Below are 57,671 nucleotides of genomic sequence, written 5' to 3'. Positions count from 1 at the left end.
GGCGGCCAACCCGATCCGGTCGTAGATCTCGCTGACCTTGTGCAACGTCGGCGAGTGGTTCTCCGCGACGAACAGCACCCCGCCCGAATACGTCGTCACGACCACGCTCCGACCACGTCCGATGCCCTTGCGGGCGAACTCGGAGCGGTCCCGCATGAACTGTTCGGGCGAGGCGTAGACGGGCATTGTCACGGTGCGGGTTGCTCCTGGGATCGGTGGCTGCTGGTTCCGGTTGGTCCGGTGGTCCGGGGACGCGCGGGTCAGCCTCCGGGGTTCACCATCCGGCCGGCGACGACCTCTTCGACGACGGGGCCGACTTCTGTGTCGGCGAGCCGACGGGAGCCGGTCGCGGTGACGGTGACCACGACGGGATAGATCCTGCGGGTGAGATCGGGGCCGCCGGTGGCGCTGTCGTCATCGGCGGCGTCGTACAACGCCTCGACGGCGGCGCGCACCGCGCCTGGCAGTGACGAGCCACGGTCGAACCGCTTCTTCAACGCCGACCGAGCGAACATCGAACCGGACCCCACGGCGAAGTAGTCGTGTTCCTCGTACCGGCCGCCGGTGATGTCGTAGGAGAAGATCCGGCCGGCCTCGGCGGCGGGGAGGCGGTCGATGTCGAACCCGGCGAACAGCGGAATCACGGCCAGGCCCTGCATGGCGGCACCGAGGTTGCCCCTGATCATCGACGACAGGCGGTTGGCCTTGCCGTCCAACGACAGCCGGACACCCTCGATCTTCTCGTAGTGCTCGAGTTCGAGCTTGAAGAGCCGCACCATCTCGATGGCAAGCCCGGCGGTGCCGGCGATGCCGATCGCGGAGTGGGAGTCGGCGACGAACACCTTCTCGATGTCGCGCTGCGCGATCAGGTTTCCCATGGTGGCCCGCCGATCACCCGCCAGGATCACGCCGTCAGCGCAGGTCGGAGCAACGATGGTGGTGCCGTGGGGGATCTGCTCGGCCACCGGGTGCTGACGGTTTCCCGGCAGCAGGTGCGGTTCGGCCCTGGCGAGGAACTCTGTGAACGACCCCGGCCCGGGCGTCAGGTACGCCGCCGGCACCGCGGTGATCGGCCAATTCGACGACGAATCGGACGTTCTCACTGCCCGCCCTTCTGCACGTACGAACGGACGAAGTCCTCCGCGTTGGACTCGAGCACGCCGTCGATCTCGTCGAGGATGTCGTCGGTCTCGGCGGCCAGCTTCTCCCGACGTTCCTGGCCGGCCGAATCCGCCGCGGCCTCACCGTCGTCGCCGTCGCCGCCGCCCTGCCGGGTGGTCTGCTCCTGTGCCATCTCGATCTCCCATCGCTGCGCCGCTCGCCGACATCTGTTGCAGGTTCCCGGTGTCCCGGAGGTTCTACCCTCCTGGTTCCCGCGTGACGCTGTGTCCGACTTTACCCAGCCACCCCGACAACGGAGGGCGACCCGGCGGATACGACCCGATCACCCCGCGTCAGGCGCGTTTCGTCAGGGCGTCCACCAGCTCGCCCGCGTCGGCGGCGGCGTCGAGCAGCGCCCCCACGTGGGCCTTGGTCCCGCGCAGTGGATCCATGGTCGGGATGCGGACGAGCGACTCCCGCCCGACGTCGAAGATCACCGAGTCCCACGAAGCCGCGGCCAGCCGGTCCGGGTACTGGGCGACGCACCGTCCGCGGAAGTAGGCCCTGGTGTCCTCCGGCGGTTCGGTCATCGCGCGCAGGATGGCGTCGTCGGTGACGAGCCGCTTGATGGCGCCTCGGGATGCGAGCCGGTTGTACAGCCCGCGATCCATCCGGACATCGGCGTACTGGAGGTCGACCAGCGCCAGCCGGGGGGCGCCCCAGGCCAGCCCGTCCCGGCTCCGGAATCCCTCCAGCAGCCGCAGTTTCGCCGGCCAGTCCAGGGTGTCGGCGAGCCGCATCGGGTCGTCCTCGAGTTTGTCGAGCACGTCACCCCACGTGGCCAGCACGTCGGCCGTCTCGGCGTCGACGTCGTCGCCATAGGTCTCCAGGACGAAGGCCCGGGCCGCGTCCAGGTAGGCGCGTTGGACGTCGACACCGGTGAAGGAACGACCGTCGGCCAGCTTGACCGTGGTCTTCAGCGTCGGGTCGTGGGAGATCTGGTGCACCGCGGAGACCGAGTGCTCGAGCTCCAGGGGCATCGGCCAGCCGGCCTCGATCATCGACAGGACCAGGGCCGTGGTACCGAGCTTGAGGTAGATCGCCGTCTCGGCGAGGTTGGCGTCACCGATGATCACGTGCAGCCGCCGGTACCGGTCGGCGTCGGCATGCGGTTCGTCCCTGGTGTTGATCAGGCCGCGCTTGAGCGTCGTCTCCAGACCGACCTCGACCTCGATGTAGTCGCTGCGCTGGGCCAGCTGGAACCCGGGGGTGGCGCCGGCAGGCCCGATCCCCACCCGACCCGCGCCCGCGAAGACCTGCCGGGACGCGAAGAACGGCAGCAACCCGGCGATGATCGAGGGGAACGGCGTGTCCCGTCGGCAGAGATAGTTCTCGTGGGTGCCATAGGAGGCGCCCTTGCCGTCGGTGTTGTTCTTGTACAGCTGCACCGGCTTCGCGCCCGGGACCGAGGCGGCCAGCATGGCCGCCGCCTCCATCACCCGCTCCCCTGCCTTGTCGAACAGCACCCCGTCGAGCGGATTGGTGACCTCGGGCCCGGAGAACTCCGGGTGGGCGTGGTCGACGTACAGGCGTGCGCCGTCGGACAGGATCACGTTCGCCGCGCCGATGTCGTCGATGTCGGGGTCTGAACCGCCGAAGAGAGCCGACAGGTCGTACCCGCGGGCATCGCGCAACGGCGACTCGACCTCGTAGTCCCAGCGTGGGCGCCGGGCCCGCGGGGCTGCCACCGAGGCGGCGTAGGCCAGCACGATCTGGGTGGAGGAGATCACCGGGTTGACCCCTGGCTCACCCGGGACGGAGATCCCGTACTCGACTTCGGTCCCCATGATGCGGCGCACTGTCATGGGATCGAATCTAGTGGGCGCCACCGACGGCCCGATCCCGAACCAGGTCGAGGTGGTGCCTTGACCTGTTCTGAACATTGACGGCGCAGGGTGATGGCTGTGATCACCTCACCGAGCTCTCCAGTCGAACCGAGCGCCTGGGCCGCTGCCGCCCGGTTGGTCAGGCGGACCGGTTTCGGCGCCACCGGCGCCGAGATCGACGCGGTCGCCGCCATGGGCACCGGCCGCTACCTGGCGATGATCCTGGCCGCGGACCCTCAGAAGGATTCCGGTGCCCTCCCGACGCCGCTGCCGACCTTCGCGGCGGTCGACAAGGTGGCGAAGAGTGCCGGCCTCGAGGCCAGGAAGGCCCGCAACAAGCAGCTCCGCGGGCAGGTGCAGTACCTCACCGGGTGGTGGGTCCGCCGCATGGTCGCCGTCGAGCAGCCCTTCGGCGAGAAGCTCACCTTCACCTGGCACAACCACTTCGCCACCTCGGCGACGAAGGTGCGCAACGCCCCCGCCCTGCTGGCGCAGAACCAGAAGCTCCGCACCATGGGGCGGGGCGATTTCCGCCAGCTGGCCCTGGCCATGCTCACCGACGCTGCCATGCTCGACTGGCTCGACGGACAGAAGAACACCGTCGGCGCTCCGAACGAGAACCTGTCCCGCGAATTCATGGAGCTGTTCGCACTCGGACACGGCGACGGCTACACCGAGCAGGACGTGCGGGAGGGCGCCAGGGCGCTGACCGGCTGGCGGATCAATCCGGACGGCAGCACCGCGCTCCGGCCCAAGCTGCACGACGACGGCACGAAGACCATGCTCGGCGTCGCCGGCAACCTCGACGACGTCGGTTACTGCGACGCGATCCTGGCCCGCCCCGCCTCGGCCGCCTTCCTCGCCACCCGGATGTACGGGCAGCTGGTCTCCGACCACGCCCCGACACTTGCCGTCGTCAAGGCCATGGTCGCCGGCTACGGCACAGCCCGGAGCCTCACCGGGTTGCTGTCCACCATGCTCGGGTCCGCCGACTTCACCGCGGCGGCCGGCACGAAGGTGGTCGCGCCGGTGGAATGGTTGATCGGGGCGGTTCGTGCGTTGCAGGTGCCGGTTCCCGATCAGGCGGCCGCGTCGAAGCTGCTGACCGTGTTGCGGGGTCTCGGGCAGATCCCCTTCGCCCCACCGAATGTCAGCGGCTGGCCGACCGGCGCTGCCTGGCTCTCCACCGCTGCCGCCGACCTGCGGATGACAACGGCAGCGGGGCTGGCGAAGAAGGCGAACCTGGATTCGGTCAGTTCCGCCGCGGTGGCAAACCGGTTGGAGGCCACCGCCCACCTGCTCGGGGTGCCCTCCTGGACACCGCGATCGGTGGCCGTCCTCAAGACCGCCGCCTCGAATCCGGTCCAGCTGGTGACGATCGCCCTGAACACCCCCGAATACCTGACCCACTAGTCGCAGACCCGAAATCTTCTCCCCCACAACATCTTCGAGGTGGTCAGTATGAACATCGTCACCAGACGCCGGTTTCTCGTGGCATCCGGAACGGCCGGGGTGGCTGCTGCCGCGGTGGCCGCCGGCTACGTCAGCTGGCCGCAGCTGCAGGCCAAGGCCGTCGCTGCACCGCTCGCGACCGGCACGCCGATCCTCGTCATCGTCACCCTCTACGGCGGCAACGACGGTCTGGGCGCGGTGATTCCGTATGCCGATCCGGCGTATCTGAAGGCCCGCCCGGACTTCGCCTACAACGAGTCCGAGATCCACCAGCTCGGTGATGGTCTCGGCCTCAACCCCGCGATGAAGGGAATGGCCGCGCTCTGGTCGAACAAGGAGTTGGCCATCGTCCGCGGGGTCGGCTACCCGAACCCCGACCACAGTCATTTCAAGTCGATGGACATCTGGCAGACGGCCTCGCCGAGCGCCCCGGTCACCACCGGGTGGATCGGGCGCTGGCTCGATCTGTCCGGTGACGACCCGACCAGGGCCGTCAACATCGGCTCCGTGCTGCCGCCGCTGGCGGTCGGCGCCAAGGGCGCGGCGGCGGCACTGCCGCTCGGAAAGTCGACGAAGCTACCGGCCGCGCTCGGCACCGCCTTCACCGGACTGGGCCGGACGGATACCGCCGACACCCCGTTCCAGGCCATGGTGGCCGCTTCCTACTGCTCGGAACGCAAGGTCGACGCCACCTTCACCGGCATCGTCGACGGCACCGCCGATGTCGCGGACGAGGAGTCGGCCGCCGGGTCCGCCGGTGGCCAATCCGGGCTGGCCACCCAGTTCGACATGGTGGCGCGGTGCATCAAAGCCGGTGTACCGACGACGGTCTACACCGTCAGCCTCGGCGGGTTCGACACCCACGCCGACGAGAAGGGCACCCAGCAAACCCAACTCGGCCTGCTCGACACCGCACTCTCCGGATTCCTGACCACGATGAAGTCCGATGCCCGCGGCAAGGACGTGGTGGTGATGGCCTACTCCGAGTTCGGGAGGCGGGTGGGAGCCAACGCCTCGAACGGGACCGACCATGGCACGGCGGGTCCGATGTTCGTCGCCGGCACCCCGGTCAGGGGCGGCTTCTACGGCGAGCAGCCCAGTCTCACCGATCTGGTCGACGCCGACCTCAAGGTGAACGTCGACTTCCGGACGGTCTACTCCGAACTCCTGACCAAGGTGGTCCGCACCGACCCGCAGCCGATCGTCGGAAACACCGCCGCCCCACTGGGTTTCCTGGTCTGAACCCGATGCTCTGGAGTCAACGGGCGAAGGTCAGTTCGAAGCCGGTTACGGTCACCACCAATCGCCCTGCGTTGCCGGACATCTGGACCAGTCCCTCAGCTTTCGGCGGATCGGCGGGAGCGGGCGGGATCAACACTGCCTGGAATGCGGTCGTGGAGGCGAGCAGAACGTCACTCGAACTGTTGGAGGCGGCCTGCGACTGTCCCCTCGGTGCCCGCGGGTCCCAGGTGAACCCATGGGGAGCGGAAAGGAAGCCGCCGTAGGCCTGATTGACTCCGTCGTCGATCAGGACGTCGTGGTCGGCGGTGAACCGGATGGTCGCACCGAACGATGCGGGAATGGTCTGGCTCTTCCCATCGTGGACCACGAGGACCAAATGCCACACCGGTCCGATCCAGGCGGTCACCGGGCCGTAGGTGGTCGGCGCCACGTTCCCGGGGGTGCCGTAGCAGGTCCACCCGCCGGTGCGCTGGGCAAGCGGGAGCGAGCACTGATCGACCGAGGATGCGGTCGTCTCGACCGTGGAACCAGTCGAGATCCCGGCACGAGCCGGACCGGTCCGGACCAGCGACAGGGTATAGCCAGATGCTTTCAGCACCAACAGATCTCCAGCGGTCTGCGCCTGGACGGTGGCCGGGCCGAACCCTCCCGATCCGTCGGCAGGACCGAGAGCGAGCGCACCGATCGCTTTGACGGCCGCTCCCTGGGCAGAGTCGCCGCCGCTGGAATCGACCAATGTGCCGACAACATCGTGGGTGACGAAGCCATCTGCTGTCGGGCTGAAGGTTCCGCTGTGGACGTTGACGCTGTCGTTGGTCACGATCTCGCGTGATCCGGTGAATTCCACCGTCACGCTGAGAAACACCGGGATCGACCACTTCTTTCCGCCGTTCTCCACCGCTGTGAGCCGGAACTTGCTGCCGACGTAGCTCGCACCGGGAACCGGGGGCGGTGTGGCAGAACGGATCGAACTCGGCGCCAGCGCCCACCGTCCACCTACGGCGATCAGTACCACCAACACGACCGACGCCGCAGCGAACAGAAAGGGCCTGATCGATCGGCGGGAAACAGGCCGAAGGTTTGGCTCTGTCAGTGATTCGGGGGTGACCTCGGCGCTGCGGGCTGCAAGCGAGGCGCGCAGCGAGGACTCCAGTTTCGGGTCGAGGTCCATCAGATTTCCCCCAGCAGTCGGGTCAGAGTGGTGTGGGCACGCAGCAGCGACGAGGAGACCGCGCCGGGAGTGATCCGCAGGACGGCGGCAACCTCGGGGACTGACAGGTCCTGGTAGTACCGAAGGACCACGATCTCGCGCTGGCGCCGTGGTAGTTGGGCGATGACCGCCAACACTGCCAGCTGCTGCTCGCGGCGCAGGGCCGGCCCATCGGCCGGTTCTGCGTCGGCGACCTGGAAAGCCGGCGTCCGTCGCGCCGTCCGACGTCGGCGGAGGGCGGACCGGGATCGGTTGACGACCGCCCAGCGAAGGTAGCTGGCCGGATCGTTCGGCCGCCGGTTTCCCAGGGACGCGTAGACATCCTGAACCACATCCTCGGCGGTTTCCTGGTCGTCGACCAGGTGAACCGCCAACCGCACCAGGGCCAGGTAGTGCTGATCGAACAGCTTGATCACATACGTGCGGTCGTCGAGCCCGTCATCCGCCTCGACGTCGTGCATCTGCACCGGCTCCACTGTCGAACTCACGCTCGCTCCCCGATTCGGGCACCGCAGCGGCCCCTACCCACTCAGACGCCTGACCTGCCGATCCATCAACAAGGGCAACACATCATTTTTCGACCGGGTCAGGTGCCGTTCTTGAGCGAACCGGTGACCTCACCCGCGCCGGGAACCGAGGCCACACACCAGAAGCCCTTGTGACCGGCTGAGAAATCGACCGCGCTCGGCGGAAGCAGGTCGATGTTGAACGTGCCGTGACTCTGCGGGCCGAGGTAGGCCTTCAAGGCATCCTGGGTGCAGGTGCGGAGCACCACCGGATCCTTGTAGGCGTCCTTGGCGTAGGGCGTCGCCGTCTGGGGTGACAGCACGCCGGTGGCATAGGCCTCCCAGTAGTGCGGCTGGTCGCAGGCCACCTCCTCCGAGGTGACCTGCCCGGAGATGTTGACCAGACCGGACCAACAGCTGCCGACCTTGGGTGCGGTCACGACCCCGATGATCGACGTCGGCGTGGACGTCGACGTCTCCGTGGTGCTGCCCGGCGAGGAAGTGGCCGGGGTCGTGACGACCACCGGCGTCACCGAGGACTTCTTCGACGGGGTGGTGCTCGGCCCGGTGGTCTGCGGCCCGGTCGTCTGCGGCCCGGTGGTCTGCGGCGCGCTGGTCTTCGAGGCGGCGGTCCGGTTCAGCCGACCGAGATCGGTTTCCAGACTTCCTGACGAACGTGCTGCCGTCGACCCGAGCGAGACTCCAGCCTGCGCAACACCTCCCGTCGTCGAGCGATTGCCGAACACGATCAGACCGGTGACGACCAGGGCCACCACCGCAGCGGCTGCTCCCACCCACCACCACTGACGACCGGACCGCTCGCGTGCCTTGCCCGGCGGCAACCCTGACCGGCGCACCTGTGATCCCGTGGGGGTGCCGCTGGGGTCCGGGCGTCCGAACAAGGCAAACGGTCCCGAGTCGGAGGTCTCGTCGGGAGACGACGCCGAGTGGCGACCGGACGCGATCGGCAGGCCCGAGAAGGTCTGGCCCTGCGGCGTCTGTCCGGGCCGGGTCGGGCCGGAGATCGAGGGCCCGGTCGGTGGGCCGGGTTGCGTCGACCCGGTTGCCGTCGGCCCGGTTGACGTCGGCCCGGTTGCCGTCGACCCGCTGGGCGTCTCCGTGGGCGGCACCGGCCGGAACAGGCCCGGCGAGGCACCGACCCTGACCGCCGTCAACGCATCGTGCATGTCGGCCGCCGACCGATACCGCTGGGACGGCTCGAACATGGTGGCCCGCCAGATCGCCGGCATCAGGGCCTCGGCGCCCTCGACGTCCGGGTACGGCAGCGGCTCGTTGAGCATGAACAGCAGCCGCGCGAGAGGCGGTGCAGTGCCGGACTTGTCGCTCCGCGGAGCCCGTCCGAGCAGGAGCGCGTACAGCGTCGCACCCAGCGAGTAGACGTCCATCGCCGCGGTCGGCTCCGCACCGCTGAAGGCTTCGGGCGGCGCGTAGGACGGCGTCAACGACTCCATGGTCACCGAGAAGCCCTCCGCGGCCCGCGGCAGCGCAGCGAGCCCGAAGTCGGCAAGGGCCGGCGACCCGTACCGGGAGATCAGGATGTTGCCCGGTTTGACGTCCCGATGGAGGATGCCGTCGGCATGGGCGATGGCCAGAGCATCCGAGATCCCGACCCCGACGGCCAGGACCTCCGCCGGCGCGACCGGGCCGGTCTGCTTCATCCGGTCGCTGTAGGACCCGCCCGGGTAGAGCTCCATGACCAGATATGGATGGTCGTCGGCGGTGGTGCCGCCGTCGTACACGGTGACGATGTGCGGGTGCGCCGAGACGGAGCCGGCCGCCACGATCTCGCGGGTGAACCGACGCTTGTCCCGGTCCTGGAGCAGCCGACGGTCGTCGACCTTGACGGCCACGTCCCGGTCGACCGACAGCTGCCGTGCCCGATACACGGTGGCGTAGCCGCCACGACCGATCTGCGCGTCCAGCCGCACACCGGGCACCGCTGGAAACACACCGTGTGGGACGGGGGCCGAAAAATCAGGGGCGAACGGACCGGTCGGGTCGCTGCCCACCGGCCCGTCCCCCGGACTGGTCATCGGCCTTTCCAGGGTCGGCGAGGCTCACGAGCGCCGATGCCGACCACTGGATCCATGGTCTGCAGAGTCTAGAGATGTTGCCCCGCGTTGGAGGCCGTATCGACTGGAGAGGGAGCCCCTCGGCCTCGGGCGCGACCCCACCATGGGCCAATCTCGGCAGGCGCCCAGTGTGCGGCCGCAAGCAGAAGTCGCGGCCGCACCTGCATTCTGGCTACCTGGGCACGACGGTCAGCTCAGGCCGTACCAGGTCGTCCGGATGTTGGAGTAGTCAGTGGTGTCATCGATCCGCCACCGTCCACCGGCCACAGCCGCTGCCGGAACCTCGACGATTGTCGCGAATTCTGCGGTCGCGCCGTAGTACAGCGGATCGATGGAGTAGATGCTGTTGTTCCAGTACAGCCTGTTCGTATCCGTGTAGGTCCGTCCGTCCCCACCGATGAACTCGACATCCAAGCCCACGTAGGGCGCTGTGGAGCCGGCCCCCAGATACCGCACATCGACGAAGGCGGCCACGTACCGATTACCGGCGAGTGGAGGCGGGCCGAGCTTATCTGTCTTGACCTCCGCAGCCGCATCGGTGTTGGTCGGCCGCACCACCACACCCCACTTCGTCAGGTACGAGGCGACATTGGCGCGGTAGGGATCAGCGCGGGTGGGGTCGACGCCAAGTCCGGCGACCCCCGAGTTCACCTGTCCACCCGGGTTGTTGATCACCGCGCGAAACTGGTAGCCGTTCCGCGCGACGATGGCCCGCACGCTGTAGGAACTCTTGGTGGCGCCAGCGATGTATCCCCAGTCCTTGCCGGGAACCTTGCCCTGCCAGCGATACCCGAGCGATAGACCTGTGGCCTTGACGGAGAAGGTGGCCAGCTGGCCGGATACCACTCGCACGTTGACGGGTTGCGCCGAGATGGACGCTCGCGGAACCACAACCGTCAGCATCGCGGCATGGGAATAGACCTGACCACCCGTATTGGCGACGATGGCCCGATAGTGCGCTTTGTTCCGTCCCGGAACCGCGGCGACGTAGAGGTCGGCGGCCTTGGCGTTCGGAATCGTCGCCCAGGGGTGGCCGGCCAGACTCTCCTCCCACCGATAGGTGAGGCCGGCGCCGGTCGCCCGCACGGAGAACCGAACGGCGTTTCCGGTGACGACGGTGGGCGATGCGGGTTGCCCGGTGATCGTCGGCTTGGCCACGACGGCCCGACTCGCTGCACTGCCGCTCGTGGCTGATGGAAGGGCAGCAGCAGAGGCGACCGGAGTCAGACCCAGACCGAGGGACACCGCGACGGCCACCGCAAGGCTCGATCGTTTGAAGGACGTGATGCTCATACGTGCGCTGCTCCTGGATTGACCAACGGTCGTTGAAGGGTGATATTCACGCCGCAACCTTTCGAACCCAATCGGTCGACGGCGGACATCGGGACCTTTGGATATCCTTTTCCGGCGGTGGCGTCAAGACTGGACCGGAGCGGACGGGGCCTATCCGGCCGATTTCAGGCAGGATCCGCACATCTTCGGTGACGCTGGCTCCGTTTGCCGACACGATCGAGTGGGGAACTCTCCACCGATGCCCGTTGGTCACAAGGTAAAGCGCTGGTCATCGGCCATGAGCGAGAGCCGTTACGAAATTCGGTCCGCTGGCTTCATCCGAACTGATGACGACATTCACCAATCGGGTTGATGTGGGGCCCGAGCGACGAACGAAGGCCGAAACCCATGCTTCCGCAGGGATTCCGGCCTTCGCGATGACGATCAGCGGCTCTGATTGCCCTGCGCTACAGGTACTGCCCCGTGTTGGAGGCGGTATCGATCGCACGCGAACCCTCGGACAGCTTGCCGGAGACCAGGGTGCGGATGTACACGATCCGCTCCCCCTTCTTGCCCGAGATGCGGGCCCAGTCGTCCGGGTTGGTGGTGTTGGGCAGATCCTCGTTCTCGGCGAATTCGTCGACGATGGCGTCGAGCAGGTTCGTCACGCGAAGTCCACCGGATCCGATGGCACCACGCTTCTCCAATCGCTCCTTGATCGCCGACTTCTTCGCACGGTCGACGATGTTCTGGATCATCGCGCCGGAGTTGAAGTCCTTGAAGTAGAGGACTTCCTTGTCACCGTTGGCGTAGGTGACCTCCAGGAAACGGTTCTCATCCGTTTCCGCGTACATCCGCTCGACGGTGTGCTGGATCATCGCGGTGATGGTCGCCTGACGATCTCCACCGAACTCGGCCAGGTCGTCCGGGTGGATCGGCAGCGCCGGCACCAGGTACTTGGCGAAGATGTCGGTCGCCGATTCGGCGTCCGGCCGCTCGATCTTGATCTTCACGTCCAGTCGACCAGGGCGCAGGATGGCCGGATCGATCATGTCCTCGCGGTTGGACGCACCGATCACGATGACGTTCTCGAGGCCCTCGACACCGTCGATCTCGCTGAGCAGCTGCGGCACGATGGTCGTCTCGACGTCGGAGGAGACGCCGGTGCCGCGGGTGCGGAACACCGAGTCCATCTCGTCGAAGAACACGATCACGGGGGTGCCGTCGGAGGCTTTCTCCCGGGCACGCTGGAAGATCAGCCGGATGGTGCGCTCGGTCTCGCCGACGTACTTGTTCAGCAGCTCCGGGCCCTTGATGTTCAGGAAGTAGCTGGTCACGTGCTCGACGCCACGGGCAGCCGCAACCTTTTTCGCCAGCGAGTTCGCGACCGCCTTGGCGATCAACGTCTTGCCGCAGCCGGGAGGGCCGTAGAGCAGCACACCCTTCGGCGGACGCAGCTGAAACTCGCGGAATAGTTCAGCGTGCAGGAACGGCAACTCGACGGCGTCGCGGATCTGCTCGATCTGGCGGGTGAGGCCACCGATGTCGCTGTACTCGACGTCCGGCACCTCTTCCAGGACCAGGTCCTCGACCTCGGCCTTGGGCACGCGCTCGTAGGCGTATCCGGCTTTGGAGTCGACCAGCAGGGAGTCACCCGGCTTCAGCGGCAGGTCCATCAGCGGGGACGCCAGGTGCACCACCCGCTCCTCGTCGGCATGGCCGACGACGAGCGCCCGGTCGCCGTCCAGGAGCTCTCTGAGCGAGCAGACCTCGCCGACAAGCTCGAAGGCGCCGCCCTCGACCACGGTCAGCGCCTCGTTCAGACGGACCTGCTGGCCCTGCTTGAGCCCGGGGACGTCGATGGACGGGGAGACGGTGAGTCGCATCTTCCGGCCGCCCGTGAAGACCTCGACCGTGCCCTCCGGACCGGCACCGAGGTAGACGCCGTAACCGCTGGGCGGCTGGGCCAGACGGTCGACCTCTTCCTTGAGCTGCAGGAGCTGACCGCGCGCCTCGCGCAGCGTGAGCACCAACTTCTCGTTGCGTTCGTTCAGTCCGTTGATCCGCGTCATGGACTCCGAGAGCTGTCGCTCGAGCGGCCTGGTGTCCATCGGAGCGACCGCCAGACGTCGGCGGAGCTGGGAGATCTCGTCGTTCAGCACCCGGATCTGGGCGCTCAACGCGGCTGGGCTCTGTACGTAGCCGTGTTCCGGCCCGGACGTCGTTCCGTCCGCACCGCCCTCACTGCTGGTGATGTTCTCGTCCGTCACATCGCCCTCCCGTCAGCCGTGGGCTTGTAGATGCTTCAACCCTACCTGCGCCCTCGGCCGCGACCGTGGCGATCACGTTCCAACCACGGGTCGCGCCGTCACGCGATGGCTCTGCCCGGTCGGCTCGCTGGGTGGAACGAGAGGCAACCTGGCCTACGCGGCGAGGCGCCAGGACGGAACCGGAGCACGATAGTGGGCGTCACACCCCGGCGGATGACGAACTCGCACGCACCTTTTGACAGATGGGAATGACGACGATGAGCGGACCATGGGCGCAGTACGGGGACCAGGGTGGACATGAGCCCGACCCCCGCAACCAGAACCCCTACGGCAGTCAGCCCTCCGGGAACGATCCCTACGGTCCGCCGACGCAGGTGCAACCGGGCTACGGCCAGGCCCAGCCGGGTGCTGGCCAGGGCCAGCCGGGCTACGGCCAGGCACCGGGACAGCCGCCGTGGGGCCAGGGCCACGCACCGGGTCAGCCTCCGCTGGGACATCCGCAGTACGGACAGCCGCAGCAAGGCCAGCCGCCCTACGGGCAGCCGCCCTACCACGCAGGTCAGTACGCCCCGAGCCAGTACAACCAGCCCGGCTACCCGCCGCCTGCACCACCGACGAACACCAGGAAGACCATCGGGGTGATCGCGGCCGTCGTCGTGGTGATCGCCGTCGCTGTCACCGCCACCTTGATCCTGGTGAACCGCAATGATTCCACCACGGCCGGCCCGGGCATCAACACGCCGACCGTGCCGACGAGCGCCGCGTCCAGCACCGCCGGGGTACGCCCGTTCCCGGCGCCCTCCGGGCAGACCACCGAAGCGCCCACCACCGATGCACCCACGACCAGCGACAACCCCACCACGTCGGGCGACCCCACCACCGACAACCCCACCACGTCGGGCGACCCCACCACCGACAACCCCACCACGTCGGGCGACCCCACCACCGACAACCCCACCACGTCGAACGACCCCACCACCGACAACCCCACCACCGACACCCGCACCACCGGTGCGCCCACCACGGACACGCGCACGACTACGACCACCACCGATCCACCTGTCGGCGGAGGGTATACCGGCACCGATCAGAAGGCGGCCTACTCTACGGCGGCCCAGTTCGCGGACGCTGTCAACCGCAAGGACCTCACCCGCGTGCTGGCCGTAGTGTGCCGGTCCGCGGCTGCGCAGACGACGCAGAGCCAACTGGACGCCGTCAGCCACCTCGGCCTCGCCGGACTTCCCATCATCAGCGGGCAACGGGCAACCATCAAGATGTCCGCCACCGCCGACTCCAAGACGACAACGGTGACGTTCCAGATGCTCGTCGAGGACGGCACCTGGAAGATCTGCTCGTACTGACGGCCGTCAGCGGGTGCTGACCGGTCGGCGTTGCGGACGCGGCGCGGTGAAGCCGGGGGCCATCCGTCTGGTCTTCAGCAGGAACGCGGTGTGCCCCTGCATGCGGTGCTCCGGACGGACCGAGAGTCCCACGACGTGCCAACCGCGGTGGATGGACTCCCACGCCTCCGGCTCGGTGAACCCACCGTGGTCGCGTAGCAGCTCGGCCACCTTCGACAGCTGGGTCGTCGTCGCGACATAGACCATGAGCACACCACCCGGAACCAGCGACGCGGCGACGGTGTCGATCATCGACCACGGCTCGAGCATGTCCAGCACGATCCGGTCGACCTCGCCGGAGTGCTCGGCCATGTCGGCCACCCGCAGCTCCCAGTTGGCGGGCCGCGTGCCGAAGAAGGTATCGACGTTCTTGATCGCGTGGTCGGCGTGGTCCTGCCTGACCTCGTACGAGAGCACCGAACCCTCGTGTCCGACGGCGCGCAGCAGCGAGCAGGTCAGCGCCCCGGAGCCGGCCCCCGCCTCCAGCACCCTTGCGCCCGGGAAGATGTCACCCCAGTGCACGATCTGCGCCGCATCCTTGGGGTAGATGACGGCCGCGCCCCTGGGCATGGACAGCACGTAGTCGGTGAGCAGCGGTCGCAATGCGAGGTACTCCGTCTTGCCGGCTGAGGTGATCACCGAGCCCTCCGGCTGACCGATGAGCGCGTCGTGCTCAAGTGCTCCGCGATGGGTGTGGAACGTGGCGCCGGGCGCCAGCACCATCGTGTATTTACGGCCCTTGGGATCGGTCAACTGCACCCGGTCCCCTTCGTGGAAATCCCTGCTCACTGCGCTCCTTCACGATTGCCGAACTGCTGCGGGACACGGTCATCCGTGACGCCGCCCGGTCAGTATCCGGGCGATGTCTTCGCTGCGCACAACCCCGGCCGGACGCCCGTCCTCATCGACGAGTAGGAATTGTTGCGCCGCAACGGATCTGACCCGCGCGACGATCTCGGCCGGATCGTCGTGGACCAGGATCACCATCTCGGGCGTGATCGGCGACGCAGCCATCGTCGCCGGTGACTGCGGCCTGGTCGCTGCCAGTTCGATGGCCTGGCGGTCGTCCATCAGGCCGACCGCGACGCCGTCGGCGCCCGTCAGGATGACCGCCCGTCCTGACGCCACCTGGTTGGCCAACGCCACCGGCGTCTCGGTGGGCAGCTGCACGACGGCCCTGGCCAACGCAGCGATCGAGACGTCGGCCGGCCAGTTGACCACCTTGTCGGAGTTGTGCTCACCCGCCGCTCCGACGGCGACGAAGATCGCCATGACCACCGCGACCCCACCCTGCAGCAGGGCCGCCCGGGTGGGACCGGCGATCTGGATGGCCCCCCAGACCAGCAGCGCCAGTGCAATGAGGTAGCCACTGAATACCGCAGCCAGGGTGCCGTAGCGGCGGCGCCCGGACGCTCCCCAGACACCGGCGCGGAGCACCCGACCGCCGTCCAGCGGCAGTGCCGGAAGAATGTTGAAGACAGCGACCACGAGATTGGCCAGTGCCAGCTCGATCAACAGCAGCCAGGTGATCGTGTGCGGCGTCGTGCTGCCCACCAGCAGTCCGAAGATGCCGGCGAGCAGGGCCGACACTCCCGGCCCAGCAGCGGCGATGACGGCTTCCTCCCGCGGGGACCCGGGCATCCGGCCCAGTTCGGAGACCCCACCCAGCAGATACAGGCGCACCTCGATCACCGGAAGGCCGAGCGATCGCGCAGCCAGGCAGTGTCCGAGCTCGTGCAGGAGCACGCTGACCCCCAGCAGCACCCCGAGCCCGATCGACACCAGGACGGCCGCGGCAGTGGTGATCGCCGGGATCGCCTGTTGGACCACCGGGGTGGCCAGCACGGCTATCAGCAGGACCGACAGCAACCACGACAGCGACAGGACGATCGGGATGCCGCCGATGCGTCCGAGCGGTATTCCGAAGCTGCGGCGCCGAGCACGCGGAGCCGACGAGGATGTCCGGATCGCATCAGGGGGCACCACCGAAGGGTAGTGGGCCGGGCTGAGCCCTCCAGCCGAGCCTTCGGCCGGCGTCGCTGCGGTCCCTCGTTCTGTGTCGCTGTCGGTCCCTCGCTCTACGATCCGCGGTATGTCCGGACGTACCCCTCGCGATCCGTCGGAAGCGCCTGCCGACGCGGGAACGAGAATGTTGGTGCTGTCGCCGTCGCGGGCGGGCGACTTCCGGAGTTGTCCGCTGCTCTATCGGTTCCGGGCGATCGACCGACTGCCGGAGCCGCCGAGCCGGCCCGCCGTCCGCGGCACCCTGGTGCACGCCGTGCTGGAGAGGATGTTCACCCGGGCCGCTGGCGATCGCACCGAGGGCCGGACCATTGATTCCATCGAGGGCCTCTGGTCGGAGATGCGCAACGATCAACCCGATCTGGTGGACCTCGTCCCCGACGCCGACCGAGAACCGTGGCTGGCCGAGGCCGCCGGACTCGTCCGCGCGTACTTCCGGCTGGAGGACCCCGCTGGATTCTCGCCCCAGGCCTGCGAGGAGCCGGTGCAGCTCACACTGACGATCGTCCCGGCCGATCTCGCTGAGCCTGGGGAGCCGCCTGATCGTGCCGAGCCCACCGGGGTGCCGCTCAAGGGCTTCATCGACCGGATCGATGTCGCGGCGACGGGCGAGGTACGCATTGTCGACTACAAGACCGGCCGGTCGCCGTCGGAACACTACGAGACCGCGGTGCTTTATCAGCTGAAGTTCTACGCGATGATGCTGCAGCATCTCCGCGGCGTTCTTCCGACCGAGTTGAAGTTGATCTACCTCGGGGACTCGACCGCGCTGCGCTATCGGCCGGACCAGCAGGAACTCGACGCCTTCGAACGCGGGGTCGTCGCTCTGTGGCGGACGATCTGGTCCGCCGCCCAGACCGGCGACTTCCCGGCACGACGGTCCTCGAGCTGTCGGTGGTGCGCGCACCAGGCCATGTGTCCGGAGTTCGGCGGCACTCCCCCGCCCTACCCGGGCATGCCGGGGACGGACCAGACGATCGGGCCGGGGCGTTAGCCTTGGCTCGGTGAGCTCCTCTACTTCTACCTCTTCCTCGCCCTCTGCTTCACGGTCCGCCTACTACCGACAGCTTGGTCCGGGTCTGTTCCTTTCCACCGAGCACGCACAGGGTGCCTGGTCGGAGCACGAGCAGCACATGGCACCCGTGTCCGGCCTACTGGTCGATGCGCTGGAGACTTGTTCTCCTCGTGCGGATCTGTTGATGTCGCGTGTCGCGTTCGACATCTTCGGGATGATCCCGGCCGGTGAGGTCACGGTCGCGGCCAGGGTAGTCCGTCCGGGCCGGACCATCGAGTTGCTGGAGGCGGAGATGACGGCCGGCAGCCGGACCTTGGTGCGCGCCACGGCGTGGCGTCTGGCGACATCGGACACGTCGGCCTTCGCCGGAAACGACCTGGACGCCATCCCCGGCCCCGAGGACGCACGACCCTTGGACCTGACCGGCACCTGGAGGGGCGGCTTCATCCGGTCGGTGGAGGCGCGGGTCGTCGGTCAGGCTGTGCCGGGTAGTTCCACCGTGTGGCTGCGAACCAGGTTCGACCTGGTCGAGGACCGGCCGACCTCCCCCATCGCACGAATCTTCAGCCTGATCGATACCGCGAACGGGGTCGCCACCCGTGCGCATCCCGACGACCTGCTGTTCTCCAACACGGACCTCACGGTCCACCTGTTCCGGCGGCCGACCGGTAGCTGGCTGGGACTGCGCACCGAGGTGTCGTTCGGACCCGACGGCCTCGGTCTCACCGCTGCCGTCCTGTACGACGTGATCGGGCCGCTCGGTCGGTCCGCTCAGACGCTCACTCTCCGCGCGGCGCGGTGAGCCCTGCTCGCGGGACGACCCGACCTACCAGGTGATCAGAGCCGGCAGGACCTGATGTCCGAGGCGAGAATGGCCTTGGCCCCGAGTGTCATGAGTGAGTCCATCACTGGATTCGCGTTGCTGCGCAGAACCATCGCGCGGACCGCGACCCAGTCCGGGTCGGCCAGTGGGGCGACCGTCGGCGACTCCAGACCCGGCGTGATCCGCGTGGCCTGCTCCAACAGCGCCTTCGGGCAGTCGTAATCGAGCATCAGGTACTGCTGCGCGAACACGACACCCTGCAGGCGGCTGACCAGTTGACGCCCGGCCGGGCTGACGTCCGTGCCGGCGCGGGTGACCAGCACGGCTTCCGAATCGCAGATGACCTCGCCGAAAGCGGTGAGCGCGTGCTGGCGCAGCGTCCTGCCGGACCCGACGACATCCGCGATGGCGTCGGCGACGCCGAGTTGCACCGAGATCTCGACCGCACCGTCCAGCCGGATGACTTCGGCCGTGATGCCCTTCGCGCCCAGATCCTGACGGACCAGGTTCGGATAGGCGGTGGCGATCCGGAGGCCGGCCAGGTCCTGGACCGTCCAGTTCCGACCGGTCGGTGCCGCATACCGGAAGGTCGAGTGACCGAACCCGAGCCCGAGTTGCTCGGCCACCGGGGCACCGGAATCGGCGGTCAGGTCGCGGCCCGTGATGCCGAGGTCCAACTCACCGGATCCGACGTAGATCGCGATGTCCTTGGGACGCAGGAAGAAGAACTCGACATCGTTCGCCGAGTCGAGCACGGTCAGGTCGCGGGAATCGTGGCGCTGCCGGTATCCGGCCTCGCGCAGCATCTCGGCAGCGGGTTCGCTCAACGTGCCCTTGTTCGGGACGGCAACTCTCAACATGGGGTGATCCTCGTGTCATCGAAGGCTGGGTGGCACGCCGACGCGGTGCCGACGTGGTCGAACAGGTCTGATGCGGACGGGCGCGGCAGGGCCGGCCCTAGAGATGCTTGTAGACCTGCTCGAGACCGATCCCACGGCCGATCATGATCACCTGTGCCCGGTAGATCAGCTGGGAGATCTCCAGTGCCAACGCATCGTCGCCCTCGTGCTCGGCGGCGATCCAGACCTCGCCGGCCTCCTCGAGGAGTTTCTTGCCCTGGGCGTGCACGCCGGCGTCCAGCGCCTCGACGGTCCCGGACCCCGCCGGGCGTTCACTGGCCCGTACGAGCAACTCGGCGAACAGGGAGTCGAAAGTCTTCACGTTGGCTGATTCTCCCAGACGCCGGTAGGAGTTTTGACATGTGTTGCGACGGCGACCTGCCACTGAGAAATCTGGGTGGCATTCGATCGCCTGGATGTCGGGTGTCAGTGGCGGTCGAATGGTGTGGCGGAATAATCTGCTGCGAGCAGAATCGCTATTTTTATCAGTTGAAAAGGCTAGAACAGAACAAACGTCCGCTAGATGGTGGGATTTCGATGGAGGGGCCGGGGTGGTGAGATGACGACGGTACCGGTCGACCCCGACAGTGCTGCCGCACCTTCCGGACCGCCCGCTGCGCCGACGCCGGAACCGGCTGCTGCCCCCGCTGCCGTACCGGTCGCGGACACCTTCGAATGGGTCACCTCCGCTGTCCCGGCAGCGCTGTCGCCGTCCGAGCTGCCGGATCTGATCGTCGCGGCGAACCGGCTGATCTCCCACCTGCAGGCCGTGCAGATCGCCGCGGTCGCGGAATTCGCCACACCCGGCCGGTGCGGATCCATGACGAAGCTGATCGCCGGGTTGATCGACCACACCGGGTTGGCGAACCGCCCCGGTGGGCTGGTCGACCCGGAAGCGATGAGCGTGCTGATCGCCGAACGGGCCCAGGACATGGCCGCCGCGGAGATCAGCGCCGCCCTGCACCAATCGCCGCTGGGCGCCGCCCACCGGGTGTCCGCCGCCGTCGAACTGGTCGAAGAACTCCCCGCCACCCTCGCGGCGTTGAAAGCCGGGCGGATCGACCTACCCCGGGCCCGGATGATCGCCGAACGCACCGCCAACCTCGACCCCACCCTGCGCACCGCGGTGGAAGCGAAGATACTGCCGCTGGCCGAAACCCGCACCCCGGGACTGCTACGGCCGATGATCGACCTCCGCGTCATCCAGGCCGACCCCACCGCGTCGAAGAAACGGGCGGACAAGGCCCGCAAGGACCGGTTCGTCGACCACACCCCCAGCGTCGACGGGATGGGGATGATCCGGGCGCACCTGACCGCCGAAGGCGCCGTCGCCGTGTTCGACCTTTTGGACCGGATCGCCAAAGCCACCGTCGGGATGGACGAACGGGGCATCGCCGCGTGCCGCGCCGACGCCCTGGTCGACATGTGCCTGCAGATCCTGGCCAACGGGTTCGTCGACCTCCGCGACACCTGCACCCCGGAGGATTCCACCGAATCGGACGACCAGGCCACCTCCCCGGAAACGCAAACCCCCACCACCGACCCCGACGAGAACCCCACCGGCACCGAGCCGGCCGACCCTGCAGAGCAGGGCACCTCAGCCGAAACCGACACTCCGACCACCGACCTCGACGAGAACCCCGCGCCGGCACCGAGCAGAACCAGGACCCGACAGCTCAGCCCGGAGCGGCGAACCCGGCTCAGGAGAACGATGCGGCCGCGGCGTCCGTCGAGGTTGCGGTGCCCGCCGCGGCTCAGCCAGCACCGTCCCCGGCGGCCGAGCCGGCTGTGCCCTTTCCTGTTGCGCCGCAGCCGATCACCACGCGGCTGGGCACCGCGCACCCGATCACCACGCGGCTGGGCACCGCGCAGCCGATCACCGCGCGGCCGGGTAAGCGCCTGTCGAAGATCACCAAGCACCACGGCCGCGGTGCCCACTTCAACCTGACCATGAGTCTCGCCGCGTTCACCGAGTTCAACCAGGACCCCGCCGAACTCACCGGACACGGATTCCTGCCCGCCCACATCGCGCTCGCGATGAAAACGTCCATCCGATCCCTCGCGGTCATCGTCGTCAACGAACACGGCCACGCGATGGCCGTCAGATCCACCGCGCCTGTTCCGACATACATCCCCACCCAGACAGTCACCGACCAGGTGCTCACCGCCGCCGGGACCTGCCGCTTCCCGTCCTGCCGGATCCCCGGACCACTGTGCGACCTGGACCACCGGGAACCCTTCGACCACCAGCATCCCGAACAAGGCGGGCAGACCGACGCGAAAAGTCTCGACCCGCTGTCCAGACACCACCACTTCCTGAAAACGTTCACCGACTGGACCGCCACCCGCAGCGCCGACGACGGCCTGACCATGCTGTGGACCAGCCCCACCGGCCACCACTACGTCGACCACCCCGAAGAATTCGCCATCCCCGACCACGAACGACCACACCCACCCGACCCCGACCGCGCTGGCGGCGGGACGACGACCGGCAGCGAACCAGGCGAAAACGGTTTGCACACCGCGGATACCGACGACCACGACTGCTGCCCCTGCGCGCCCGTCCCCGGTCATCCTCGACGGCGGCAGCACCGCACAGAGTCACGCCGAACAAACCAAAATTCTCATCGCACGCCGCGACGCCGCCGAAGCCGAGAACACCCGCCTTCAGAAGGCGCAACGGATCAAACTCGACCACCGCACCACCTTCATCCACCGCCTCGGCACGGACACGGACCCCCGGCCCGACGACGAAGACGACGAAGACGACGAAGACGACGAGACGCAGGAAGAGTTCAACGCCCGCATCGAAGAAGACATCGCCGCCGCCGGTTCCTACGAACGGTTCCGCACCCAGAACAACAACACCCTCAGACGCTTCGACCCCATCGCCTACGGCCTACAACTGGCAGCCGACAAAGCCCGCCAATACCCCGACCCCGACGAACCACCGTTCTGACGGCTCGCGCCAACCAACCACCGTTCTGACGGCTCGCCCCGACGGCTCGCCCTGACAACACGCGCTGACGCGTCGCTGCGGATCAGCTGCGCCGACGGCGTGACCAGCTGTCAGTGCGATGCGCGGCCGCGTGCCGTGCGGGCCAGATCTTCCGCTGCGAGATTTCCTGCGGACGACATGTCCCGCGGACGACATGGTCGGTCGGCGAGATTTTCCAGCCGCGCCCGATGGACGTCAGAAGTAGTCGAGAACGGCCGGCGTCGGGCCGGCGAAAGCCGCATCGAGCAGGGTGTCGAACCGATCCGAGCCCGTGACGAGACCGCCCCTTCGCAGGGTGCTGACCGGCACGCCCCCGGCGAACAACACCGCCAGGCCTCCGGGCGTGATCCTGGGTGCAGCTGCCTGCAGCGCCGCTGTTCCTTCTTGACCGGCGATTTCCGCTTCTGCTGCGTCCGTTACCGGTGCCGACGTTCCTGGAGTTCCGGCCAGGTCGACCCGGCCCGTCCCGTACTCGAGGACGAGCCGGTGACGGCCGGTGTTCCACGGGCACAGGGGATCCTCGACGTCGAGCACCACTTCACCGGCCAGTCCGGGCGGCCAGCCTCTGGCAGCGACCGCCCCCGCGAAATCGATCACCCGGAGCATGTACGGCCGCACTTCACGAACCTTCCACCCGGCACCGGGGATCACCCAGTGCATGGGGTCCTGGCCGGAGGTGCGGATCCGGACGGTCGGCGTCACCGCGTCGAAGGCGCCAATAGCACTGAGAAGAGCGGCGTACCCATCGCCGGTGGTGGAGAGCAGGTCGACGACGGTCAGGGCGGCGGACTCGTCGTACCCGCTGCCCCGGTTCCAGCTCAGGTAGCCGACGACGTCACCCCACTCGTCGATGGCGAGGGTGACCCCGTCGAACGATCCGACGAGCCTCTCGTCGGAGATCTCGAAGGCCGGGCCGTCCCGGGTCAGCAGGCACGAACCCGTCGCGGCGATGGTGGCGTACACGGCCCGGATCGCGCGGCCGTCAGCCGGGGTGGCTCGTCGCAGGGCAGTGGTCCGGGGCCGCAGGCCGCGGAGGGCCGACGTCGGGAATTCGCCGTAGACGAGTTCTGCGACCTGCTCGAACCCCAGGGAGCGGTAGAGGGCGGGGGCGGTGCGAAAGAGTGTCACAATCACGGCGCCACGTTCCCGGGCCGCCCCGAAGAGGTGGGTCATCACCTGTCTGGCAAGGCCGGTGCCGCGGTACTCCGGAGCGACTGCTACGCCGGCCACTCCCGCGGTCGACACCCGGCGACCACCCACCATCGAGTCGTAGGTGCGCTCGTTTGCCTTGGCCGCCAGAGTGTTTCCGTCGAAAATCCCCCACCGACGAACATCCGGACCTATCGCGAACGCCGCCGGGGCGCCGCTCGGCATGCCGAATGCGAGGTGGCTCATCAGGGTGGAGGCGTCGGCGTCGGCGTCGGTCAACAGGCGGAGTTCCACCAGCTGAACCTACCGGCGATGGTTCAGCGCAGCTTTGCCGCCCGCCGTCGTGCCTTTGCCGCCGCGGCTTTCGCCTCGGACATGTCCGCCGTGATCACCGGGTTCTGGATGGCCGACACCGCCACGGCGGTCCCGTTCCGGGCCGTGACCTTCCTGGCCGGAGCCGTCGGGTCAGTGCCGTTGGCCGCCGATCGTCCGTTCGGGCCCTTCGCAGCCGTGATTGTCGTCACCGCCGCGGCCGGCTTCTTGGCCGGCCGGCCCGCGGTTGCGCCCGAGGCCGGCTTCGGCGTCCCTCGACCGCGGAGCACCTCGGCCAGGAACTGCCCGGTGTAGGACTTCGGGTTACCGGCGACCTCCTCCGGCGTGCCCTCGGCGATGACCAGACCGCCACCCGACCCGCCCTCGGGACCCATGTCGATGATGTGATCGGCGGTCTTGATGACATCAAGGTTGTGCTCGATGACGATGACCGTGTTGCCCTTGTCCACCAGTCCGTTGATCACCAGCAGCAGCTTCTCGACATCGGCGAAGTGCAGACCCGTCGTCGGCTCGTCCAGGACGTAGACCGTCCGTCCGGTCGACCGCTTCTGCAGTTCGCTGCCCAGCTTGACCCGCTGCGCCTCGCCTCCGGAGAGGGTCGGCGCCGGCTGGCCCAACCGGACGTAGCCGAGACCGACGTCGACCAGCGTCTTGAGGTGACGGTGGATCGCGCCGATCGGCTCGAAGAACTCGGCGGCCTCCTCGATCGGGGTGTTCAGCACGTCGGCGATGGTCTTGCCCTTGTAGTGGACGTCGAGGGTCTCGCGGTTGTAGCGGGCCCCTTTGCAGACCTCGCAGGGCACGTAGATGTCCGGCAGGAAGTTCATCTCGATCTTGAGGGTGCCGTCACCGGCGCAGGCCTCGCAGCGGCCACCCTTGACGTTGAACGAGAACCTGCCCTGCTGGTAGCCACGAACCTTGGCCTCGGTGGTCGAGGCGAACAACTTGCGGACGTGGTCGAAGACGCCGGTGTAGGTGGCCGGGTTAGACCGGGGAGTCCGGCCGATCGGCGACTGATCGACGCCGACCACCTTGTCGACGAGATCGATGCCGGTGAGCCGGGTATGACGACCAGGCACCATTCGAGCGCCGTTGATCCGATTCGCCAGCACGGCGTGCAGGATGTCGTTCACCAGCGTGGATTTGCCCGAACCGGACACACCGGTGACGGCGATCAGGGTGCCCAGCGGGAAGTCGACGGTGACGTTGCGCAGGTTGTTCTCACGCGCACCGACCACGGTCAGCTTGCGCGACGGGTCGACCGGCCGTCGCACCATCGGGACGGCGATCTCGCGGCGTCCGGAGAGGAACGCACCGGTGATCGACTCCTCGGAGTCGAGCAGTTCCTGGACCGGGCCGGAGACGACGACCTTGCCACCGTGCTCGCCCGCGCCCGGCCCGATGTCCACGACCCAGTCCGCCGTGCGGATGGTGTCCTCGTCGTGTTCGACCACGATCAGCGTGTTGCCGAGGTCGCGCAGCCTGGTGAGGGTCTTGATCAGTCGGTGGTTGTCGCGCTGGTGCAGGCCGATGGACGGCTCGTCCAGGACGTAGAGGACGCCGACCAGACCCGACCCGATCTGGGTGGCCAGCCGGATGCGTTGCGCCTCGCCGCCGGACAGCGTCCCCGAGGCGCGCGCCAGCGAGAGGTAGTCCAGACCGACGTCGAGCAGGAAGCCCAACCGGGCCGAGACCTCCTTCAGCACCCGTTCGGCGATCATCGTGTCCCGCTCGGACAGGACGAGGCCGGGGAAGAAGGCGAAGGCGTCCTTGATGGACAACGCCGCCAACTGCGCGATGTTGACTGCGCCGAGCTCGGAGTGCTCGACGCTGACGGCGAGGATCTCCGGCTTGAGTCGCGTGCCCTGGCAGACCGGGCACGGAACCTCGCGCATGTAGCCCTCGTACTTGTCCCGCGCCGACTCCGAGTCGGTCTGGGTCGCACGGCGTTCGAGGAACGGGATGACGCCCTCGAACTCGGCGTAGTAGGACCGCTGCCGCCCGTAGCGGTTGCGGTAGCTGACGTGTACCTGGTCCTTCGAGCCGTTCAGCACGGCCTTCTTCGCCGCCGCCGGCAGGTCGTCCCACGGCGTGTTGACCGAGAACCCCATCACCTTGGCCAGGCCCTCGAGCAGGCGCACGAAGTACTCGCTCGTGACGCCACCCGACCACGGCTGGATGGCGCCCTCGGCGAGCGACAGCTCGCCGTCGGGGACGATCAGCTCAGGATCGACCTCCTTGCGGATGCCGAGGCCGGTGCACTCCGGGCAGGCACCGAACGGAGAGTTGAACGAGAACGATCGTGGTTCGAGCTCGTCGAGCGCGAGGGGGTGGTCGTTCGGGCAGGCCAGCCGCTCGGAGTAGCGACGCTCGCGGCCGGGATCGTCGTCCTCGAGATCGACGAACTCCAGGATGACGACGCCGTCGGCCAGACCGAGCCCGATCTCCACCGAATCGGTGATGCGCTGCTTCGCGCTCTCCCTGATGACCAGTCGGTCGACCACCACCTCGATGGAGTGCTTCTCCTGCTTCTTCAGCTTGGGCGGATCGGTGAGCTGGTGGACCGTGCCGTCGATCCGGGCCCGGGAGTAGCCCTTCGACTGCAGATCGGTGATGAGGTCGACGTACTCGCCCTTCCGCTCGCGGATGACCGGCGCCAGCACCTGGAACCTGGTGCCCTCCGGCATCTCCAGCACGCGGTCGACGATCTGCTGCGGTGTCTGCTTCGCGATGATCTCGCCACAGATGGGGCAGTGCGGGTGCCCGATGCGCGCGTAGAGGAGGCGCAGGTAGTCGTAGATCTCGGTGATGGTGCCGACCGTCGACCGCGGGTTGCGGGACGTCGATTTCTGGTCGATGGAGACCGCGGGCGACAGGCCCTCGATGAAGTCGACATCCGGTTTGTCCATCTGGCCCAGGAACTGCCGCGCGTAGGACGACAGCGACTCGACGTAGCGCCGCTGCCCCTCCGCGAAGATGGTGTCGAAGGCAAGGGACGACTTGCCCGATCCGGACAGCCCGGTGAAGACCACCATCGAATCTCGGGGAAGGGTGATATCGACGTTGCGGAGGTTGTGCTCGCGGGCGCCCCGCACGATGAGGTGATCAGTCACGATTACCCATGCTAGGTGTGACCACCGACAGTCGATCTTTTCCGCACGTCAGCGCCCTGCGAGGGCTCCACGAGCCGTCAAGCCAAGGTCGAAGCATCTTGCTGCGGCGCCAGGCCGAACGCGTTCTCCGGCCGGGGCCACGGCGCGGTGGGGTCTGTGATCGACGGATGGCGGTCGACCCTGCCGGCGGCGGTCGGACCCGGCCGGGCAGGATGACCCCCGTGACCCAATCCCCCGTCCGCTGGGCCCTCGCCGGATACGGCGTGGGCGGGCGCATCTTCCACGCCCCGCTGCTGACGTGCGCCCCGGGCGTCGAACTGATTGCTGTCGTGACGGGCAATCCGGACCGGCAGGCCCAGGTGGCCACGGATCTGCCGGGAGTGCAGGCAGTACCTGACCTGTCGTCACTCCCGGGGCTCGGGGTCCGGGCGGTCACCATCACCACACCTCCGGCCACCCACACCCCACTGGCTCACCAGGCTCTCGATCTCGGCCTGGATGTGGTGGTGGACAAGCCTTTTGCGCTCAACACCCAGGCCGCCCTCGATCTGGTCGAGCACGCCCGCCAGGCCGGCCGCATGCTCACCGTCTACCAGAACCGGCGCTGGGACAGCGATCTGCTGACCGTGCGGAAGCTCATCGACACCGGAGCGCTCGGCACGGTCCATCGCTTCGTCTCGCGCATCGACCGGTTCCGTCCGGTGAAGGGCGGCTGGGCAGTCGGTCCCGACGAGGGCGGAGGCACCCTGCTGGATCTGGGTCCTCACCTCATCGACCAGGCGCTCTACCTGTTCGGCCCGGTCGCCCGGCTGCACGCCCAGGCCAGGGCGATCAGGGCCGGGTCGGTCACCGACGACGAGATCGAGCTGCACCTGGAGCATGCGACCGGAGTGTTCTCGACGATCGCAGCAGGGATGGCGAGCCCGGCGGAAGGCCCGCGCTTCCAGGTGAACGGGACCGTCGGCGGCTTCGTCGTCAACGGTCTCGACGTCCAGGAGGCACAGCTGAAAGAGGGTGCGAGCCCGGCGTCGCTCGGGGACGCGTGGGGCCGGGAGGATCCCGCAGACCACGGGCTGCTGACCACGGCCGAGGGCTCTGCCCCGTTTCCGAGTGAACGCGGCCGCTGGGACACCTACTACCCGGCTGCGGCCGCGGCCGTCCTCGGTGCGGGGCCGGCGCCGGTCGATCCGTGGGACGCGGTCGACACGGCGCGGGTGATCGACGCGGCCCGGGTCTCGGCCTCCGAGCACCGGGTGGTCGAGATGCCCGCCTCCCCCCGATAGCCGCCTGCTTGTAGGTTGGCCGGATGAGTTCACCAGAGACGACGCCGCCCCAGACCCCCGATTACACCGGGCATGTCGAACCCCAGGGCGCCCCAGCTACCCGGCGTTTGGCGGACATCACGATCACCAAGTTGTCGGTCGGACCGATGAACAACAACGCGTACTTGCTGATCTGCCTGGAAACGGGTGACGGTCTGTTGATCGACGCCGCCAACGACCCCGAACGCATTGCGGATCTCCTGGGTGACGGACCGGACCGCCCGCGCCTGCGGAGCATCGTCACCACCCATTCGCACGGCGATCACTGGCAGGCCCTGGGAGCCATCGCCGGTCAGACCGGCGCAAATCTCTACGCCGGCGCGGCGGACGCAGCCGACCTTCCGGTGCCGACCGATGTAGCACTGGGACAGGGTGACATCGTCCCGCTCGGATCGTGTCAGCTCGAGTCGATCTCGTTGCGGGGACACACGCCCGGCTCAGTGGCGCTGCTGTACCGGGATCCGGCGGGAACCGGGCACCTGTTCACCGGCGACTCGCTGTTCCCCGGCGGTCCGGGCCGGACCACGTCGCCCGAGGATTTCGCCTCGCTGATGGACGACCTCACCGAGCGGGTCTTCGACCGCCTGCCCGGCGACACCTGGGTCTACCCCGGCCACGGCGACGACACCACCCTGGGCCACGAGCGCCCGCACCTCGGTGAATGGCGCGAGCGCGGCTGGTAGGCATGCGTCCTCACCACAGCACCAGAGCCGGTGAACAGAACGGCCCGCCACCTCGAGAAGGGAGTGGCGGGCCGTTTGGCGTGCGCAGGAGCCGGTGGATCAGGTCACCGGATCAGCCGATGTGCATGACCGGCTCGGCCTCTTCGGCCTCGTGCTTGCCCGCGTTGATCAGCAGCAGGGACGCGACGGCGGCGGCCGCGAAGAAGGCTGCTGCCCAGTAGAAGGCAACCGTGTAGCCGTGGACCGAGGCCGCATTGATGGCCGTCTTGACCGACGCAGGGTCGGATCCGGTCGGCGGGTGGGTCCCGGCGTACTTGGCCAGCGCCGAGGCGAAGAAAGTGGTCAACAGGGCGGTCCCCAGGGAACCACCAACCTGCTGGGTGGTGTTGACCATGGCGCTGGCGACACCGGAATCCTCGACCGACACACCGTGCAGCGCAACGTTGGTGGTCGACATGAAGATGAAGCCCATGCCGACGGAGATCAGGAGCAGGGCCGGCAGCAGATGGGCGGCGTATCCCGAGGTCGGCGTGAGCTGGGCCAGCAGCAGCAAACCGGCCACACCCAACGCCAGACCGGCCGGGATGACGATCTTGGCACCGACGCGCAGGACCAGCTGGGATCCGACACCGGCACCGACGATGACGCCGGCACTGAACGGGAGGAACGCCAGACCGGTCGACGTGGGCGAGTAGCCCTTGACGTCCTGCAGGAACAGCGTGAGGAATAGGAAGACGGCGAACAGTCCGGTACCCACGAGCAGGCCGACCAGGTACGAGCCACCGCGGTTGCGGTTCAACACGATCCGCATGGGCAGCAACGGGTTCTTGATGCGCTGCTCGACGAGGACGAAAGCGATCAGCAGGACCACGGCCAGGATCAGGAAGCCGAAGGTCTTGTAGGAGCCCCAACCTTCCTTCGCGGCCTGGTTGAAGCCCCAGACGAGCGAACCCAGCCCGAAGGTGGCCAGCACTGCGCCGGCAACGTCATAGCCGCCGGTCTGCTCGGTCTTGGACTCGGTCAGGATGAATCGGGCACCGATGATGACGGCGATGGAAATCGGGATGTTGACGAACAGGCACCATCGCCACCCCGGACCGTCGGTGAGCACACCACCGAGGACCAGACCGACTGCTGCTCCACCGCCGGCGATGGCACCGAAGGTGGCGAACGCCTTGGCGCGCTCCTTCGGGTCACGGAAGGTGGTGTTCAGCATGGACAGCGTGGCCGGCGCGAGCATGGCGGCGAAGGCGCCCTGCAGTGCGCGGGCGGCGAAAAGCATGATCTCGCCGTTGGCCGCGCCACCGATCGCGGAGGCGATGGCAAAACCGGCCAGCGAGATCATCAGGATCTTCTTGCGACCGACGTAGTCGGCAATGCGCCCGCCCAACAGGAGCAGCGCTCCGAACGGCAGGGCATACGCGGTGATCACCCACTGCAGGTCGGCCGGACCGATCTTCAGCGCGGTGGCAGCAGTGGGCAGCGCGACATTCACGATGGTCGCGTCGAGTACCACCATCAGCTGGGCGGCGCCGATCACGATGAGCGCGATCCACCGCCTTGGATCGAGGGCGTCGGCCGCACCTGACTTCGTCAGATCGGTCGTCGTTTGACTGGTCACGAAAACTCCTTGTCGAGGGAACCGCACTTGGATCACGTACCGCAGCCTTGATCCAGGCCCGGTCACATCATGTCGGCGAGCACCGACAGTCGCGTTGCTACCCACAACCGCACTGTCGGGGCACCGAGAGGTGTACTGCCCAATACCTGTACTGCATATACGTCGAACCGGACCAGTCGTTTTCGACAGCCGGCCGCGGAAATTACCGGATCAATCGCCTCGAGTGGCCATCGATCCCGACGCTGCGCGTGGTTTTGACGACGGAGAGGGCAACCGGGACCCCGCGTGCAGGATCACCGGCATCAGCACGTTGTCGGCAAGGTGCTCCACGAAGCCGACGTCCACCGGCTCGGCGTCGACGCCGGCCCGGGCGCAGAACTGGCCCTGGATCACTTCGAACATCAGGGCCGCATCAACCTCGCGATGCAACTCACCACGTTCGTGGGCCCGCGTCAGGATCGTCTGCCAGGCGGTCAACTGGGGGTCCCGGATGACCAACCGCATGCTCCAGGCGAGGTCGGGATCGCTCGAAGCCGCGTACACGAGCACCTTCAGCGCTGCGGTGTTCACGGCCACCAGCACCGGATCCTGGAGCTGCCAGCTGATGTGGGTGACGATGTCGTCCCGCAGGTTCCCGGTGTCGATCAATTCCAGGTCCCGGCCGATCACCATGCCTCGCAAGGCTTCCACCACCAGTTCGTCCTTGTTGGACCAGCGCCGGTAGATGGTGGCCTTCGAGGCTTTGGCCCGCGCCGCCACGGCGTCCATCGTCACCGATTCGTAGCTCGTCTCGTTGAGCAACTCGACGACGGCCTGACAGATGGCAGCCTCCCTACCGGCTCCCCTCCCTGTCCCCGCCTGACAACTCATCCGGGACAGTGCCGCCAGCCGCGCAGAAGCCACCGCGCTGGCGGTGGAATTCACGATCCGGGACATGAACGAAACGGTACCGTACACATCCATGGATTCACAGCTATTTCCCACCATGACGTACGCCACTTCCGCTCTGGGCGAAATGGGGACCATGGCCCCGAAGCAGCCTCGTCGATCAGCCGGTGAGCGGCAGGTACCTTCCCCACCATTCCAGGATCGCCTCAAACCGTTGCACCCGATGCCGCGGCCGGCCGGACCGCGAGAGTTCGTGACCCTCGGAGGGAAACAACAGCATCTCGGTTTCGGCGCCACGCCTCTTGAGCGCGACGTACAGACGCTGGCCCTGCTCGATCGGGCATCGCCAGTCGTGTTCGGAATGGATGATCAGCAGCGGAAGGGTGATGTCGTCCGCGTAGGCCAGCGGGGAGGACTTCCATTGCGACTCACGGTCCGGCCCGACGTAGTTCTCCGCGAAGAAGTAGCCGATGTCGCTGGAGCCGGCGAAGCTGTCCCAGGCATTGACGGCGCGTTCGCTGATGGCTGCGGTGAAACGCTCCGGCGCGTGGGAGGCGAGCCAGGACGTCATGAAGCCGCCGTAGGAGCCGCCCATCACGCCGACGCGTTCACCGTCGCAGTCCGGCAGTTCCAGCGCAGCGTCGAGCAGGGCGAGCACGTCGTCGGCGTCGACCGTGCCGAGACGGCCGAGCACGGTGCGACCGTGTTGGTGGCCGTAGCCGGACGAACCACGTGGATTGGGCAGCACCACGGCGTACCCGGCCGCGGCGTAGACCTGCGCCTCGTCGAACAGTCCCCAGCCGTAGGCGGCGTGCGGTCCGCCGTGGACCACCAGCAACACCGGGTGCGGCCCCTCGCCCGGTGGCTTCACCAGGAACCCGTGGACGGGATAGCCGTCGGGAGCGGTGGCGGTGATCTCAGTCAGGTCGGCCAGTCCCGCGGTGCGGAGCGGTCCCGCCCAGTCCGAACGCACCTGCTCCCCGCCGGTCGGTCGACCGTTGGCGGTCACCGCGACCGTGACCAGCTCGCCTGGACTGGAGGGCGTCGCCACCGTCGCCGCCACCGTGAGGCCATCTGCGAGAACGGCGACGGTGAACGACGTCACCACGCGGTCCCCGGCGATCACCTCCGGCAACTCCTCCAGCAGTGCGCGGTCGGCGTCCACCGGCACTGCCCGGAGTGACGTCCGGCCACGGTCCAGTACGGCGACGAACACCAATCCGTCCAGCACCACGGGGCCGGTGGTGGTGTCGACCTCGATCTCCGGGTCGGTGAGTCTCCGGGGTTCTCCGCCGGACACTGCAGCCGTCCACAGTCCGGCTGTCCGGCCGGCGTTGTCGATGTCCTCGAACTCGACCCCGAGGTAGTACAGGGCCCCGCCTGCGACGGTGAGCTGTGTCCCGGTACCTGCGGCGCGGAGCACCAGTTCCCCGACCGGCAACTCCCCCGGTTCCGTCGCGGGACGCGAACTCGGCACCGCCGCGACCTCCGTCTGCGGTCGGTCGGGAACCACCGTCCGCAGATACCCGACGCGACCGTCGTCGAGCCAGGCCGGGCCGCCGGTGATCCCTGGCTCGTTCGTCAGCTGCACAGGCTCGGCCGCATCGACCAGATCGAGCACGAAGACCTGTTCGGGCTTGTCGAGCAGAAAACCCTTGCCGTCACGCCGGTAGGACATCTGCGTGACGGGGCGCGGCGGCTCGGCCTCGGCGCCGACACCGTCCTGCGTCCCGTACCGGCCCACCTCGGGAACCGCTGCCAGGTAGGCGATCCGGGCCCCGTCAGGCGAGAAGACCGGCGTCCCGGCCCCTAGCGGGTGCGAGGCCAGCCGCCTGGGTTCGCCGCCGCGCAGATCGATGGCGAACAGCTGGCCCGGCCCGGACTCCGGAGCCCGCAGGAACACCACCGTGTGGCCGTCGGGCGAAATCACTGGAGCCGAATCCTTTGGTCCGTAGGTGATCTCGCGGGATGCAGCATCCGCCTGGATCAGATGGAGCGACCCGACATACCGGTCGGCCTCGATATCGGGGCGGGTGACGGCGGCCACCACGTCGCCGTTGGGCGCCAGGGCGGGACGGGAGGGCAGGTTCAACAGGCTGATGTCTTCGGGCTTCACCCGGTCGACCGTAGTGGTCATGGCCCCCAGAGGTCGGATCGGGCGTTGCATCTGGCACCAGGGCACATGGCCGCCATGTCAGGAAAAGTCGGATCCGATGTTGCATCTGGCACCCTTGACGAATGGCCACCATGATCACCGACCCGCTGTTCCTCGACGAGCGGATCGCGTGAAGCACCGCCTCGGTCTGCTGCTGGCGGGCCGCACCCGCAAGGCCATCGCTGGAATCGTGGTGCTGGTGGTCGTCGCGGGGCTCGTCCTGGCCACCAGGACGACCACCGACAGCGGCCCGGCGATCCAGGCCCTCGACGAGACCATCTCGGTGCCGGGTGGTCCCGGGGTCAACGGAAACGTCAGCATCGACGCGACCCTCTACGTGCCGGCCGAGCCGGGACCGGTGCCGGCCGTCCTGATGGCCCATGGATTCGGTGGCTCGAAGGACAGCATCGCCCGGGACGCCCGCACGCTGGCCACCGACGGTTTCGTGGTGCTCGCATATTCGGCCCGCGGGTTCGGGCAGTCGACCGGTCAGATCGCCCTCGATTCGCTGGACTACGAGGTGTCGGATGCCCGAACCCTCGTCACCTGGCTGTCGAAGCGCCCGGAGGTCCTGCTGGACGCCCCCGGCGATCCACGCGTCGGCGTGACCGGAGCCTCCTATGGTGGAGGGCTGTCCCTGATGCTGGCCGGTACCGACAAGCGCATCGATGCCGTTGTCCCGCAGATCACCTGGAACAATCTCGGGGCGGCGCTCTTCCCGAATGCCGTCAACTCCTCGACCACCGCTGCCGGCACGCCGGCCGCGGCGACTCCGGCCACCGACGGGGTGTTCAAGAAGTCCTGGGCCGCAGCACTTCTGTCCTCCGTCATCTCCGGAACTTCCCTGTCCAGCGGGTCGGTGGCGTCGACCGCCGGTGGCTCCGGGGGCTTTGGATCGGGGGGCAACAGCAGCAGCACCACCACCGCCGAAGCTCCAGATCCCGCGCCGTCCGCGACCGCACCGACCCCGAGCACGGCGGCCGGCACTGCGACAGCGGGTTGCGGACGACTGATGTTGGCGGTCTGCGCCGCGTACTCCGAGGCTGCGCAGACGGGGCGGGAGACGAGCACGCTGGCGGCCCTGCTCGCCCGCTCCAGCCCGTCGGCCGTGGTCGGCGACATCACCGCCCCGACGTTGCTGGTCCAGGGTGAGAACGACACGCTGTTCGGGCTGGACCAGGCCGACGCAAACGCCAGGGCCATCGCAGCGAACGGCGCCACCGTGGCAGTGACGTGGTACGACGGCGGACACGACGGCGGCAGTCCCGATCAGGCGACGCGGGATCGCATCACCAACTGGTTCACCTATTACCTGCAGAAGACCGGGACCAAGCCCGACACCAGCTTCCGGTATAGCGTGGATGGTCCATTGTCGGACAACGGCAATGCCCGCAGCCGGATCCTGCAGGTGGCCGCTTATCCGGGGCTGTCCGGGGCGGCGCCGGTCGTTGATTCCACCATCGCGCTCACGGGCGCGAAGCAGACCGTGCTCAACCCACCCGGAGGCGCACCGGCCGGCATCTCGTCACTCCCCGGCATCTCCGGTCTGGCCGGGACCCTGCTCGGCAACTTCGCCGGTGGCCTGCCCGGCCAGGTCGCCCGATTCAGGTCCGCGCCACTGGAGAAGCTCACCGTCATCGCCGGAACGCCTCAGATCACCGTCGACATCTCCGCCGTCCCGTTGGGGTCAGCGGCCACCCGCAGCAGTTCCGCCGGGACCGGGGGGACGTCCGCAGACTCGTCGGCGGTGCTGTTCGCGTCCATGTCGAAGATCAGCGCGGGTGGCACCAAATCCCTCGCCGGCAGTGCGGTGGCCCCGATCCGCATCACCGGCCTGCCGGCCGACGGCAGCGCGAAGACCGTCCGGATCGACCTGCCGGCAGTCGGCTTTCAGGTGGAGGTCGGGTCGAGCATCGAGATCGACCTCTCCACCACCGATCAGGCCTACGCCGGACCGACATCGCCGTCGGTGTACCAGATCTCCCTGACTGGTGGCGCGGCAGCGGGGGCGTCGGACTCGGCCTCGGGCATTCTCAGCGTGCCCGAGGTCGGTGGCGTGCGGGTCTCGGCCGGTGATGTGCCGGTCGGCAAGTTGATCGCTTTGATCGTGCTCTTCGTCCTGGCGGTGCTCGGGCTGTTCCTGCTGGGTCGGGTCCGTGGACCGAGACGCATCGTCGAGGGCGATCCGACCGTTGCCGCGACCGATCCAGTGGTGACTGGTCACGCACCGACCGGCACGGGTGCGCCCGTCTCCGCCACGCGGCTCCCCCTCGAGATCGTCGGCCTCGGCAAGTCCTACCCTGGCGGCGTTGCCGCTGTGACCGACGTGAGTTTCCGGGTCGAGCCCGGTCAGGTCCTTGGCCTGCTCGGCCCCAACGGCGCCGGCAAGACGACCACCCTGCGGATGGTGATGGGTCTGATCACCCCGACCGCGGGCGAGATCCGCGTCTTCGGCCGGGTGGTCAAGCCCGGCGCCGACATCCTGGCGCGGATCGGCAGTTTCGTCGAAGGATCCGGATTTCTTCCGCACCTGTCCGGCAAGGCGAACCTCGACCTCTACTGGCAGGCGACCGGCCGACCGCGAGCGGACGCCCACCTGGCGGAGGCCCTGGAGATCGCCGCCCTGGGCAAGGCCATCAACCGGAAGGTGAAGACGTACTCGCAGGGCATGCGCCAGCGCCTCGCCATCGCCCAATCCATGCTTGGTCTGCCCGATCTGCTGATCCTGGACGAGCCGACCAACGGGCTCGACCCACCGCAGATCCATGCGATGCGGGAGGTACTGCGCGGGTACGCAGCCACCGGCCGAACCGTCGTGGTCTCGAGCCACATGCTGTCCGAGGTCGAGCAGACCTGCAGCCATGTGGTGGTCGTCCATCAGGGGAGGACGATCGCCTCCGGCACGGTGGCGGAGATGGTCTCGGCGTCCGGCGACATGGTCTTCACGGTGGACGCCCAGGCCAGGGCCATGGCGGTGCTCCGGGCGCTGCCCGGCATCGGCGAGGTAGAGATCGACGACCCGGCCGGCCCGCAGCAGGCCTCCGATGCCACCGTTCGCGGCGGTGTCGTTCGCGCCGATCTGGGCGCCAGCTCGGCGGCTGCAGCCGTCTCCGCTCTGGTCGATGCGGGTATCGGCGTCAGCACCGCGGCCCCACGCAACCGACTGGAAGATGTCTTCCTCGAATTGGTCGGCGCTGCCGGGCCGTCGACGATCAGCGGAGGAACCAGATGACGATCAGCCACGAGGGCGGTCAGCGCCACGACCATTCGGCGGATGCGGCGGCACGCGCGATGGCGTCGCTCGGGGCACCGGTCGCGGCCACCGAGTCCGGCATCCCGAACGGCTTCCGCGCCGGTCGGACGCTGACCATCCGCGTCGAGCTGATGCGTCAGCTTCGCCGCCGACGCACTCAGCTCTCGCTGGGATTCATGATCCTGCTGCCGCTGATCCTGCTGGTCGCATTCTCGGTCGGCGGTACCCAGGGTGGCGGCGGAACCTCGTACGTGGACCTGGCGACGTCGGGTGCCGCCAACTTCGCCATGGTGGCGTTGTTCTTCTCCGCCAGCTTCCTGGTCATCGTGGTCATCAGCTTGTTCTTCGGGGACACCATCGCGTCGGAGGCGTCGTGGTCGTCGCTGCGATATCTCCTGGCCATGCCGGTGCCGCGGATGCGCCTGTTGCGGCAGAAGATCCTGGTCGCCGGGATGCTCTCCATCGCCTCCCTGGTCCTGCTGACCGTGACGGCCTACATCGTCGGCCTCATCGCCTACGGCACCGGTCCGCTGTCGACGCCCATCGGCGACGGATTCGATACCTGGAGTGGGATCGAGCGCATCGCCCTCGTGGTCGGCTATCTCACCATCCAGCTGAGCTGGGTGGCCGGCCTGGCCTTCCTGCTCAGCGTGGTGACCGACGCACCGCTCGGCGCGGTCGGCGGTGCCGTCCTCGTCTCGATCCTGTCCCAGATCCTGGATCAGATCGACGCGCTGCAAAGTGTGCGGCTGTGGTTGCCGACCCACTACGGGACAGCCTGGACCGGAGCGCTCGTTGATCCGATCCGGTGGGACAACATGGTGCGTGGGGCGTTCTCGGGTCTGGTCTACGCGATCATCTTCGTGACGGTGGCCGCACTTCGATTCCGCCGCAAGGACATCACCAGCTGATCACTGGACGCAGAACTCGTTGCCCTCCGGGTCGAGCAGGACCATCCAGCGGTCGCCCCACTCGCCATGTCGTTCCTCCACGACGGTGGCACCCGCCCCGATGAGACGCTCCACGTGGCCCATCACGGTCTCCCACCGCACCTCGGCGTCCTTGATCCCCCGACCGACGCCCACATCGATGTGCAGCCGGTTCTTGACCTGCTTCGACTCGGGCACCTTCTGGAAGAACACCCTCGGGCCGGGTCCGTGCGGATCGATGATCGCGCTCGCGTCGTCCCAGCGGTCAGGTGGAAGATCCGACGCTGCCAGGGCTTCCTCCCACGTCTCGAATCCGGGTGGCGGATCGTCCAGTCGGTAGCCCAGCGCCACGGACCAGAACTCGGCCAGTACCGCCGGACTTTCGGCGTCGACCACGATCTGCATCTGAACAGCGGTACTCATGCTTGATCCTGGCTCTTCGCGTAAGCGCTCATCGCTCGTTCACTCCGCTCCTCGCTACGATGCTCACTCCCTACCGGTTCCTGGCTGTTCGCGCGAACGCTCATCGCTCGCTGCCATACCCGCTCATCCTCGTGCCCCCACCCCCGCCGCGTCCATGTCTCTGATTTCCTTCTTGAGCTCGTGGATCTCGTCGCGGAGCCGACCGGCCAGCTCGAACTGCAATTCACGCGCCGACGCCATCATCTGATCGGTCAGTTGCTGCACCAGATCCGCCAGTTGGGATCGGGCCATTCCCGCGGTCGAGTGACCGGCGAAGACACCGGAGCTGGTGCCGCCGACCTCCCCGGACGCCTTGCGCCCGCGCGACGCGTTGCGCCCGGAGCCCCCCATCTTGACCGCCGAGCCGGTCTCGGCCGAGTCATCCGCCTCGGCGTACACCAGAGAGAGGATGTCGTTGATCTTCTTGCGCAACGGCTGCGGATCGAGGCCGGCCTCCAGGTTGTAGGCGACCTGCTTCTCCCGCCGACGGTTGGTCTCATCGATCGCCCGCGCCATCGACGGGGTGATCTTGTCCGCGTACATGTGGACCTGACCGTTCACGTTGCGCGCGGCCCGGCCGATCGTCTGGATCAGGGCCGTCCCGGAACGCAGGAAGCCCTCCTTGTCCGCGTCGAGGATCGCAACGAGCGAAACCTCGGGCAGGTCGAGGCCCTCGCGCAGCAGGTTGATCCCCACCAGCACGTCGAACTCCCCCATCCGTAGCTCCCGCAGGAGCTCGACGCGTCGCAGCGTGTCGACCTCGGAATGCAGGTACCGGACCCGCACACCCATCTCGAGCAGATAGTCGGTCAGGTCTTCCGACATCTTCTTGGTCAGCGTGGTGACCAGGACCCGCTCGTCGACCTCGACGCGCTTGCGGATCTCGCCGATCAGATCGTCGATCTGGCCGGTCGTCGGCTTGATGATGACCTCCGGATCGATCAGGCCGGTGGGACGGATGACCTGCTCCACGAACTCACCCTGCGCCCGACCGAGCTCGTACGGACCCGGTGTGGCCGAGAGGTAGACCGTCTGGCCGATCCGGCCGGAGAACTCTTCCCAGGTCAATGGGCGATTGTCGAGTGCCGACGGCAGCCGGAACCCGTGGTCGACGAGGGTGCGCTTCCGGGATGCGTCACCCTCGTGCATGGCACCGATCTGGGGCACGGTGACATGGGATTCGTCGATGACGAGCAGGAAATCGTCAGGAAAGTAGTCGATCAGCGTGGCCGGCGCGGTCCCAGCGGCGCGCGCGTCGATGTGGCGGGAGTAGTTCTCGATGCCGGAGCAGAACCCGACCTGCCGGATCATCTCCAGGTCGTAGGTGGTGCGCATCCGGAGCCGCTGCGCCTCGAGCAGGTCACCCTGCTTCTCCAGCTCTGCCAGACGGCCGGCCAACTCGTCCTCGATGGCGGACACCGCCTTGGCCATCCGCTCCGGCCCGGCTACGTAGTGGGTGGCCGGGAAGATCCGCAGGCCCGGCACCTCGCGGACGATGTCCCCGGTGAGCGGATGGAGGTAGTAGAGCTTCTCGATCTCGTCGCCGAAGAACTCGATCCGGATCGCCAGTTCCTCGTAGGCCGGAATGATCTCGACCGTATCGCCGCGCACCCGGAACGCCCCGCGCGTGAACGCGAGATCGTTGCGCGAGTACTGGATGTCGACCAGCGCACGCAGCAGCGCGTCACGGTCCATGTTCATGCCGACGTTCACCGGCAGCGACCGGTCCAGGTAGGACTGCGGGGTGCCGAGCCCGTAGATGCACGACACCGAAGCCACCACGATCACGTCACGTCGGGACAGCAGCGACATGGTGGCCGAGTGTCGGAGTCGCTCGACATCTGCGTTGACCGACGAATCCTTCTCGATGTAGGTGTCCGTCTGCGGGACGTAGGCCTCGGGCTGGTAGTAGTCGTAGTAGGAGACGAAGTACTCGACGGCGTTCTTGGGAAACAGCTCCCGCAACTCGTTGGCGAGCTGCGCGGCCAGCGTCTTGTTGGGCGCCATCACGAGCGTCGGACGCTGGACCTTCTCGATCAGCCACGCCGTGGTGGCGGACTTGCCGGTCCCGGTGGCGCCGAGGAGAACGATGTCCTTCTCGCCGGACCTGACCCTCTTCTCGAGGTCTGCGATTGCGGTCGGCTGGTCGCCGGCGGGTTGGTAGTCGCTGACCACCTCGAAGCGCGCGGTACTGCGGGGGATGTCCCCCACCGGTCGGTGTTCGGAGACGGCAAGGATGGGATGTTCGGTCGCGAAAGCCACGATCCAAAGGCTACGCGGGAGCACCGACAGTGAGGTGGGCCGGAGGCTCGCCGGAGCTGTCGGGGGTGGTCCCGCCGGGTGGGAGTGGCTCCTCACGCGACCCCGACCGCGCTCGCACGGGCAGAGCGCAGTGAGGTGGGCCGGAGCTGTTGCGCACCAACCTGGCAACGTTTGTGGGTACCCGGCAAGGCCCGGGGCCGTTGCTGGGACCAGGCAGGCCTTGCTGGGACGGCCGAGGCGAGCGCGCCGCGAACGACCCAAGCCTGTTCCACACCAGTCAGGCGGGCGTCCAACCGGTGGCCCGCGCCCAGGCCAGGATCCTGGCATCGGACGCGGCGAGGAACTCCTCTTTGGCGTCTGCGTAGCCGGCGACCGTCGAGTCTTCGCCGTGGGAAGCGGCGAGGTCCTCCTTGACGGCCAGATAGTCGGCGCGGCCGCTGTCGTCCGATCGCAGCCAGTCCCGGAACCGCAGCGCCCAGACCCAATTGGGCCAGTCTCTCACCCTCAGGTGAAGGTTCACACTCAGGCCTGGATCCGCATTCACGTGCACTCGCTTGCCCCAGCGGGCCGGATCCGCGCCCGACGGGTCCGACGGGTCGACCGGATGCGGAGTGTCCTGGGTGAATCCCTCGCGAAGCGGCAACCCTGCAGCGGCCAACAGCCCTGCGAACCCGTCCGCCTGGCCGAGGTCGGTGACGGTCAGCTGAAGATCGATGACGTCCTTGGCAGGGAACCCGGGCACTGCGGTCGACCCGATGTGATCGACGCGGCTGTCCCCGACCGCCGCGCGCACCCGCGCCATCACCCTGGCTGCAGTCGCAGGCCAACCCGGGTCGTACGGGACGATCGCCGGCCCCCCACGAACCGCGAAGGCTCCGTGTTCGACGTTGGCGGCATAACCCACGAGCCGTGGCCACAATTCCTCGACCTGACGCTCCGCCGGAGCCCGACCGCCGGCGTTGTCGACCCAGACATCGCAGATCAGTCGACGAGCCTCGTCGTCGATCTGCACGGCGATCCTCGACCGGGCATCCTGTTCGCCCAGCCCCCGGCCGATCAGCCGTCCCACCCTGACGGATTCCGGCGCACCCACGCCGATGACCAGGTGGAACCGGCCGGCGGCCTCGGCAGTCGTCAGGAGCGGGATGTCGTTGACCACCACGCTTCCGGGCGGTGCAGATCGCCGTGCGGCGTCTGCTCCGGCCCGCACCAGCGGGTGGGTGATCGATTCGAGCACCCGGCGGGCCGCCGGATCGGCGAAGACAATGCCCGCCAGAGCGGCTCGGTCCAGCGACCCGTCCGCCGCAATCACTGCTGGACCGAAGTGCTCGGCGACGGCGGCCAGTCCCGGAGTGCCGATCGCGACGACCTCCCGGGCCATCCGGTCCGAGTCGACGACGATCGCCCCCCGTTCCGCCAGGAATCCGGAGACGGTCGACTTCCCGGCACCGATACCGCCAGTTACGGCCACAGTGATCGCCATCCGCGGTCCTTTCGCAGCCAGGCAGGTGTCCGACACACCGATGAACGTCCGAAGCGGGTTCAACAGTCTCACGTAGCGTGAGGTTCAGCTCCCCCGGGCGCCTTCACGGTGTCGATGTCGATCTCCCCGGCCGGGCCAGAGCCCGCAGACCGACCCGAACAGCACCAGTAGGAGGAGTCGTGACCAACACCTTCGCCGCAACTGTCGGCCGGGGCCGTCACCGGCTCGGTCGTCCGGGGTTGGTGCCGATCGGCTTCTTCGCGGCCGTCGCCTACCGCAGCCTCTTCGCTTCCTGGCGGCGTGCCGGCAAGCATCGTCCCTACATCGCTCCGCGCCCGATGGCCACAGTTCCCGCGCCCGCTCCCGCCATCTGAGCCCGGTCGTCTCAGCCCGTTCCACCGAGGCCCTTAGACCGAGCCCGTTCCACCGACCTGACCCGACCCCCAAGACCGCAGGCGTCCGTACCCACCGGACGCTCGGAACGGTCTGGGGGGACCAAGAAGCTCTCTCCCGGCCCCCCCACCTCGTTGTCAGCCGTTCTTGATGACCCTGGACAGGACCTGGCCCGCCACCACCGGCAGTCCGGTGCGGAGCACCGCGCTGTTCGCCAACTTGTCGGCGACGGCCACCGCTGCCGTCCAGGTGCCGTACTGGACCACGATCAGGCCACCCGCCCGCAACATCACGTGGGCCGGGTAGCCATTGACGGTAGCCGCGGAAACCACTGCACCCGCGTCGGTTTCGGCCTGAACGGTGACTTCGACCTGTTTGCCGGCCGCAGCCACGGATGCGTACTGCGTGAGTGCGACGACTACCGGAGCGGTGCCGTTGGCGTCGGCCTTGGGGTAGTAGCACCGAATCTTCCCGGTGATCCCGCGGGCCGGGTTCGCCACATCCTTCTTGCGGATCGCGCCGCCGGCGATCGTGAAGGAGAGACCCTTCTTGATGTCGGCGCTGTCGAGGATCGCCGCGCAGTCCGCGGCCAGTGGATCGACTTTGACGATCGGAGCAACGGTCGGCTTAGACGTGGTCGGCTTCGGCGTCGTCTTCGGGGAGGTCGGCGTCGGCGTCGGCGTCGGCGTCCCGCTGGGCGACACGGACGGGCTGACGACGATGACGCTGCCTGACTTCGGCGTTGTCTGCGAGCCCGAGCCACTGGTCACGGTGTTGACCACGGTGACCGTTCTCTTGGTGGTCGAACCGGAACTGCAGCCGGCGACGATCAGGGCAAGTGCGAGCAGAGGGAGGATCACGACACGACGCATGGCACCCACGGTAGGTGTCGTCGGCGCCAATGTGCGGACAACCCGCCGAACCGCAACGCGGTTGTTGTCACATCGTCGCCCTCGGCTGCGGCACGTCGGTGGTGGGTTGGCTAAATCGTTGTACGGCAAAGGGTTTTGTTCACGGGAGCGTGAGCTTTGACGATGGAAGCGCAGAACGGGGCCGACCTTTCGGCCGACCCCGTTCTGCGGTGCGTCAGTACATGCGGCTGTCCCGGTTCGGGACTCACCGCGCCGGATCAGTTACCCGCGAGCTTCTCGCGCAACTTGGCCAGAGCCTCGTCGTCGACCAGCGACCCCGCCGGTTCCGCCGCGGCATCCTCGCCCGAGGCCGAAGCCGTGGCCGAGGAGTAGTTGCTCGGCTCGGCAGCCTCGGCGTCGGCCTTGATGGCCGCCGCGATCTGCTTGAGGTGGGACTCGTAGACGTTGTGGGCGTCGGAGTACTGCTTCTCCCACGCGTCACGCTGGCTGTCGAAGCCCTCGAGCCATTCGCCCGTCGCGACGTCGAAACCGTCCGGTGGCAGGAAGTTGCCGGCCTCGTCGTAGTGGTCAACCACGCCGTACTGGGCGCGGACCTCGTCGAACTCGGTCTCCGGGGTGATGCCCTCGTTCGCCTGCTTCAGCGAGAGCGAGATCCGACGACGCTCGAGGTCGATGTCGATGACGCGGACGAAGATCTCTTCCTCGACGGTGACGACCTGCTCCGGGATCTCCACGTGGCGACCGGCCAGCTCGGAGATGTGCACCAGGCCCTCGATACCGTCGTAGACACGGACGAACGCGCCGAACGGGACCAGCTTGGTGACGCGACCCGGCACGACCTGACCGATGGCGTGGGTCCGGGCGAAGTGACGCCACGGATCTTCCTGGGTGGCCTTGAGCGAGAGCGAGACACGCTCGCGGTCCATGTCGACGTCGAGGACCTCGACGGTGACCTCCTGGCCGACCTCGACAACCTCGCTCGGGTGGTCGATGTGCTTCCAGGACAACTCCGAGACGTGCACCAGACCGTCGACGCCGCCGAGATCGACGAACGCGCCGAAGTTGACGATCGAGCTGACGACGCCCTTGCGGACCTGGCCCTTGGCGAGCTGGTTGAGGAACTCGCTGCGCACCTCGGACTGGGTCTGCTCGAGCCACTGGCGACGGGACAGGACGACGTTGTTGCGGTTCTTGTCCAGTTCGATGATCTTCGCGTCGAGCTGACGGCCGACGTACGGCTGCAGGTCGCGGACACGACGCATCTCGACGAGGGAGGCCGGCAGGAAGCCACGGAGACCGATGTCGATGATCAGGCCGCCCTTGACGACCTCGATGACGGTGCCCGAGACGACGCCGTCCTCTTCCTTGATCTTCTCGATCGTGCCCCACGCGCGCTCGTACTGAGCCCGCTTCTTGGACAGGATGAGACGACCTTCCTTGTCCTCCTTCTGGAGGACGAGGGCCTCGACGTGCTCGCCGATGGTGACGACCTCGTTGGGGTCGACGTCGTGCTTGATGCTCAGCTCGCGCGAGGGGATGACACCCTCGGTCTTGTAGCCGATGTCGAGCAGAACCTCATCGCGGTCGACCTTGACGATGATGCCTTCGACGATGTCACCATCGTTGAAGTACTTGATGGTCAGGTCGATGGCAGCGAGGAAGTCCTCGGCCGTCCCGATGTCGTTGATGGCGACCTGTGGGGCGGTACGGGTGGGTGCGGACATGTGTGGGGGTGCTCCGACGGGTGGGTGGTGAGTGCGGACGCGCGCCCCGAGGGCCGGGACGGGCGCTGCGTGTGGGCCACATGTGATCAGCGGGTACCTGGCCGGATCGGACCGGCCGGACCCTGTTCGGTGCTACCTGCTCCATTCCGAGGCAGCCAGAACCCACAACGCAGTGCTCAGAGTACGCCAGAGGGGCCGTGCACAGGAATCGGGCCTGCCGGTGGGCGCGACACTGCGACGGCACCGGCCACGCCACACCAGCTGTCTCCGCGCCACACCTGATCTCGCCACGCCGCACCCGCCCGAGAGGGATCAACGAGGTGCTCGGCGGCGACAACAGGTGCTCGGCGGGGCTGGGAGGATGGCGGGCGTGTCAGATCTCGGTCCAACGCGTCCTCGGCTGCGGTCCGCCGACCAGCCCGTCTCCCGCTCCGCAAATCGTCGGTGGTGGGACGCGGACGCCGACGAGTACCACCTGGAGCATGGCGTGTTCCTGGGCGACGCCGACTTCGTCTGGTGCCCGGAGAACCTGCGGGAGGACGAGGCCCACCTGCTGGGCGACCCGGCCGACCTGGTGAGGGCCCGGATCCTGGAGGTCGGGTGCGGTTCGGCTCCGTGCGCGCGCCACCTCGCCGCTCGCGGAGCGCAGGTGGTGGCGTTCGATCTGTCGGCTGGCATGCTCGCCCACGCCATCGACGCGTCGACCCGTACCGGCATCGATGTGCCACTGGTCCAGGCAGACGTCTGCGAGATGCCTTTCGCCACAGCAGCCTTCGACATCGTGTTCTCCGCGTTCGGGGCGATCCCGTTCGTGGCTGATTCGGCCGGGGCGATGCGCGAGGTCGCCAGGGTGCTACGACCGGGTGGCCGGTGGGTCTTCTCGGTGACCCACCCGATGCGTTGGATGTTCCCGGACGATCCGGGGCCGCTCGGCCTGACCGTCATCCAGTCCTACTTCGACCGCTCCCCCTACGTGGAGGTCGACGCCGAGGAGGTCCCGGCGTACGTCGAGCACCACCGCACGCTCGGCGATCGGATCCGGGAACTGGTGGCCGCCGGCTTCGTGCTGGACGACCTGATCGAACCCGAGTGGCCGGCGGACTTCGACGGCGTCTGGGGGCAATGGTCGCCCGAGCGCGGCGAGATGTTCCCCGGGACCTCGATCTTCGTGTGTCGACTACCCGCGCCGTCGCGTCGCTGACCAGTTCAGGTAGGCCTCGCCGCGCGGGGACAGCCGATAGCCGACCTCGAGGCTGATGGTCAGCCCGAGAGCCTTCATCTTCCGGATGTCCGTCTTCATCGGCTGCAGCTCGCGGTCCAAGAGCGTGGCCAGCACCTTCGAGACCACCGCAGGATTGTCCTGGATCCACGTCAGGATGAAGTGGGTCCATGGTCCGGACGGCTTTCCGGCATCCATCCGGGCGAGCGCGGAGTCGATGCGCACCAGCTCGTCCTCGTCCGGGAGGTCCGCCCGGAGGGCCAACCGCGGATCGGGACCTGCGTAGTGCAGCGTCACCTCGAAGATCCGATCGTCGGGCCGCTTTCCCAACCACTTCGTCAGCCCGGCCAGGTCCTTCTCGCCGCACGCCCGGGCGTCGGCCTCGCTGATGTCGCCCAGTTCGACCTCACGGACGCCGTCGATGGCGACCACGCCGAATTTCGTCAGCTGACTGCCGCCGGGTTTCGCCCGCGGGGTGTCCCAGCGCCGGTACACGTGCGTGACGGAACCTTCGACGATGCCCTGCAGGACAACGTTGGGCAGCAGCAAGGATTTTCCTCTCCTGCCGGTCGTGGACACGATCCGACTGACGAGCGTGAAGATGACGAATCCGCTCATCCTGCCGCCGTCCACCCATCACGTCGAGCCCCCGATCATCGGCGTCGTACGGTCGTTGGCATGACCGCGCGAGCTCTGACCTTCGGATCAGTGGCTGCGGCCTACGAGCGATACCGACCTGGCTATCCCACCGAATTGGTCGCGGAGGTGCTCACCTATGCGGGCCGGCCCGTCCGCCGGGCCTTGGAGATCGGGGCCGGCACCGGCAAGGCCACCCGCGCCTTCGCCCGGCGCGACATCGCGGTGACCGCCACCGATCCTGACGCGGCCATGCTCCGAGAGCTTGCCGCCCACGTGCCGTCGACGGTGACGATCGCGCAGGCGGCATTCGAGGACCTCGATCCGGGGGCACCCTACGATCTGGTCTTCGCGGCAGCAGCGATGCACTGGACCGAGCCCGTCGGCCGCTGGGAGCGGGTAGCTGCACTGCTGGTCCCGAACGGAACCTTCGCCAACTTCGGGGGGCAGGTCAACCTGGCCGACCCGTCGGTGGAGGCGGCCGTCCGCGCCGCGCGGGCCCCGTTCCTGGAGAGCGACGGCATGCCGTCGCCGGACGGAACGCCGGATGAATCCGAGATGCAATGGCCCGGAACCGAACTCGCCCGGTCAGAGCTGTTCACCGATGTACGGCAGATCCCGTTCGGGCGACGGGCAACTGTCTCCGCGCACGACCACATCGGTCACCTGTCGACCGTCTCGGCCTATCTGCAACTGACACCGTCGGTCCGTGAACGGGCCTTCGACGCGATCCTGCGGGCCCTGCCCAATAAGGTCGAGGTGACCAGCGACATCACCTTGCATCTGGCGAGGCGCGCTCGGTAGCGAAGCCGGCCGTCGCTGGACCAACGGTCAGTGGGCCGCGGCGTCCCAGCTGCGCCCCACGCCGACCGACACGTCGAGATCGACCTCGAGTGGGAAGGCACCGGCCATTTCCTCGCGCAGCAGGGCCGTCAGCTTCTCCTGCTCGCCTGGCGCCACCTCGCAGAGCAGTTCGTCGTGCACCTGGAGGAGTAGTCGGGACTTGAGCCCCTCGGAGTCGATTCGGCGTTGCACATTGAGCATCGCGACCTTGATGATGTCCGCGGCGCTCCCCTGGATCGGCGCGTTCAGCGCAGCCCGCTCGGCGAGCTCCCGCCGCTGCCGGTGGTCGCTCGTCAGGTCGGGGAGGTACCGGCGCCGGCCGTAGAGCGTCTGGGTGTAGCCCTCCAGACGGGCCACATCCACTGCCCGGCGGAGGTAGTCGCGGATGCCGCCGAAGCGGGCGAAGTACGCGTCCATCTGCTCCCGGGCCTCCTCCACGCTGATCTTCAGCTGACCCGACAGGCCGAACGCCGAGAGCCCGTACGCCAGCCCATAGCTCATCGCCTTGATCCGACGGCGCAGCTCCGGCGTGACCTCGGAAGCGGGCACACCGAAGGCCCGCACGGCGACCGCGGTGTGCAGATCCTCCCCGGACCGGAACGCCTCGATCAGGGCGACGTCCTCGGAGAGGTGCGCCATGATCCGCATCTCGATCTGCGAGTAGTCAGCGGTGATCAGGTTGTCGAAGCCCCTTCCGGGGACGAATGCCGCCCTGATCCGGCGGCCCTCGTCCGTCCGGACCGGGATGTTCTGCAGGTTGGGCTCGGTCGAGGACAGCCGCCCGGTCGCGGCGATGTTCTGCAGATAGGTGGTGTGGATTCGGCCATCGTCGCCGACCGCCTTCAACAGACCCTCGACTGTCGTCTTCAGCTTGGTGACGTCGCGGTGGCGGAGCAGATGCGTGAGGAACGGGTGCTGGGTCTGATCGTGCAGGGCCGTCAGCGCGTCGGCATCTGTCGTATATCCGGTTTTGGTCTTCTTGGTCTTCGGCATGTTCAGCTCGTCGAACAGGACCACCTGCAGCTGTTTCGGCGAACCGAGGTTCACCTCGTGGCCGAGCACCGCAAAGGCGGCGGCCGCGGCACTCTGCGCCTCCGAGTCGAACGTCGACCGCAGATCCTCCAGGTAGGGGAGATCGACGGCGATACCGGTCCGCTCCATGCGGCCGAGCACGTCCATCACCGGCAGTTCCATCGCGGTGAGCAGCGCCTGCTGACCACTCTCCACCAGCGAGACCTGCAGCACCGCAGCAAGATCTATGACGGCGAGGGCCTTGATCATCTCGGCACGATCCAGCGCCAGCGCCTCTTCCGCGGCGGCGTCGACGGCATCGACTTCCACAGCTGTCTCGGTGTCGGTGACCGCGTCGGGGAATTCCAGGGTCAGCTGTTCGGCCGGCTCCTCCTCTTCGACGGGCCTGGCGTCCAACGTCCGGTGGAGGTAGCGCTGGACCAGGTCGCCCAGGTCGAAGACACGCTGGCCGGGCAGCGCAAGGTATGCGGCCAGGGCGGTATCGCAGGTGATGCCCTCCACCCGCCAGCCGCGTGCGGCGAGCGCGTTGACCGGCGCCTTCAGGTCGTGTCCGACCTTCGGCCGCAGGGGATCCGCCAACCACTCCCCCACCGCGGCGTCGTCGGCCGGGCCAAGGGCGGCGACGTCGATGACGGCGCTCACGCCGGCAGCGTCGGCCACCGCGATCGTGTCGACCTCACCCCCACCGGGCGTCCACCGTCCGCGGATCGACAGCCCGACGGTGTCGGCGGCATGGGCCGCCAGCCAGCCGGCCACCTGTCCGACTCCGAGCCGCACACCGGCGACGTCGAAGCCCTCGGTGCTCGTCTCGTCGGCCTGCTCGAAGGTCTCCAGCAACCGCTCGCGCAGCACCTTGAACTGCAGGTTGTCGAAGATCTCGTGCACGGCCTCGCGGTCGTAGGGCTGGGCGACCAGCTCGAGAGGGTCTGCGGTGAGCTCGACGTCGCGCACCAGTTCCGTCAACCGGCGGTTCTGCAACACGCTGGACATGCTGTTGCGCAACGCATCTCCGGCCTTGCCGGTGATCTCGTCGACCCGGTCCACCAGCTCGCCCAGCGAGCCGAACTCGCGGATCCACTTGGTTGCCGTCTTCTCCCCGACGCCCGGGATGCCGGGCAGGTTGTCCGAGGGATCACCGCGCAGCGCTGCGAAGTCGGGGTACTGCGACGGCGTCAGGCCGTACTTCTCCTGGACGGCCTCGGGGGTGAACCGGGTCATGTCCGAGACCCCACGCATCGGGTAGAGGACGGTCACGGCATCGGTGACGAGTTGTAGGGCATCCCGGTCACCGGTGCAGATCCGGACCGTCATCCCCTCCGCCTCCGCCCTGGTGGTGAGGGTGGCGATGACGTCGTCGGCCTCATAGTTCTCGGCGGTCAGCACGTCGATCCGCAATGCCGCGAGGACCTCCTTGATCAGCTCGACCTGACCCTTGAAGTCTGCCGGGGACGCGGAGCGATTGGCCTTGTAGTCCGCGAACTCCTCGCTCCGCCACGTCTGCCGGGACAGGTCGAAGGCCACGGCGACGTGGCTCGGCCGCTCGTCGCGCAGCAGGTTGATGAGCATGGACGTGAACCCGTAGACGGCGTTGGTCGGCTGGCCTGTGGTGGTCGAGAACTTCTCCACCGGCAGGGCGAAGAACGCCCGGTAGGCCAGCGAGTGTCCGTCCAGCAGGAGCAGCATCGGCTTGGCCGGCCCCTTCGCGGCCGACGGCTTGGATGCCGCCGCCTTCGAGGGCGTCTTGGCCGGACTCTTCTTCGTTGCAGGCGCTGCGGTAGCCATCACGGAGCCGAGTCTAGGGTCAAGCACCGACAGGGACGCGGGCCGAAGGCTCGCCGGAGCTGTCGGTGGATGGTCCGCCCGGGCAGGAGTGGCCAGCAAACCAACCAACGACGACAGCCACACAGCAAAACCACAGGGACGCGGGCCGAAGGCTCGCCGGAGCTGTCGGTGGATGGTCCGCCCGGGCAGGAGTGGCCAGCAAACCAACCGCCGATGCAGCTTGACACAATGGGACCGACAGCCGACCTTCGGCTGTCGCCCGCACCGGCGGTGGTAGAGCAGAGCCAGGATCGAACATGAGCGAGCAACACCCCGAATCTCCAGACGCAGCGACCGCAGTGGCCCGATACAACGCGAACCGGGGCGAACTGGCTGAGCGGATGGGCATCGAGTTGACCAGGGTCGATCCCGACGAGGTCACCGGGACCATGCCGGTCGAGGGCAACCGGCAGCCGTACGGGTTGTTGCACGGCGGTGCGAGCGCCGTCCTCGCCGAGACCCTCGGGTCGTTCCACTCGGCGGTCTCGGCCGGACCCGACCGGATCGCGGTCGGCATCGAGCTCAGCTGCTCTCATCACCGTTCGGCCACCGCGGGTCTGGTGTACGGGGTGTCGACCCCGCTGCAGGTGGGCCGCACGCTCGCCTCGTTCGAGATCATCGTGCGCGACGAGCAGGGCAAACGGGTCTGCACGGCCCGACTGACCTGCCTGATGCGACCCGCCGACAGCCTGCCGACCCCATCGCCCGCGAAAGCCTGACCGGCCTGTCGGACCCCGCGGCTACCATCGTCTGATCCGAGCACCGGGCCGGCCCCGGGCGCCGGATCGAACTCCCGCCGATCGTGCCGGAGAGGTCGGAGGGGCCGATGCGGGTCATCGCGGCGCTGGCGATCGCCGGCCTGCGGTATCGCCCGCTGCGCTGGGCCATGCTGGCTGTCGGGATCGCCGTCGCCGGCGTCCTCCCGTTGGTCGCCGGCGGACTTCGGCTCACGGCCCAGAACGCCGCGGTGCAGGCCGCGGTCGACATGATCCCGAAGCCGCAGCGCACGGTGCTGGTCGTCACCAGCCGGACGCTGCCGCCCGCAGTGCAGCGCACCGAGGATCTCGCGGTGCGGCAACGGTTCTCGGACCTCGGCTTGTCCACCACCCAGCGCCTGATGATGTACCGGCAGCTCTCGGTGGCCGGCAGCACGTTCAGCCTCGGCGGTGCCGATGACATCGGCGGCGAGGTACATCTGACGTCGGGACGGCTGCCCGCCTCGTGCACCCCCACTCGCTGCGAGGTGGTCGTAACCGCCACCGGCGGTACCGACCAGGCCGACGTGACCGCGCAGTCGATCGGCCCGGCCGCCGCGCAGCTCGGCCTCGTCGTCACCGGGACGGCCGAGCTGCTGGACGACCGTCTGGTCGGCAGCGGACTGATCGACGGCGAACAGCCGTTGCTGCTGGGCGGCTCGGCCGACGAGATGGCCGCCCTTGCCCCGCTGGAGCTGTTCGGCAGGACAACCGCATGGGTGAGCTCGCTGACCGGGACGGCCATCGCGCACGCCGGTCTTGACACCTTCCGCCGAGGTCTGTCGTCCCTGGCCGACGACCTGAACGTCACCGTCGGTGGGCTGTCGGTGACCTGGCCGGAGGACGCGGTGGTGGCCGCGGCCGGACGGGCCGGGGCGTCGGCAGCCAGATTCACCATCCTCGGGGCCGGCGCCGCTGTGCTGCAGCTCGGCTTCTGCCTGACCGCGGCCGCCGGGATGCGGCGCCGTCAGCAGCTGCTGGTCGGACTGCTGACCCGCCGCGGCGCCACCCGGAGCCAGCTGGCGCTCAGTCCGATCGTGCAGATCACCGCGGTGGTGACGGCGGGCGTCGTCGTCGGTGCCGGGATCGGCGTCCTCGTGGTCGCCGGGCTCGCCGGCGACATGCCGGGCGGCCGGTTCGGTACCGCGGCCGACGCCCTGACCGACGCCTGGCCCACCCTGGCCTGGCTCGGCCTCGGCGCGATCGCCCTGACGGTGGCCGTCGCGCTGTGGCCGCGGGACGCGGAACGAACCACGCGGGTCGCCCTGGACTGCCTACTCGTCGCGGCCGTTGGTCTGGTGGTCCTGGTGCTGACCGGGCAGGGCGGAGGTTCGACAGGGACCGACCCGCTGACCACCGGGGTGACCACTCTCCTCTCGGTCGCGATCGGACTGATCGCGGCGAGAAGCTGGCCCCTGGTGGTCGGCGTCTTCCGCCGGTTGTCCGCCCGCGGCCGGATCGGGACGATCTGGCAGATCGCAATCGTCGGCGTGCAACCCCGCGCGTTGGCTCCGGCGGTGGCGGCCGGATTCCTGGCCGCCGCCACCTGTTCCGTGGTCTTCGCCGGTTCCTACCAGGCCACTCTCCGCCAGTCGGCGGCCGATCAGGCCGCCTACCTCGCCCCCCTCGACGCCCGGATCTCGCCGAGCCGCGACGTCACCCTCCCCTTGAGCGTGGTCGACCCGGCAGCCCTGCACGCCATCGACGCTGGGATCATCATCGCGCCGATCGTCACCAGCACGGTGACCGTGTTCGGCGGAACAAGTCGTGCGGCCGGTCTCCCGCTCACCGGGATCGACCCGGCCACCGTCGCGGCGATGAACCGCTTCGCCTCGACCACCGGCTCGACGTCAACCAGCGCCGAGGTGGCAGCCGTCCTGACCGCACTTCGCACGACGTCCACCGCCCCGATCCCGACGATTCCCGCGGGGACGCGCAGCCTGCGGGTCATCGCCACGGGCCTCTCCGGCGACGTCGTGATGGGTCTGTGGACCGCGACGGCCGAGGGTGCCGAGCAGCGTTTCGACCTGATCGCCTCGGGAACCGGGCTGCGGGCACAGCTCCCCGGAGGTCCTGCCCTGCGCGTCGTGGGCATCGAGATCGCCGAGTCCGCGAATCATCTCGTGCACCGACAGCATGCCGTCGGCGAGGGCAACACCGATCACGCGCTGCCGACCGGTGACGTCGTGTTCACCGCTGCGACCGCCGACGGAACCGCTCTCGACTGGAGCTGGACCGGCTGGGGATCCGACACCGCCACCGTCTCCGCGGCTGCGACGCGCGCCTCCGTGCACTACCAGATCAGCGACTCACGGCTGGTCCTGAGCCCTGGATTCGTCCCGCGCTCGGACCTGGCGCCGCTGTCGGTCGCGACCGACCCGGTCACCGCGGCCGCCGCACCGGACGGCCTGGTGTCGGTCACGATCGCCGGTCTGACCCTGCGGGCGCGGGTGGTGGCCGTGCTGCCCCGGATGCCGACGATCGGGTCACGGTTCCTGCTCGCCGACCGGCTGAGCGTGGCCGCCCTCCTGGACCGAACTGCCCCGGGAACCGCGATGGTGAGCCAGGTCTGGATCAGTGCGCCCGCCTCGGCGCTCCCGGCTCTGATGTCGGCGCTCGCCACCCCGCCGACGAGTACGGCCACCGTCTACCTGCGCGGCGAGATCGAGGGCCTGCTCGCCGCCGATCCGGTGGCGACCAGATCAGCGGTCCTGCTGGAGCTGGCCGGGGTGATCGCGCTGTTGATGGCCATGGCCGCCATGGCCATGTCGATCCGCGTCGACCGTCAGGACTCGGCGGCCGACCATCTTGCCTGGGAGGTCGACGGACTCGGTCCGCCGGCGATTCGCCGGGTGTTGTTCGTGCGGGTCTGCGCGGTGATCGGGTTGGGTGTCCCACTCGGCGCGGTCGCCGGGGTCGCGCTGACCGGAACCGCGGTGACACTGGTCGGGGTCGGGGCCGGCGGGACGAACGTCCAACCGCCGCTGACGGTCAGCCTCGGGGCCGGGTGGACATCGATCATCATCGGTGCGACGGTCCTCGCCTGCCTGCTGGCGAGTGCGGTCGCCGCCACCACCGCCTTCCGGGAGCGCTACCCGCAGCTGCCCGAGCTGGACCTCCCATGACGGCCGTCATCACCGTCTCCACCGCCATCGTGACCGTCTCCGACGCCTTCGTCGCCTATCCGTCACCGGCCGGGACGAAGATGGCGTTGCGTGGCCTGAACCTGACGGTGCAGGCCGGGGAACGGCTGTTGATCCAGGGTCCCAACGGTTCTGGGAAATCGACCCTGCTCCGCATGCTCACCGGGGAGCAGGCCGCCACTGCTGGGAGCGTGACGGTGGACGGCACCGATCTGACGCAGCTCTCGAGCAGCGCGCGGCGGCGCTGGCGGCGAGCGGGTGTCGGCATGGTCGACCAGCACGCACGGCGGGCCCTGCTCCCCGAATGGCGGGTGGTGGAGAACGTCGCGTTGCAGTTGCGACTGGCCGGCGTTCCTCGACGGGCTGCGCTCGACCGGGCCGCCGACACTCTGCAGCGTCTCGGCCTTGCGAACCTGGCCCACCGGTCCATCGCCACGCTGTCCGGCGGCGAGGCCCAGCGCGTGGCGATCTGTGCGGCGCTCGCCCACGACCCGGCACTGATCCTGGCCGACGAACCGACCGGTGAACTGGACGAGGCCGCGGCGCGTCAGGTTTACGCGCTGCTGGCCGAGGCGGGTCGCCATCACGGGGCCGCGCTGATCCTGGTCAGCCACGACCGACGGGCCGCCGACACCGTCGATCGGGCCGTGCGGATGCGGGACGGCCGCCTCGCCGAGCAGTGGCTGCCGGCGGACGGCTCGGACGAGGCCCAGGTCGTCGACGACCGGGGGTGGCTGCGGCTACCCGCCGAGCTGCTGGGACGGTCCACCGGATCGATCACGCTGACTGCCTCTGCCCTGCCCGGCGGCGACGTGCGGCTGGCCAAGCAGACCGGGCCGACACTCCAGACCCGGCAAGCACTGCATGCCGGAGCGACGCTGCAGGCCGGAGCGACGCTGCAGGCCGGAGCGACGCTGCAGGCCGGGCAAGCTGTCAGATCCGGGCAGGCAGCGCTCGAGGAATCCGAGGCCGGCCAACCAGTCCGGTCGCCGGCCGTCGCGGTGCTGCCCGACGCCCCGCGCCCGATCGGATCCGACCACCGTGGCGGCGTGGCGCCGGTCCTGCGACTGACCGGCGTCGAGGTCGTCTTCGGAACCCGAAGGCTATTCTCCGCAGTGGATCTCGCCTTGCACGCCGGCGATCATGTAGTGCTGCGCGGTCCGTCAGGTTCCGGGAAGTCGACTCTCCTTGGCCTGGCCGCCGGCCTGTCGGACCCGACGTCGGGTGGGGTCGCGGTGGCGGGAGTGACCTGGGGGCCACTGGACCGCGAGGAACGGGCTGCGCTGCGACGCGCGCACGTTGCGGTGTCGGTCCAGAGCACGATCCTGGCGGAAGCGCTGACCGTCGCGGAGAACCTGCGGTTCTCCGCCGGGCTCCGTGGCCGACCGACGTCCGAGATCCTCTTGGTGGCAGCGAAACTCGGCCTTTCGGCCGTTCTGGACCAACCCGTCCGTCTGCTGTCGGGCGGCGAGCGTCAGCGGGTCGCAGTGGCCCGCTGTCTGGTGTCCGGCGCGGCCCTGATGCTGCTCGACGAGCCGACATCTCAGCAGGACGAAGCATCCGCCATCGCTGTCGCGCGGGCCGTACGGGACGCCACCGAGGCCGGCCGGACAGTGCTGGCCTCGTCGCACGACCCGGTGTTCCTCGACTCCGCCGGCACGATCCAGGACATGGCCACCCTGACCCGTCCCCCCGGCGGTGATCAGCCGGAGCCGTACCCCCGGCGGTGATCAGCCGGAGCCGTACCGCCGGTGGTGATCAGCCGCCGAGGTAGGCGGCGGCCACCGAGTCGTCGTCGAGCAGGGCCTCCGCGGGCCCCTCCAGATTGAGCCGGCCGGATTCCAGCACGTAGGCGTAGTCGGCGATCTCGAGCGCGGCCAGAGCGTTCTGCTCGACGAGAAGCACGGTGACCCCCTGATCACGGATCGTCTCGATGGTCTCGAAGATCAGGTCGACCAGGACCGGGGCCAGACCCATCGACGGCTCGTCGAGCAACAGCAGAGTCGGGTCGCCGAGCAGCGCACGGGCCACCGCCAGCATCTGCTGCTCGCCGCCGGACATGGTGCCGGCCTTCTGGTTGATCCGTTCCCGCAACCGCGGGAAGAGCTCGAGCACCCGCTCCCGGTCCTGCGCGATCTTGGCGGTGTCGTTGCGGGTGAACGCGCCGAGGTCGAGGTTCTCCGAGACCGTCATCCGCTGGAAGATCTTGCGGCCTTCCGGTGACTGGCAGATCCCCAGCTTGACCACGTCGTGGCCGGGGATGCCGTTGATCTTCTTGCCCTTGTAGATCACCTCGCCGGTCTTCGGCTTCAGCAGGCCCGAAATCGTGCGGAGCGTCGTCGACTTGCCGGCACCGTTGGAGCCGATCAGCGTGACGATCTCACCGGCGTGCACCGTCAGGTCGAGGTTCTGCACGGCCTTGATGTTGCCGTAGCTCACGCTCAGGTTCTTGAGCTCGAGGATGACGTCCCTGCCCGCACCGCGTTCAATCCGAGCACCGGCGGGTGCGCTGTCGACGCTCATTTCTTCTTCCTCTTCCCCTCGCGTGTGCCGGTCTTCCCGAGGTAGGCCTCGATCACCTGCTGGTTGTTCCGGATGTCGTCCGGGGTGCCCTCGGCGATCATGTTGCCCCGGTCGAGCACGGTGATCCGCTCGCTGATCTTCATGATGACGCTCATGTCGTGCTCGATCAGCAGGACCGACAGACCCTTGTCGTCACGGACCCGGTAGACGAATTCGTTGAACTGGCTCGACTCCTGCGGATTCATGCCGGCGGTCGGCTCGTCCAGCAACAGGACCTTCGGCCGCAGCGCCATCGCCCTGGCGATCTCGAGCCGACGCTGGTCGCCGTAGGAGAGGTTCCGGGCCAGCTCGCCCTCGACCTTGCCGATCCCGACGTACTGCAGCAGTTCACGTGCGGTATCCCTGGCCTCCCGTTCCTCCTTCTTCTGCCCCGGCGTGCGGAAGATGGTCGCCAGGATGCCGGACCGCAGGTGCGGGTGCATCGCGACCATCACGTTCTCCTCCGAGGTCATCAGGCCGAAGAGCCTGATGTTCTGGAAGGTCCGGGCCAGGCCCAGCGCGGCCCGCTTGTGCGGCTGCACCGCGGTGATGTCCTGTCCCTCCAGGTAGACGGCGCCCTCGGTCGGCTCGTAGAGCCCGGTGATGACGTTGAAGAACGTCGTCTTCCCCGCACCGTTCGGGCCGATCAGGCTGATCACCGATCGCGGCGGGATGGTGAAGGAGACGTCGTTCACCGCCACCAGTCCGCCGAACTTGATGGTGATGTGGTCGGCGTACAGGACGTTGTCCAGCGAGGGATCCCCGGTCAGCGCAAGGTTCTCGGCCGTGGCGGTCACCGGTTGTCCTCCGTCTTCGCAGCGCTGTCCGG

Annotated in this window: 42 protein-coding genes and 3 pseudogenes (2 of these 45 cut by a window edge); 17 read left to right on the top strand and 28 right to left on the bottom strand. The window is 68.2% G+C overall.

The features are described from left to right. The 4 genes and pseudogenes from prcA to dop all read right to left on the bottom strand — a co-directional run. Positions 1-192 (bottom strand): annotated as a pseudogene (gene prcA, locus ABIB25_RS10710) (proteasome subunit alpha) (its annotated part extends 612 nt beyond the left edge of the window); the annotation flags it as partial. A 68-nt stretch (positions 193-260) separates the two neighbouring features. After that, positions 261-1,103 (bottom strand): proteasome subunit beta, encoded by an 843-nt coding sequence (gene prcB / locus ABIB25_RS10705; RefSeq protein ID WP_502919783.1) that lies wholly within the window; start codon positions 1,101-1,103, stop codon positions 261-263. Further along, positions 1,100-1,294 carry a ubiquitin-like protein Pup gene (locus ABIB25_RS10700; RefSeq protein ID WP_354528422.1) on the bottom strand — a complete coding sequence of 65 codons (195 nt, stop codon included), beginning with the start codon at positions 1,292-1,294 and terminating at the stop codon, positions 1,100-1,102. Before ABIB25_RS10700 ends, prcB begins: the two co-directional genes overlap by 4 nt. 160 nt (positions 1,295-1,454) lie before the next feature. Continuing rightward, complete coding sequence (dop, locus tag ABIB25_RS10695) at positions 1,455-2,960, bottom strand: depupylase/deamidase Dop (protein ID WP_354528474.1); 1,506 nt, start codon at positions 2,958-2,960, stop codon at positions 1,455-1,457. A 105-nt stretch (positions 2,961-3,065) separates the two neighbouring features. On the opposite strand from dop, the gene ABIB25_RS10690 reads away from it, so the two are divergent. Further along, entirely contained in the window at positions 3,066-4,400 is a 1,335-nt protein-coding gene (locus ABIB25_RS10690; protein ID WP_354528421.1) for a DUF1800 domain-containing protein, read from the top strand. A gap of 48 nt (positions 4,401-4,448) precedes the next feature. Continuing rightward, positions 4,449-5,681 (top strand): DUF1501 domain-containing protein, encoded by a 1,233-nt coding sequence (locus ABIB25_RS10685; protein ID WP_354528420.1) that lies wholly within the window; start codon positions 4,449-4,451, stop codon positions 5,679-5,681. Between the two features lie 16 nt (positions 5,682-5,697). Here the strand turns inward: ABIB25_RS10685 and ABIB25_RS10680 are convergent, their stop codons facing one another. The 5 genes from ABIB25_RS10680 to arc form a co-directional block, all read right to left on the bottom strand. Then, complete coding sequence (locus tag ABIB25_RS10680) at positions 5,698-6,852, bottom strand: hypothetical protein (RefSeq protein WP_354528419.1); 1,155 nt, start codon at positions 6,850-6,852, stop codon at positions 5,698-5,700. Further along, positions 6,852-7,379, bottom strand: coding sequence for an RNA polymerase sigma factor (locus ABIB25_RS10675; RefSeq protein ID WP_354528418.1), 528 nt, complete (start codon positions 7,377-7,379; stop codon positions 6,852-6,854). The genes ABIB25_RS10680 and ABIB25_RS10675 overlap by 1 nt, the downstream gene beginning before the upstream one ends. 98 nt (positions 7,380-7,477) lie before the next feature. Further along, on the bottom strand, positions 7,478-9,451 hold the full coding sequence (locus ABIB25_RS10670; protein ID WP_354528417.1) for a serine/threonine-protein kinase: 1,974 nt from the start codon (positions 9,449-9,451) through the stop codon (positions 7,478-7,480). Positions 9,452-9,679: 228 nt separating this feature from the next. Continuing rightward, positions 9,680-10,783, bottom strand: coding sequence for a hypothetical protein (locus tag ABIB25_RS10665; protein WP_354528416.1), 1,104 nt, complete (start codon positions 10,781-10,783; stop codon positions 9,680-9,682). Between the two features lie 446 nt (positions 10,784-11,229). Further along, the gene (gene arc, locus ABIB25_RS10660; protein ID WP_502919790.1) at positions 11,230-12,942 is read right to left on the bottom strand and encodes a proteasome ATPase; all 1,713 of its coding nucleotides are present in this window, start codon (positions 12,940-12,942) and stop codon (positions 11,230-11,232) included. A 347-nt stretch (positions 12,943-13,289) separates the two neighbouring features. On the opposite strand from arc, the gene ABIB25_RS10655 reads away from it, so the two are divergent. After that, the gene (locus tag ABIB25_RS10655; RefSeq protein ID WP_354528415.1) at positions 13,290-14,393 is read left to right on the top strand and encodes a superantigen-like protein SSL4; all 1,104 of its coding nucleotides are present in this window, start codon (positions 13,290-13,292) and stop codon (positions 14,391-14,393) included. A gap of 6 nt (positions 14,394-14,399) precedes the next feature. Here the strand turns inward: ABIB25_RS10655 and ABIB25_RS10650 are convergent, their stop codons facing one another. After that, on the bottom strand, positions 14,400-15,221 hold the full coding sequence (locus ABIB25_RS10650; RefSeq protein ID WP_354528414.1) for a tRNA (adenine-N1)-methyltransferase: 822 nt from the start codon (positions 15,219-15,221) through the stop codon (positions 14,400-14,402). 39 nt (positions 15,222-15,260) lie between these two features. Beyond that, complete coding sequence (locus ABIB25_RS10645; RefSeq protein ID WP_354528413.1) at positions 15,261-16,415, bottom strand: site-2 protease family protein; 1,155 nt, start codon at positions 16,413-16,415, stop codon at positions 15,261-15,263. 109 nt (positions 16,416-16,524) lie between these two features. Between ABIB25_RS10645 and ABIB25_RS10640 the strand changes: the two genes are divergently transcribed. Both ABIB25_RS10640 and ABIB25_RS10635 read left to right on the top strand, forming a co-directional pair. Next, complete coding sequence (locus ABIB25_RS10640; protein WP_354528412.1) at positions 16,525-17,448, top strand: RecB family exonuclease; 924 nt, start codon at positions 16,525-16,527, stop codon at positions 17,446-17,448. A 10-nt stretch (positions 17,449-17,458) separates the two neighbouring features. Beyond that, on the top strand, positions 17,459-18,271 hold the full coding sequence (locus ABIB25_RS10635; RefSeq protein WP_354528411.1) for a thioesterase family protein: 813 nt from the start codon (positions 17,459-17,461) through the stop codon (positions 18,269-18,271). Positions 18,272-18,306: 35 nt separating this feature from the next. Here ABIB25_RS10635 and hisG read toward each other — a convergent pair whose 3' ends face one another. Both hisG and ABIB25_RS10625 read right to left on the bottom strand, forming a co-directional pair. Then, positions 18,307-19,152: an ATP phosphoribosyltransferase gene (hisG, locus tag ABIB25_RS10630; RefSeq protein WP_354528410.1), complete on the bottom strand. Its 846-nt coding sequence runs from the start codon at positions 19,150-19,152 to the stop codon at positions 18,307-18,309. A gap of 97 nt (positions 19,153-19,249) precedes the next feature. Next, entirely contained in the window at positions 19,250-19,513 is a 264-nt protein-coding gene (locus tag ABIB25_RS10625; RefSeq protein WP_354528409.1) for a phosphoribosyl-ATP diphosphatase, read from the bottom strand. A gap of 237 nt (positions 19,514-19,750) precedes the next feature. Here ABIB25_RS10625 and ABIB25_RS10620 point away from each other — a divergent pair, with 237 nt between their 5' ends. Beyond that, entirely contained in the window at positions 19,751-21,139 is a 1,389-nt protein-coding gene (locus tag ABIB25_RS10620; RefSeq protein WP_354528408.1) for a DUF222 domain-containing protein, read from the top strand. A 1,245-nt stretch (positions 21,140-22,384) separates the two neighbouring features. Here the strand turns inward: ABIB25_RS10620 and ABIB25_RS10615 are convergent. Beyond that, positions 22,385-23,632, bottom strand: coding sequence for a GNAT family N-acetyltransferase (locus tag ABIB25_RS10615; RefSeq protein ID WP_354528407.1), 1,248 nt, complete (start codon positions 23,630-23,632; stop codon positions 22,385-22,387). Positions 23,633-23,832: 200 nt separating this feature from the next. Further along, a pseudogene (uvrA, locus tag ABIB25_RS10610) lies at positions 23,833-26,784 on the bottom strand (excinuclease ABC subunit UvrA); the annotation flags it as partial. 221 nt (positions 26,785-27,005) lie between these two features. Between uvrA and ABIB25_RS10605 the strand changes: the two are divergent. Continuing rightward, positions 27,006-28,067, top strand: coding sequence for a Gfo/Idh/MocA family protein (locus ABIB25_RS10605; protein ID WP_354528406.1), 1,062 nt, complete (start codon positions 27,006-27,008; stop codon positions 28,065-28,067). Positions 28,068-28,090: 23 nt separating this feature from the next. Next, complete coding sequence (locus ABIB25_RS10600; RefSeq protein WP_354528405.1) at positions 28,091-28,789, top strand: MBL fold metallo-hydrolase; 699 nt, start codon at positions 28,091-28,093, stop codon at positions 28,787-28,789. Between the two features lie 112 nt (positions 28,790-28,901). Here ABIB25_RS10600 and ABIB25_RS10595 read toward each other — a convergent pair whose 3' ends face one another. The 3 genes from ABIB25_RS10595 to ABIB25_RS10585 all read right to left on the bottom strand — a co-directional run bounded on the left by ABIB25_RS10595 (position 28,902) and on the right by ABIB25_RS10585 (position 33,414). After that, positions 28,902-30,410, bottom strand: a complete 1,509-nt coding sequence (locus tag ABIB25_RS10595; RefSeq protein ID WP_354528404.1) for a DHA2 family efflux MFS transporter permease subunit — start codon at positions 30,408-30,410, stop codon at positions 28,902-28,904. Between the two features lie 210 nt (positions 30,411-30,620). Further along, positions 30,621-31,346 (bottom strand): TetR/AcrR family transcriptional regulator, encoded by a 726-nt coding sequence (locus ABIB25_RS10590; RefSeq protein ID WP_354528403.1) that lies wholly within the window; start codon positions 31,344-31,346, stop codon positions 30,621-30,623. A gap of 112 nt (positions 31,347-31,458) precedes the next feature. Then, on the bottom strand, positions 31,459-33,414 hold the full coding sequence (locus ABIB25_RS10585) for a S9 family peptidase (protein WP_354528402.1): 1,956 nt from the start codon (positions 33,412-33,414) through the stop codon (positions 31,459-31,461). A gap of 169 nt (positions 33,415-33,583) precedes the next feature. Here ABIB25_RS10585 and ABIB25_RS10580 point away from each other — a divergent pair, with 169 nt between their 5' ends. Together ABIB25_RS10580 and ABIB25_RS10575 are read left to right on the top strand one after the other, a co-directional pair. After that, entirely contained in the window at positions 33,584-36,685 is a 3,102-nt protein-coding gene (locus ABIB25_RS10580; RefSeq protein ID WP_354528401.1) for an alpha/beta fold hydrolase, read from the top strand. Beyond that, on the top strand, positions 36,682-37,617 hold the full coding sequence (locus tag ABIB25_RS10575; RefSeq protein ID WP_354528400.1) for an ABC transporter permease: 936 nt from the start codon (positions 36,682-36,684) through the stop codon (positions 37,615-37,617). Before ABIB25_RS10580 ends, ABIB25_RS10575 begins: the two co-directional genes overlap by 4 nt. Here the strand turns inward: ABIB25_RS10575 and ABIB25_RS10570 are convergent, their stop codons facing one another. The 3 genes from ABIB25_RS10570 to coaE all read right to left on the bottom strand — a co-directional run bounded on the left by ABIB25_RS10570 (position 37,618) and on the right by coaE (position 41,842). Further along, complete coding sequence (locus ABIB25_RS10570; protein WP_354528399.1) at positions 37,618-38,058, bottom strand: VOC family protein; 441 nt, start codon at positions 38,056-38,058, stop codon at positions 37,618-37,620. It lies immediately after the preceding gene. A gap of 123 nt (positions 38,059-38,181) precedes the next feature. Beyond that, the gene (gene uvrB, locus ABIB25_RS10565) at positions 38,182-40,359 is read right to left on the bottom strand and encodes an excinuclease ABC subunit UvrB (RefSeq protein WP_354528398.1); all 2,178 of its coding nucleotides are present in this window, start codon (positions 40,357-40,359) and stop codon (positions 38,182-38,184) included. A gap of 277 nt (positions 40,360-40,636) precedes the next feature. Further along, positions 40,637-41,842 (bottom strand): dephospho-CoA kinase, encoded by a 1,206-nt coding sequence (gene coaE, locus ABIB25_RS10560; protein ID WP_354528397.1) that lies wholly within the window; start codon positions 41,840-41,842, stop codon positions 40,637-40,639. Between the two features lie 179 nt (positions 41,843-42,021). Between coaE and ABIB25_RS10555 the strand changes: the two genes are divergently transcribed. Beyond that, positions 42,022-42,216 carry a hypothetical protein gene (locus ABIB25_RS10555; RefSeq protein WP_354528396.1) on the top strand — a complete coding sequence of 65 codons (195 nt, stop codon included), beginning with the start codon at positions 42,022-42,024 and terminating at the stop codon, positions 42,214-42,216. Positions 42,217-42,372: 156 nt separating this feature from the next. Here the strand turns inward: ABIB25_RS10555 and ABIB25_RS10550 are convergent, their stop codons facing one another. Both ABIB25_RS10550 and rpsA read right to left on the bottom strand, forming a co-directional pair. Further along, positions 42,373-43,107 (bottom strand): hypothetical protein, encoded by a 735-nt coding sequence (locus ABIB25_RS10550; protein WP_354528395.1) that lies wholly within the window; start codon positions 43,105-43,107, stop codon positions 42,373-42,375. Between the two features lie 257 nt (positions 43,108-43,364). Beyond that, a complete protein-coding gene (gene rpsA / locus ABIB25_RS10545) occupies positions 43,365-44,831 on the bottom strand; it encodes a 30S ribosomal protein S1 (RefSeq protein WP_354528394.1) in 1,467 nt (488 codons plus the stop codon). A gap of 361 nt (positions 44,832-45,192) precedes the next feature. Between rpsA and ABIB25_RS10540 the strand changes: the two genes are divergently transcribed. Continuing rightward, entirely contained in the window at positions 45,193-46,032 is an 840-nt protein-coding gene (locus tag ABIB25_RS10540) for a class I SAM-dependent methyltransferase (protein ID WP_354528393.1), read from the top strand. Here the strand turns inward: ABIB25_RS10540 and ABIB25_RS10535 are convergent. Further along, positions 46,009-46,668: an ASCH domain-containing protein gene (locus ABIB25_RS10535; protein ID WP_354528392.1), complete on the bottom strand. Its 660-nt coding sequence runs from the start codon at positions 46,666-46,668 to the stop codon at positions 46,009-46,011. The genes ABIB25_RS10540 and ABIB25_RS10535 overlap by 24 nt on opposite strands. Before the next feature lie 60 nt (positions 46,669-46,728). Between ABIB25_RS10535 and ABIB25_RS10530 the strand changes: the two genes are divergently transcribed. Further along, the gene (locus ABIB25_RS10530) at positions 46,729-47,490 is read left to right on the top strand and encodes a class I SAM-dependent methyltransferase (RefSeq protein ID WP_354528391.1); all 762 of its coding nucleotides are present in this window, start codon (positions 46,729-46,731) and stop codon (positions 47,488-47,490) included. A gap of 27 nt (positions 47,491-47,517) precedes the next feature. On the opposite strand, the gene polA is transcribed toward ABIB25_RS10530, so the two are convergent. Further along, complete coding sequence (gene polA / locus ABIB25_RS10525) at positions 47,518-50,343, bottom strand: DNA polymerase I (RefSeq protein WP_354528472.1); 2,826 nt, start codon at positions 50,341-50,343, stop codon at positions 47,518-47,520. 296 nt (positions 50,344-50,639) lie between these two features. Here polA and ABIB25_RS10520 point away from each other — a divergent pair, with 296 nt between their 5' ends. The 4 genes and pseudogenes from ABIB25_RS10520 (at position 50,640) to ABIB25_RS29195 (ending at position 56,010) form a co-directional block, all read left to right on the top strand. After that, positions 50,640-51,101, top strand: coding sequence for a PaaI family thioesterase (locus ABIB25_RS10520; RefSeq protein ID WP_354528390.1), 462 nt, complete (start codon positions 50,640-50,642; stop codon positions 51,099-51,101). Positions 51,102-51,208: 107 nt separating this feature from the next. Then, positions 51,209-54,262: a hypothetical protein gene (locus tag ABIB25_RS10515; RefSeq protein WP_354528389.1), complete on the top strand. Its 3,054-nt coding sequence runs from the start codon at positions 51,209-51,211 to the stop codon at positions 54,260-54,262. Positions 54,263-54,360: 98 nt separating this feature from the next. Continuing rightward, positions 54,361-54,789: pseudogene (locus ABIB25_RS29200) on the top strand (ATP-binding cassette domain-containing protein); the annotation flags it as partial. A gap of 144 nt (positions 54,790-54,933) precedes the next feature. Beyond that, complete coding sequence (locus ABIB25_RS29195; protein WP_502919789.1) at positions 54,934-56,010, top strand: ABC transporter ATP-binding protein; 1,077 nt, start codon at positions 54,934-54,936, stop codon at positions 56,008-56,010. 28 nt (positions 56,011-56,038) lie between these two features. Here the strand turns inward: ABIB25_RS29195 and ABIB25_RS10505 are convergent, their stop codons facing one another. The 3 genes in view from ABIB25_RS10505 to ABIB25_RS10495 are tightly spaced (each overlapping or abutting the next) and all read right to left on the bottom strand, a layout consistent with a single transcriptional unit that may run on beyond the window. Next, complete coding sequence (locus ABIB25_RS10505; RefSeq protein ID WP_354528387.1) at positions 56,039-56,803, bottom strand: ABC transporter ATP-binding protein; 765 nt, start codon at positions 56,801-56,803, stop codon at positions 56,039-56,041. After that, positions 56,800-57,639 (bottom strand): ABC transporter ATP-binding protein, encoded by an 840-nt coding sequence (locus ABIB25_RS10500; protein WP_502919782.1) that lies wholly within the window; start codon positions 57,637-57,639, stop codon positions 56,800-56,802. Before ABIB25_RS10500 ends, ABIB25_RS10505 begins: the two co-directional genes overlap by 4 nt. Then, positions 57,636-57,671, bottom strand: the 3' end of a protein-coding gene (locus ABIB25_RS10495) for a branched-chain amino acid ABC transporter permease (RefSeq protein WP_354528386.1). It continues 1,404 nt past the right edge of the window; 36 of the gene's 1,440 nt are visible here — the last part of the coding sequence; its start codon lies beyond the right edge, outside the window; the stop codon is at positions 57,636-57,638. Before ABIB25_RS10495 ends, ABIB25_RS10500 begins: the two co-directional genes overlap by 4 nt.

Origin of the sequence: Nakamurella sp. UYEF19 (assembly GCF_040546275.1) — a bacterium.
GTDB lineage: Bacteria > Actinomycetota > Actinomycetes > Mycobacteriales > Nakamurellaceae > Nakamurella.
The sequence above is the reverse complement of the archived record's forward strand: the minus strand, read 5'-3'. Positions and strand labels throughout refer to the sequence as shown.

Coding starts and splice junctions, on each gene's coding strand:
- ABIB25_RS10700 (WP_354528422.1), bottom strand. CDS start 1,294: ATGGCACAGGAGCAGACCACCCGGCAGGGCGGCGGCGACGGCGACGAC.
- ABIB25_RS10685 (WP_354528420.1), top strand. CDS start 4,449: ATGAACATCGTCACCAGACGCCGGTTTCTCGTGGCATCCGGAACGGCC.
- ABIB25_RS10680 (WP_354528419.1), bottom strand. CDS start 6,852: ATGGACCTCGACCCGAAACTGGAGTCCTCGCTGCGCGCCTCGCTTGCA.
- ABIB25_RS10670 (WP_354528417.1), bottom strand. CDS start 9,451: ATGACCAGTCCGGGGGACGGGCCGGTGGGCAGCGACCCGACCGGTCCG.
- ABIB25_RS10665 (WP_354528416.1), bottom strand. CDS start 10,783: ATGAGCATCACGTCCTTCAAACGATCGAGCCTTGCGGTGGCCGTCGCG.
- ABIB25_RS10655 (WP_354528415.1), top strand. CDS start 13,290: ATGAGCGGACCATGGGCGCAGTACGGGGACCAGGGTGGACATGAGCCC.
- ABIB25_RS10640 (WP_354528412.1), top strand. CDS start 16,525: ATGTCCGGACGTACCCCTCGCGATCCGTCGGAAGCGCCTGCCGACGCG.
- hisG (WP_354528410.1), bottom strand. CDS start 19,152: ATGTTGAGAGTTGCCGTCCCGAACAAGGGCACGTTGAGCGAACCCGCT.
- ABIB25_RS10620 (WP_354528408.1), top strand. CDS start 19,751: ATGACGACGGTACCGGTCGACCCCGACAGTGCTGCCGCACCTTCCGGA.
- ABIB25_RS10600 (WP_354528405.1), top strand. CDS start 28,091: ATGAGTTCACCAGAGACGACGCCGCCCCAGACCCCCGATTACACCGGG.
- ABIB25_RS10590 (WP_354528403.1), bottom strand. CDS start 31,346: ATGTCCCGGATCGTGAATTCCACCGCCAGCGCGGTGGCTTCTGCGCGG.
- ABIB25_RS10575 (WP_354528400.1), top strand. CDS start 36,682: ATGACGATCAGCCACGAGGGCGGTCAGCGCCACGACCATTCGGCGGAT.
- ABIB25_RS10570 (WP_354528399.1), bottom strand. CDS start 38,058: ATGAGTACCGCTGTTCAGATGCAGATCGTGGTCGACGCCGAAAGTCCG.
- coaE (WP_354528397.1), bottom strand. CDS start 41,842: ATGGCGATCACTGTGGCCGTAACTGGCGGTATCGGTGCCGGGAAGTCG.
- ABIB25_RS10550 (WP_354528395.1), bottom strand. CDS start 43,107: ATGCGTCGTGTCGTGATCCTCCCTCTGCTCGCACTTGCCCTGATCGTC.
- rpsA (WP_354528394.1), bottom strand. CDS start 44,831: ATGTCCGCACCCACCCGTACCGCCCCACAGGTCGCCATCAACGACATC.
- ABIB25_RS10540 (WP_354528393.1), top strand. CDS start 45,193: ATGGCGGGCGTGTCAGATCTCGGTCCAACGCGTCCTCGGCTGCGGTCC.
- ABIB25_RS10535 (WP_354528392.1), bottom strand. CDS start 46,668: ATGAGCGGATTCGTCATCTTCACGCTCGTCAGTCGGATCGTGTCCACG.
- ABIB25_RS10530 (WP_354528391.1), top strand. CDS start 46,729: ATGACCGCGCGAGCTCTGACCTTCGGATCAGTGGCTGCGGCCTACGAG.
- polA (WP_354528472.1), bottom strand. CDS start 50,343: ATGGCTACCGCAGCGCCTGCAACGAAGAAGAGTCCGGCCAAGACGCCC.
- ABIB25_RS10520 (WP_354528390.1), top strand. CDS start 50,640: ATGAGCGAGCAACACCCCGAATCTCCAGACGCAGCGACCGCAGTGGCC.
- ABIB25_RS10515 (WP_354528389.1), top strand. CDS start 51,209: ATGCGGGTCATCGCGGCGCTGGCGATCGCCGGCCTGCGGTATCGCCCG.
- ABIB25_RS29195 (WP_502919789.1), top strand. CDS start 54,934: ATGCGGGACGGCCGCCTCGCCGAGCAGTGGCTGCCGGCGGACGGCTCG.
- ABIB25_RS10505 (WP_354528387.1), bottom strand. CDS start 56,803: ATGAGCGTCGACAGCGCACCCGCCGGTGCTCGGATTGAACGCGGTGCG.